This is a genomic window from Halorutilus salinus (genome assembly GCF_026242195.1).
In the GTDB taxonomy this organism is placed as follows: Archaea; Halobacteriota; Halobacteria; order Halobacteriales; family Halorutilaceae; genus Halorutilus; species Halorutilus salinus.
In genome coordinates, this window is record NZ_RKLV01000008.1 from 56,122 (window position 1) to 108,895 (window position 52,774).

A 52,774-nucleotide genomic window follows, 5' to 3' on the forward strand; every position below is an offset into this window, starting at 1 on the left:
TCGTCTTCTTCCATGGGGGACAGAAGCCTCTCAGCGTAAAATGGGTTTCGATGGTTTGTTGTTCGGACGCCGAGAAAGGGCGACGATGAAAACCGAGGGAGGCGCGCGTTTTGAGACGGAAGGCGCGTTCTACAACGACCGTATGGAGATGAACCGCGACATCACCGTCGCCGCCCTGCGCGCGTGGAAGAGGAACGTCGACCGTGACCCGCCGTCTTACCTCGACGCAAACGCGGCAAGCGGTGTGCGCGGTATACGTGCCGCCCTCACAGGGTACGACGCGACGCTCGCCGACAGGAGCGACGAAGCCGTCGCGCTCGCGCGCAGTAACGTCGAGGAGAGCGGTGTGGGAGGACAGGCGGAGGTTGTACACGAGGACGGTAACGTCGTCATGCGACGGTCGCGTTTCGACGTTGTCGATATCGACCCTTTCGGCTCTCCTACACAGTTCGTCGACGCGGCGTTCTCCGCGACCGACTCGCTCGCGTGTTTCACGGCGACCGACACAGCGCCGTTATGCGGTGCGCACGACTCAGGCGTGCGGCGTTACTCGTGCGTTCCTCTTAACACGTCTTACCATGCGGAGATGGGTCTGCGTGTCCTTATCGGGGCGCTGGCGCGTACCGCGGCGCGTTACGATGTCGCAGTCACGCCTGTCCTTTCACACTCTTCGGATCACTACAAACGCACCTACCTCGCAGTCGAGGAGGGCGCGAAGGTATCGAACGAGGCGCTCGAAGGCGTCGGCTTTCTGTCCCACTGCTTCGAATGCGGCGCGCGCGACGTTCACGAGGCGGTGGGAGCGGCGGTACCGGCGACGCTCAAACGTGACTGCACGTGCGGCGCGAGGCGACGCGTCGCGGGACCGCTCTGGATCGCACCCGTATGCGACACGGGGTTCGTCGACGAGGTTCTCGATAAGCTCGACGATAGCATGGGGACACACGACCGCGCAACAGGGATGCTACGCATCGTACGTGACGAACTCGACACCCCGACGCATTACGATCACCACGAGGTATGTAAACGCGCCGGAGCGACGCCGTCGAAGCTCGACGAGCTTCTGGAACGTCTACGCGACGAGGGGTACGAGGCGACGGAGGCGCACTACTCTGGCACGGCTTTCAAGACGGACGCGTCGCACGACGAACTCGTTAGGCTCGTCGCCGACTGAACCGGAGAGAAAGAGGTTTGTCGTAAGCGCCCGGTTTTGGACTGTATGTCAGACGCAGACACGGAACCGAAGGTCGTCGTGGTCGGCGCGGGACCTGCGGGTCTGTCCGCCGCCGTCTTCGCAGGACGCGCAGGCTTCGAAACGACGGTTGTCGAGAACGGTAGCTCGATTCTGAGCAGAAACGCACATCTTGAAAACTTCCTCGGATTCCCTGCAGGCGTAAACTCGCGCCTACTCCTCGACATGGGACGCGACCAAGCCGAACGTTCGGGCGCGGGGTTCGTGGACGCAGAAGTCGAAGCCGTCGAGAGGGACGGCACGGGCTTCGTCGTCAGTACCGACGACGGCGACCACGAAGCCGACTACGTCGTCGTCGCGTCGTGGGCGGACGCCTCGTTGGTCGACGGCTTCGACATCGAAACGACCCAGCAGGGTTCGAAGACGTACGTCGAGACACAGGACGGACGTACGGGCGTCGAAGGTCTGTACGTCGCCGGACGTCTCGCGGGACAGCCTCACCAGACGGTAGTAAACGCGGGGCACGGCGCGAAGACGGCGCTGTCGATGGTACACGACTCCGACGTTTCGTTCTACCACGACTGGGTCGCCCCCGAAGGCTACTTCACCGACCGCGGGCGCGAGGTACCACCGGGATGCGAGGAGGTTTCCGAGGAGGAACGCAAGGAGCGCGAGAAGGAGTCACTGCGCGTGATGCGCGGCTACTTCGACGAACCCCATCCCGAAGAACCGACGCCGCATCCGAGTCAGGAAGGCTGACGGACGTAGGACGGTGTATCAACCCGAACCGTCTACGAAGACGCCGTCGTCCGTACGCGGTACCGTATCGGTGGAGTCGAAACGGAGTATACCGTCGAGCTCCTCACCGAGACCTACGTTACGTATCCAGTCCGCTGTGTCGGAGCCGGTGACTGAGTCACGTACGTCTTGGGCAACCTCGTCGTTGACGCCGCCGTCGTAGTGGGCTTCGACGAGACGTACGCCTGCGGTGTCTTCGGGCGTCGGTTCGCCATACCTTCCCGCCGCAACGAGCCACGTCTCGCGGTCGCGTTCAGCGAGAACCTCGGCGACCGCGCGTGCGTTAACCGTACTGGCGACGAGGATGTTCTCGTGCGCACCTATACTTTCGACCGCACGTGTACCGTTCGTTGTGAGCATGCCCACACGCGCGCCTTCGAGGTCGTGGTCGCCGAACGAAGACGGGAGGGGCAGGAGGTCGAAGCCGTCGACTGGCGCGCCCGCCTGTTCGCCGACGAGTACGGCGTCTTCGACCCTCTCCGCGAACCCACGCGCCTCCTCTATACCGCCGAAGGGCTTGACATACTCGGCACCCTGTTCGAGGAGACGTACGATAGCCGTCGACGCCATTATAACGTCAACCACGACGAAGTCGGCGTCGGGCGTCGGTGACGGTACGTCTTCGAGACGGTCGACGCGCCTGACGGTCACGTCTCCTCCGTCATACTCAGTGCGTTGTCCGCGAGCAACGGTACGCCTTCTTCCATCATGGCGTAGAAGCTACTGTCGCTGTTGCCCATGAGGTAACGCGCGTAGAACATCTCACCGAGGGCGCACATCTTGTACGCCGCGAGTACGCGGTAGAAACGCGCGTTCTCGACAGTCATACCCGACGCCTCCTCGTACATACCGACGACTTCGTCACGCGACGGGTAGCCCTCCTTCTTCGTAAACTGAGGTAGCATCGTCCGCGTGATCTTCGACTCATCGTCGCCTTCGTCGCGCCAGAAGAAAAGGAGCCATCCGAGGTCACAGAGCGGATCGCCGAGTGCGCTCATCTCCCAGTCGAGAACGCCCGCGATACGCGGCGCGTCGGGCTCGAAGATGAGGTTGTCGAACTTGTAGTCGCCGTGGACGAGACCGCCGGCATGGTCGTCGGGTGCGTTGTCTTCTAGCCAGTCGCCGACCTCGCGTAACGCGGGTACGTTGCGCTCGTCGGTCGTCGTGTCGAACGCCCACTCTATCTGCTCCGTCCACCGCTCGACCTGTCGACGCGTGAAGCCCTGAGGGTTGCCGAAGTCGCCGAGACCGACGTCCTCAACATCGGTACCGTGTATAGAGGCGAGTGTTTCGACGACCTCCTCGGCGACCTCCCTGCGCGTTTCGGGGTCGGCGAAGCGGTCGGGTTCGGAGAAACGTACCACGTCGCCGTACAGGCGTTCCATCGTATAGAACTCGCACCCCATAACGTCGCGGTTCCTGCAGACACCGACCGTACGCGGCACGGGAACCTCGGTCTCCTGCAAAGCCTCCATGACGGTGTACTCACGGACGACGTCGTGCGCCGTCTCGGCGGTCTCGCCCGGAGGGGGACGGCGGAGAACGAGGTCGTGGTCGCCCCAAGATACGAAGACCGTCTCGTTCGAGAAGCCTTCGTCGTGTCGCTCGAACTCGAACGCGTCCCCACCGCCGAGACGGTCGGTGAGAAAGCCGCGTAACCCATCCTCGTCGACGAGTTCGTCTGAGTCTGTCATCGGGTGTAGGTACGGACGGAGGTTCCTTAACTCTGTTTCCGACCCGGCGTACACCGCGCTGAACTTAACCGTGCGCACCGACACGTACGTGTATGGAGATAGAGTACGACGGTTCGGAGGTGGCGCGCGAGTACGCCGAGACGACACGCGAACTCCTCGATGAGGTGGTGATACCGCGCGAACGTGAGCTACTCCGGAACCGCGACGAGTTCGAAAGCCGTGACAGGCTTAATTCGGCCGTGGACGAACTCCGCGACGAGGCGCGCGAACGCGGCGTCTACGCACCCCAGATACCCGAGGAGTACGGCGGTCAGGGTCTGTCGCTAACCGACGTCCTACCGACGTTTGAGGAGGCGGGTCGGTCGCTTCTGGGTCCCGGCGCGTTACGTATCTCAGCCCCCGACGAGGGTAACATGCATACGATCGAACTCGCGGGGAGCGAGGAGCAGAAGGAGAGATGGTTACGACCTCTCGTCAAGGGCGAGGCGCGTAGCGCCTTCTCTATGACCGAGCCTCATGGGGGCGCGGGTTCCGACCCCAAGATGATACGTACGACGGCGGAGCGCGACGGAGACGAGTGGGTCATCGACGGACACAAATGGTGGACATCGCAGGGTGTCGAAGCCGATGTCTACCTCGTGATGGCGCGTACGGACAACGACGCGCACCCGTACCGCGGATGCTCGATCTTCCTCGTCCCTGCGGACGCCGACGGCGTAGAGGTCGTGCGCGACGTTCCGCATATGGGCGAGAGCGGTATGAGCCACGCCGAGATGCGTTACGACAACGTCCGTGTCCCCGACGAAGCGATGCTTGGTACGGAGAACGCGGGCTTCATGATAGCCCAACAGCGCCTCGGACCCGCGCGTCTTACACACTGCATGCGTTTCGCGGGTATGGCAGACAGAGCGCTCGGTATCGCCGTCGCTTACGCGTCGAACCGCCACGCCTTCGGCGACCGTCTCGCCGACAAGCAGGAGACGCGTTTCAAGATCGTCGACGCACGGACGCGTCTACACGCTGTACGGACGATGGTGCGTCACGCCGCGCGTGAGGTGGAGAACGACAGACGAGCACGCGTCGAGGTGGCTATGTCCAAGACGTTCGCCGCCAACGTCGTACAGGAAGCCATCGACACCGCGGTACAGGTCTGTGGGGGGAACGGTATAGGCAAAGACCTGCCCCTCGCCGACTTCTACGAGAACGTCCGCGCGTTCCGTATAGTCGACGGCGCGGACGAGGTGCATAAACGTTCGATAGCGAAACGCGTCTTCGACGACGACGCCGTCGACGACTCCGAACTCGAAAACCTGACGAGGTACGGCGGGTTCTGACCGCCACGGTTTTGCGTCGTGAACCCGACGGATCCGTATGGGCGACACGACAGCGACGTTACATACTTCCGAGGGCGATGTAGAGATAGAGCTATACGAAGACCGCGCGCCGCGAACAGTCGAAAACTTCGTCGGTCTCGCAACGGGTGAGAAGACGTGGACGGATCCCGATACGGGTGACGAGATCGAGGGCGAACCCCTGTACGACGACGTTCTCTTCCACCGCGTCATAGACGGCTTCATGGTACAGACGGGTGACCCGACGGGGACAGGACGAGGCGGTCCAGGGTACACTTTCGACGACGAGTTCCACGACGAGCTTCGACACGACGGCTCCGGCGTCATCTCCATGGCGAACTCGGGACCCGACACGAACGGCTCGCAGTTCTTCATTACGCTCGACGAGACGCCGCATCTTGACGACAGACACGCCGTCTTCGGACGCGTTACGGACGGTATGGAGGTCGTACGTTCGGTAGGCGACGTAGAGACCGACGGGGACGACAGACCGGTTGAGGATGTCGTCCTCAGATCCGTGACGATCGACGGCTGAGTCAGTCCTCGGTCTGTATCTGGTTGTAGATGTTCTCTACAGTCGCCTGAACGCGCCGAAGGTTTATCTCTGCCTCGCGTGACGAAGGCGATGTCTCCATATGGTTTACCTCGTTCCTCCGATCCTTGAGATAGCTCAGGTCGGTCAGAACCTCAGGGCGCTCCTTCTCGTGGTCGTCGTACAGGTCGGCAAGCTCTCCGAGAACATGCCCCCATGGACCGAGGTCGATATCCTCCGTCGAACGTTCGTTGTGCCATTCGCGTAGCTGGCGTTCGACGGCGCGTAGGGATACCATGACGGACGCCGTCGGGCAGTCGACCGCGAGCGTCCGTATCCCCTCGCGTAGGTCGCGTTTCGACTCCTCGTTTAGCCAGTCCCAGACATCGGGGTCGAAGAACTCCTCCGGGCTTTCCATGGCGCGGTCGATGTCGAAGAACCCCGAGTCGCGCGTGTGAACGATAGTCCGGTTCTCCTCGACGGCGGAGAACGTCTCCGCCCAACGCGTCGATAGCTCGACGGCACGCGACGCGTCGTCCTCGCTCGGCGGCTCTCCGACACCGTATCCGTCAACGAGACGCTCGACAAAGTCGCGTGTGTCCTCGACGAGATGCTCCGACGCTTCGAGTTCGTCGGCGCGCCTGAGGAAGAAACGCAGACTGCTTACGAGGTCACCCTTTCCGCCCTCGGATCGTACCGTGATCGACTCGCGCGCAGGCTTACAGCTCGCAAGATACTGCGTACGCGTGCCGAGGTAGTACGCGTCCATCAGACCTATCTGCTCGCCACCTTCCTTTTCGAACCTCTCAACTGTCTCCTCGGAGTCGGTCATCATCGGACTTTCGCCCGCGTAAGTAATAAGTGCTGTCAGAGCACCGTCGCAATCCGGAAGGTTGGATGATAAGCCAAGGGCCGGATTTGAACCGGCGATAGGCGGCTCTGCAGGCCGCTGCATTGGGCCGGACTCTGCCACCTTGGCGCATATGGATATCGTAAACCACCCAACAAAAACCTACCGACGCGGAGTCACTACATACTGCTTCGGACGGTTTCGGTACACGTCTTGGCTACTGCGTCCGCGTCACGCGATGCGTCGACTACGACGAAACGCTCCTCCTCGTCGGCGAGTCTTCTGTAGTTGGCGGTGACATCACGTAGGAACCCGGCGCGCTCGTACTTGTCGCCGCGGTTCGTCCTTTCGAGCGCAGTCTCAACGGGCACGTCGAGAAGGAGTGTCAGGTCGGGGTAGACCGTCCACGGTTCGTGTACGTCCCTCACCCACGCAACGGCGTCTTCGAAACGGTCGGAGAGCGTCGCGCCCTGATACGCGTAACGTGAGTCGACGTAACGGTCGCAGATAACGAGTTCGTCGTCTTCGAGACAGGGGCGGACGACGCGGTTTAGATGGTCGGCATGGTCGGCGGTGAAAAGGAAAAGGTCGGTCAGGGGTTCGGAGTCGTCGTCAGAGACGGAGCGCTCGACGGCGTCGCCGAGCCAAGAAGCCGTCGGTTCGCGTGTGAACGTCGCGCCGTCGAACTCTTCGTGCATCGCCTCGACAGCCGTCGTCTTCCCCGCGCCGTCTATGCCCTCTACGGTGACGAACATGCATCGGATCCGTACGGACGGCTATTCTTTGTTGCGGTTCCCCGGAGGAACAACGTCAACCGTACCTGTACGCCGAGACCGTCACCCTTCGTCGCTCCACTCCCCGATACCCGCAGGATCGAGATGGACGTGTACGTCGCCAACGTCCTCGACGGCGCGGACACGGTCGACGACCTCGCTCTCTATGTCGTGCGCCTCGTAGACCGTATGTTCGCCGTCGATCTCGGCGTGCATCTCGACCTCTATCTCTGTTCCTTCGTAGAAAGCCTTGAAGTCGTGCACGCCGCGCACCTCAGGATGCGAAACCGCCGCGTCATGTATCTCCTCCTGCTTCCCCTCCGTGGGCGCGCTCCCGACGAGGTAGTCCACGTTCTCGCGTCCTATCTCGACGCCTTGGTAGACGACGAGTACGGACACCAGACCACCGGCAAAAGGGTCGAGTATCGGGTGTCCGAGAGCGACGCCGACGACGCCTACCGCCGCCGCCACCGAGGTGTAGACATCGTTCATACAGTCTCTTGCGAGCGCGTGCAGAGCCGTCGAACCGATGCGGTCGTTGACACGTACTGTATACCTGTATACGGCGTACATGGAGACGAGGGCGAAGCCGAGCGTGGCGAGCATAAGACGCCACCCTTCTACGTCAACGTCGGGTCCGCGTACGACGCCGAGTATAGACTCGTACAGAAGCGTTAGACCGAGTAAGGCGACGACAGCGCCGACGAAGAGCGCCGCGAGGGGTTCGAGACGCCCGTGTCCGTGGGGATGTGTCGCGTCCGCCTCGTCGTACGACGCGCCGCCGTAGACGAGAACCACGACGCTTGCGACGAGGTCGGCGACGGAGTGAGCGGCGTCGGCGACGAGCGCGAGGCTACCGAAGACGACGCCCACGGCACCCTCGACGACGACCTTTGTGGCGTTCCCCGCGACGTTGACCCACGAGGCACGTTCGAACTCCTTGCGGTCGTCGGTGGCTTTCATCGCACCACCGTTGTTCCCGAAGGACAAAACAGCTTCGTTTGTCCGTTAGGCTGACCTAAAAATGGTAAGCTTTTTGCTTGTTTAGGCTCGCCTAAATCACGTATGAGTCACAGAAGACGCAGTCTGATACGGATGGCGGGCGTAGCCGCGGCTGGTGCGGCAACCGGCTGCCTTGGCGGTGAAGGAGAGGGGAACGGTGAGACCGAAGGGAACCAAGCCAACGGTGGCGGGGGGACGGCAGACGAGGAAGGCAGAGAGGAAGCCGAGGAGAAAGCAGAAGAGACCTCCACGGGCGGTGTCGGTGCCGAGACAGCGGTCGCCGCCGAATGGAACCGTATGCGCGTACGTCTGTACGATCCCGTAGCCTTTGCTTCGGCGGGCGCGACAGACACTGCGGCGGGGACAGCGCAGGAGATCTTCGCGCGTTTCGAGGGTGCAGGCGGCGAGTACGGCGCTCACGAAGCGCTTGAGGAAACCGACGCCGAGGCGTACGAGGGCTTTGAGGAGGCGCTGGGCGCGCTCCGTCAAGCCGTCGAAGAGGGCGACGTCGAAACCGCACGCGAGGAAGCAGGACGCGCCGACGAACATCTCGCGTCGGCTCAGCGTGCCCACGTCTCTGAGAACGACGCGTACGCGCTCGACCTACTCGCTCTGGGAACCGCGCTTAGTGACGCACGTATCGCAGAGTCGGCGGGCGGTGACGGTTCATCGGTGGCTACGTCCGTCTTCTCGCGTTTCGAGACGGCTGATGCGCACGACCCCGTAGAGGAGGCGAACAGCGAGGTTTACGAGAGCTTCGAGTCGTCCATGTCCGAGATGGCGAACGGTAACGTCGGTGCGTACGGCGACACGGTAAAGGCGGCTGTCGAAGGCGCGTACTCGGTCGCCGACAACGAAGAGACGGTGGGTGCCGGACATCTCGCCATGATGTCCGCACAGGGCTACGACGCGGCGCTCGTCGGTGAATCGGGAGGGGACGGCTCCTCGGTCATGAGCGGTGTCTTCGGACGTTTCGAGCAGGCGCGTGTCCATGAGATGGTTGAGGAAGCCAGCACCGAGGCGTACGAGGGGTTCGAGTCCGCGCTCGACGGCTACATAACCGCGCTCAACAACGCCGAGGGGGTACGCGAAGCTCTCGGCACGTACGCGGACGCAACGCTGTACGCGTGCTTCGCCGTGGCAGGTGCCGAGGACGACGCGCCCGTGGACGAGACTTCCTCAGGCGACGGTCACGGAGGGGGGACGGAGCTAACCGGCGGACCCAACGTCTATGAGGGCGAACCCGACGCCGACCATGTCGTCGACTCCAAGGCGGTTGTCTTCGAACCCGAGACTCTCGAAGTATCGCAGGGTGACACGGTTGCTTGGGTCTATACAGCCGGGGAGCCACACTCCGTGACGGCTTACGGCGACGGTATACCCGACGACGCAGAATACTGGGCTTCGGGCGGCTTCTCATCGGAGGAAGAGGCGCGCGAAGGCTGGGAGAACGGTAAGGGTGCGATCACCGAAGGCACGTACTACGAACACACGTTCGAGACGAAGGGGACGCACGAGTACGTCTGTATACCGCACGAGATGGCGGGGATGGTCGGCGAGGTAGTCGTCGAGTAGAGCGACCGACGGCGCGCGATCCTAAAGCTCCGCCTCGTGCTCCGTCGTATGTACGCTACCGTCGTCACGTAGGACGCTACTTTTGAGACGTAGACGCGAAGCCTCGAAGCCTCCGACTGTCACGTCCTCGTGTTCGTCTACGAAGTCGAGAACCTCGGTTCTGCCACGACCGCTGTTCATACGCGCCAAGGTAACGTGTGGCATGTAGTCGTGCTCCGCCTCGTCCGCAAGTCCGCGTCCGACGAGGTGGTCTTCGAGAGCGCCGTGTAGACGCGTGAGTTCGTCAACGCCTTCGCACACGCCGACCCAGACGACGCTGACGTAGTCGCGTGACGGGAAGACACCCGTACCTCCGAGCTTAACATCGAACGGTTCGACAGCCTCCACCGCCTCGTCGACGGCTTCCTTGACCGCCTTGAGACGCTGTTCCGGCACGTCGCCCACGAACTTCATCGTCAGATGCGCCTGTTCGGGCTTTGTGAAACGTAGGTCGGCGCGCGTTCCGCGCAGGTACGACTGTATGTCGCGCACCCTTGGCTCCAGTTCGGGAGGGAGGTCGACGGAGACGAACAGACGCGGCATCTACTTCTCCGTGCTCTCACCGTACCCGGCACCGAACGCCGAAAAGAACGAGGCGATACCGACTGCGACGAGGACACCGGCGAGATCCCAAGGTGTCGTCGTCATCTGCCAGACACCGAAGGTTATGACGACGCCTATCACGAGACCGATAAACCCCGATACGACGCTGTTAAGTAGGTCTCCTTCCATGTTCGTCCACAAGAAGACGTACGGTATCAATCTGACGGTGCGCCCGCCGGAACGGTGTGGTGCGTCGGCGCGGATACCTGATAATCTTTGATTAACGCTGTTCACAACCGACCGATATTTAACTCGCCGACGGCAACCCTCAAACAATGACCCAGTACGTTATAATCGGCGACGGAATCGCTGGAGCGACCGCCGCCGAGACGTTACGCGATGAGAACGAGGACGCCGACATAACCGTAATCACCGAAGAACCCGAACCCCTGTACAACCGTATCAACATCAAGGAGTTCGCCAAGGGAAAGATGGCGGAAGAGTTCATACAGATACACGACGCGTCGTGGTACGACGAACGCGGTATCGACCTGATGCTCGACACGCACGTCTGGAAGGTCGAGTCGGACGAAAACGAGGTCGTCCTGCATAACGGCGACGGACTCGGCTACGACAAGCTTCTCGTCGCCGCGGGCGGAACGCCGCGTGACCTCCCTGTGCCTCATTCAACGGCGGACGGTATACACAACTTCTGGACGTTCATCGACTCGCGTCGGATACGTAGGGACGCCGAGGACGCCGAGAGCGGTATCGTCGTCGGCGCAGGGCTTCTGGGTATCGACTTCGCGTTCGCGCTCGCCGAGAACGACGTAGACGGAAAGTACCTGATGCGCGGCGACAGATGGTGGAGGTACGCGATGGATGAGGAGGGCGCTGAGATAATACACGACGAACTCCGTGAGGCGGGCGTCGAACCCGTCTTCGGCGAGGGCGTCGACCGTTTCGAGGTCGACCGTATGGGTCACGTCACGGATGTCGTCGGCACGAGCGGGACGCGTTACGACTGCGACATGGCGGGTGCCTGTATCGGTCTCGATCTCAACACGGGTATGCTCGACGGAACGCCCGCCGAGACCGACGAAGGTATCATCGTCGACGAGCATATGCAGACCGACGATCCCGACATCTTCGCCGCGGGCGACATTACGGAGTTCTACGACGTTCTCGTCGGCGAGCACAACATAAACGGTTCGTGGGACTCGGCTCAGGAACAGGGCGAGGTCGCCGGTCGTAACATGGCGGCGGGCGAGGCGGGAGAGGAGATGGAGACGTTCTCCATCGTACCTAAGTACTCCGTCTCCCATTTCTCGATGCCTTTCATGTCGCTCGGTAGCCCGACGAAGGGCGACGAGTTCGCGTCACGTAGGTACGGCGAGAAGGAGCACCGCAGGCTCGCGTTCAAGGACGGAAGGCTCGTCGGCGCTATACTCGTCGGAAACGTACGTCCCGTGGGCCCGCTCACACGCGTCATAAACAAGCGCGCCGATGTCGCCGACGACAAGGAAGACTTGCTCGCAGAACAGATCGACCTCGACGAGGTTCTCGACTGACCGGCGCGCGACCTTAGAAATAAGTACCGGACGCGCTAAACGGTAGTATGGTAACTGAGACACTGGAGGAAGAGACAGACGATGCCGCGTGAGGACTACCAGGAACGTCTTGACGGGCTACGCAAAGACGTTGTTGGGATGAGCGACCTCGTTCTCGAACGTCTCGACAAAGGGATGGAGGCGCTCGAAACCAAGGACGAGGATCTCGCGTGGGAGGTCATCGACGGCGACGACGAGGTCAACGAACTCTACCTCGAAATAGAGCAGGAGTGCGTCGACCTTATCGCGTTACAACAGCCCGTCGCGGGCGACCTACGTCTCATAGCGGCGTCGTTCAAGATAATCACCGACCTCGAACGTATCGCCGACCTCGCGACGAACCTCGGCGAGTACACGCTCGACGCGCGCCGGACGTACTTCTCCGAGGTCGACGTACAGGAGGTGGGTGAGTTCGCGTCCGAGATGGTAAACGACGCCGTCGCCGCCTACGAGAACGAGGATATCGAGGCGTGTTACGGTATAGACGATCGCGACGAAAGGCTCGATCGGAGATGTGAGGACGCGAGCGAACGTATAATGCGTGACCTCATAAGGGGGATCGATATCGAAACCGACGAAGAGATGGAGCTACTTCTTGGGGAGACGTCACGTCTGCTTCTGACCATACGTGACCTCGAACGCGTCGGCGACCACGCCGTCAACATCGCGGCGAGGACGCTTTACATGCTCGAAAACGACGACGAACTCATCTGGTGATGGAGACGGCGCTCGCACTCCGGGTTGCGCCTCCTCGGACGGAGGAGGTAATGCGCGAGGCGCGCGAACGGGGTGTCTACGACGGTTCGCGGAGCGTGCGCAAGGTCGGCGCGAACGTCGAGGTTCCTGTGACACGCCGTTTCGGTGGGTACGAGACGGTCGAACAGGACGATCCCGTGATTCGGCGTGTCTCTCTCGGCGACTACGTCGACGACCCGCCTTCGTTTTCGCTCGTCGGCGACGTGGCGCTCGTGAACTTCGGTGATGCCGACGGTGAACGCGAGCACGCCGTTGCGGAAGCCCTCGAAGAGCTACACGGTGTCGGCGGCGTTCTCGCGCACGAGGGCGTCGAGGGCGAGGAACGTGTCCCGCGGACGCGGCACGTCGCGGGCGAACGCGGTACGGAGACCGTACACAGCGAGAACGGCTTTGTGTTCGCGCTCGACCCGGCGCGCGTCATGTTTTCGGTTGGTAACGCCCCGGAGCGCGTCAGGATGCGCGGTACAGTCTCGGAGGACGAACGCGTCTTCGACATGTTCGCGGGTATCGGATACTTCGCCGTCCCTGCGGCTGTCGGCGGTGCGGAGGTGACCGCCGCCGAGGTACGCCGAGAAGCGCACGGCTACCTCGTCGAGAACGCGCGCAGAAACGGCGTCTCCGAAAGCCTCGACGCGCGACACACCGACTGCAGAAACGTCGACGTTACGGCGGATCGTGTTATACTCGGACATTTCGATGCGACCGATGAAGGCTACCTCGACCACGCCTTCGGCTGTGTTGCCGACGGCGGTATGCTACACGTCCACGACGCCGTACACGAGGAAGAGAGCGAGGAGACGGTGTGCGCGGTCGAGGAGGCGGCGCGGGGGCACGGATACGAAGCCGATACGGACGTACGCCGCGTAAAAGGCGTCGCCGAGGGCGTCGCGCACGTCGTCGTCGATACGCGCGTCTCTTAGCTGATCTCTATCGCGGGCTTACCCGGACGCGCCTTGTCCGCACGGTCGGAGTCGCTCCCCTCGGCGCGTTCGACGGTGACGGAGGCGTCGAACTCCTTTTCGAATAGCCACGCGGCGCGTTCGAGCGCCTCCTTCTCGCGCCCCGCGCCGAGTTCAGCTTCGAGCGACCTGTGGTTCTTCTGAAGGAAGCCGCCGTACTTCGCCGCCTCGTCGCCCTTCTCACGTATCTCGTCGTGGGACATTATCTCGCCCATAACGTCGCCCTCTGCTTCGAGAGCGACCTCAAGCGCGCGGTGCTTCCATCCGGGGGAGACGATGACGCGCACCTCCTCAACGTCGTCTATGTCGGCGACGTCACGTATCTCGCGTACGTCCTCTCGCGTATCCTCGACGAGACGTTGTTCCTTTCCGTACCCTTCGGGCGCTTGTGCATCCACCCAGTCCGCCTCCGCGACGAGTCCTTCGCCACCGAGTTCGTCCCATAGCTCCTCGGCGATATGGGGCGCGACGGGCGACAGCGAAACCACGACGGCGCGCAGACCGCGTTCCATAACACCGGCGTCGGCTTCGACCGCCTCGGCGTAGGCTTCGAGGGTCGAGACGAGGTCTTTTGTGGCGCGTACGCCGAAGTTGAAACGGAAGCCGTCGTACTCCTCCGCGGCGCGTTCGACGGTCGCGTCTATCTCACGCCGTACGTACTCGTCGACAGGTCGGTTTCCTCCCTCGCCTTCGGCGTCGAAACCTGTTACGATACCGTGGAGACGCCGCAGGAAGCCGTGGTTCGACTCGACGCCGCTCTCCGTCCAGTCGAAGTCCTTTTCGGGCAGAGCGGCGGACATCATGAAAAGACGCGCCGTGTCCGCTCCGTACTCCTCGACGATACGTTGCGGGGAGACGACGTTGCCCTTGCTCTTGGACATCTTCTCGCCGTCAAGAAGAACCATGCCCTGTGTGACGAGTTCGTCGAAAGGCTCGGCTTCGTCTACCATGCCTGCGTCGTTCAGGACACGTGTAAAGAACCTCGCGTACAGGAGGTGCATGATCGCGTGCTCGATACCCCCGACGTACTGATCGACGGGCATCCAGTCGTTCGCCGTCGGTTCGTCGAAGGGCGCATCGTCGTAGTCGGGCGACGTGTAACGCAGGAAGTACCACGAAGAGTCGAAGAAGGTGTCCATCGTATCCGTCTCGCGCCTCGCGTCGCCGCCGCATTCGGGGCAGGTCGTCTCCACGAATCCGTCCACCTCGTCGAGCGGGTTTCCGCTCGTCTGTACGAACTCGGGTAGCTCTACGGGGAGTTGGTCGTCGGGCACGGATACAGGACCGCAGTCGTCGCAGTGGACGACGGGTATGGGCGTTCCCCAGTAACGCTGACGCGATATGAGCCAGTCACGGAGACGGTAGTCGACGGTTTCATCCGCGCCGTCGATGTACTCGACGAGCGCCTCGCGCGCCCCCTCGCTCGTCAGACCGTCATGATCGCCGGAGCTGACGAGAACGCCGTCATCTGTGAAAGCCTCCTCGTCTACGTCGACCTCCGTCGCACCCTCTTCCCCCTCACGCGGTGCGACGACCTGACGTATCGGAATACCGTGTTCGCGCGCGAAGTCGTGGTCGCGTTCATCGTGCGCCGGAACCGCCATGATAGCGCCCGTACCCACGTCGGTTAGAACGAAGTCGGCGACGTAGACGGGTACCTCTTCGCCGTTCGCGGGGTTCGTCGCCTTCAGATCCGTGTCGACGCCGCGTTTCTTGCCGCCGGGTTCGCGGTCGGGGTCGACGGTTTCGATGAAGTCCGCGACCTCTTCGTTGTCACGGGCTACCTCCTCGGCGACGGGGTGTTCGGGGGCGAGAGCGACGAAGGTAGCGCCGTACACCGTGTCGATACGTGTCGTGAAGCAGTCTACGTCGCCGTGTCCCTCTACATCGAAAGGAACCGTCGCGCCCTCCTGTCTGCCTATCCAGTTTCTCTGCATCTCCTTGACGCTCTCCGACCATCCGTCGAGCGTCTCCAGACCGTCGAGTAGTTCGCCCGCGTAGTCGGTGATGGAGAGATACCACTGGTCGAGCGCGCGCTCCTCAACGGGCGTCTCACACCGCCAGCACGCGTCCTCCTCGACCTGTTCGTTTGCGAGAACCGTCTCGCAGTCGGGGCACCAGTTGACCTCGCCCTCCTTGTACTCGACCAGACCTTCGTCGGCGAAACGTTTGAACAGCCACTGGTTCCATCTGTAGTAGTCAGGTTCGCATGTGGTAACCTCGCGTTCCCAGTCGTAGCCGAACCCCATCGCCTCCATCTGGTCGCGCATCGTCTCTATACAGTCAAGCGTCCAGTCGCGCGGGCTGGTGTCGCGTTCGAGTGCGGCGTTCTCCGCGGGAAGCCCGAACGAGTCCCACCCCATCGGATGCAGAACCTCGTCGCCTTGGAGACGTTTGAAACGGGCGTAAGCGTCCGTAACCGTGTAGTTACGTACGTGTCCCATATGTAGCTTACCCGACGGGTACGGGAACATACCGAGAACGTACCTCTTGTCGCCGCTCGGCGCGGAGTCGTCGGCGTTAAAGACGCCCTCGTCGCGCCATACGTTCTGCCACCTCTGCTCTACCTCTCCGTGGTCGTAGCCGTTGCTGTCGCTCATACAGTTTCCTCCGAGAAGAACGCCGGAGCGGTGGCTCTACCTACCGCCCAAAAAACGACCACTCCGGCTAGGTCTCATACGCCACAGTTTTACGCCGGCTCGCATAAAGCTTCGGCTTCGTTTTGGAAAAAGCGGTCTTCGACAGTCGATCCGACTGAGACCGTAACTCCGGGCAAAGCTTAAAACGGTAGCGTCCTTATCCGACTGCATGGATGACCTCCTTGTGGATTCGTTCGGACGCGAGACCACCGATATACGTATCTCGCTCACCGATCGGTGCAACTTCGACTGCTTCTACTGCCACAACGAGGGCTTAGGAGACACACGCGGACCCTCGGAACCCGACGAGAACGAGATGTCGACCGAGAAGGTTCTGCGCGTTGCAGAGGTAGCACACGGCTACGGTATACGTAACTTCAAGCTCACGGGCGGCGAACCTATGTTACGCGCCGACCTCGATGAGATAATCGAGGGTATAGCCTCGCTCGAAGGTACGGAGGTGAGCATGACGACCAACGGCACGTTCCTGCCGGGGCGCGCGACCGAACTCGCCGACGCGGGTCTGGAACGCGTAAACGTCTCGCTCGACGCCCTCGACTCCGACGACTTCCGCGAGATAACGCAGGGCGGTGTCGAACACGTCCTCGAAGGCGTCGGTGCGGCGGTCGAGGCTGGTCTAACACCGCTCAAGCTAAACATGGTGATGGCGAAGCCGATGCGCCCCCACCTGCCCGACATGGTCGACCACGCTTCGAGCCACGAAGGTCTGCGCCTCCAGATAATCGAGTACATGCCCGAACTCGTCGGCGATGTGGATTACAGGGTCGACATAGACGAGATACACGGCTACCTCGACGAACGCGCAGAGACGGTTGAGACGCGCGAGATGCACGCACGCGACCGTTATATCATCGACGGAACCGTTGTCGAGATAGTCGACCCCGTCGAGAACGCCGAGTTCTGCGCAAACTGCCACCGTGTCCGTGTTACGCACGAGGGCGAGCTAAAAGGCTGTCTCAACCGCAACGACGACCTGATTTCGACCGAAGACGCGTCCGATGAGGAGCTACGCGACGCGTTCGAGCGCGTCGTAGACAACCGCGTTCCGTACTACGGCGAGTACATGGTAAGGAACGGAGAGGGAGAATGGGTGCGTAACCCCGACTACGTCGAAACCGCCGAGACGGACGGTGATCACGAGCTACCTATGGTCGAGAGTCCCGCGCCGCAGGTCTCGGATTGAACTACCTCCGCTCACGGGCGGGAAGACTGCGATCTCCTCTACGTCTTCCGTCGGCGCGTCGGCTTCGACGGGTTCACCGTCCGCGGTCAGGTTGAGATGAGGGCGGAGTTCACCGTCGGTAAAAAGACGTTCTTCGAGCGACGGATACCGCGCGACGAGGCTCTCGATAGCCTCACCAACCGTCTCACCCTCCGCTTCGACCGACTGTTGGTCGACGAGTTCACGTATATCCGCGAACAGACGTACGCGTACCATGGACGGAGTACGCCCGCGGTCTACTTGTAACCGTCGCCAGCTTGATTACGTCCGGCGCGTTACGGGTACCATGAAAGCCGTCTGCGTTGTAGGATCCAGCGACTCAGGAAAGACGACGCTCGTCGAACGTCTCGTACCCGCGCTCAACGAACGCGGTGAGACTGCTACGGTCAAGTCTATACACCACGACGTACGCGTCGACGAGGAAGGTAAGGATACGTACAGACACAGCGAGGCGGGCGCGGGACGTGTCGTCGGCGTGACGCCCGAACGCCGTTTCAGCTTCTCCGACGTGGAAGACAAACTCGACGCCCTCGCAGAGACGCTCGACGACCTCGCCGACGACGGCTACGACTACGCCGTGGTCGAAGGCGGGCGTGACACGACCCTGCCCAAGATAGCTGTGGGGGAGACCGGCGCACGCAACGTCGTGATGAATGACGGAGACGAGGCGGAGACGCAAGAACTCGTCGATGTCGTCGAGAACGCACCGCGCCGCGAGACTCTCGGCTCACTCGTCCGGCGCGTTGAGGAGAGCGACGACTCGGAACGTGCGGGTGCAGTCGCAACCTTCACGGGACGCGTGCGCGAGGAAAACCTCGAAGACGCGCGTACGACACGTCTCGAATACGAGAAGTACGACGACGTCGCCGACGACCGTATGGACGCGATACGCGACGACATCGAGTCACGCGAAGGCGTCTACGAGGTCGAGATGTACCACGAGACGGGCGTCGTGCGCGCAGAGGAGGACGCCGTCCATGTCGTCGTGCTCGCGGGTCACCGCGCCGAGGCTTTCAGCGCAGTCGAGGACGCGATCAACCGTCTCAAGGGCGAGGTACCTATATTTAAGAAGGAGGTTACGGAGGACGGCGAGTTCTGGGTGCACGACCGACCGTAGCGGCAAGCTTTTACACCAAAACGCCATACCCGGTACAAGATGGAACGAAGACGGCTTCTCAGACTTGCGGGTACAGCGATCGCAACGGGTACGGCGGGCATCACGGGATGCCTCGGCGACGGATCCGGCGAAAACGACACCGACAACCAGACGGATCAGGGTACGGACGCCAACGAGACGGCGGACGAAGGACCTCAGGACTACGTCGAGGTGACCGCGGGACCCGAAGGAAGATGGGCGTTCGAACCGGAGGAGGTCGAGGTCACCGTCGGCGGTACGGTCGAGTGGTACTTCGCAAGCGGCGGTCACAACGCCACCTCCGACCCCGACGCCCATTACAAGTGCGAGAACCCGGAGGGTGCGGAGCCGTTCAGGTCGTACGAAGGCGACAGCCATCTCTCCGTGAACAGTGTAGACTCAACCTTCAGCCATACGTTCGAAACAGCCGGTGAGTACACATACGTCTGCGTCCCTCATGCGACACGGATGGTGGGGAAGATTACGGTCGTCGACGAATGACGGACGCGTAAGTACACCGACGTACAGCTACGTACTCCGGGGGAAGCTTTATGTGCCTGTGAGAGAATTAACCGTTAGTTATGTCGCAGAAAGGTAAGTCTAAGACGTCTAAGTCTGATAGGAGCAGATACCTCGACAGACGCAGATTCCTCGCGGCGTCCGGCGCTGTAGCCGGCACGGGGGTTCTGACGGGCTGTCTCGGCGGCGGCGAACCCGCCGAGAACGAGACGGACGGTAACCAGACGGACGAAGATACCGGAGGTAACGAGACTGATACCGACGACGGAGAGCCGGAACGCGGTACGGTTGCGTACCTCGAACAGAAGTATCCGGGTCTCGAAATACTGTCCCCCGAACCCGAGAACGCACAGGCGGGTGCGAGGGAGGTTTACGACGACCAGTTCATAACGCCGCGCGAGGATCACTTCATACGTAACCATTACTACTCGCCCGACGTGACAGCCGAGGACTGGACGCTTACGCTCGTCATGGGAGACGAGGAGATGGAGATGTCGATGGATGAGATAATGAACGACTACTCGACCGAGACCGTCACGCACACGATGCAGTGCTCGGGTAACGGTCGGTCGTACTTCGAACCCGAGGTCGCGGGTAACCAGTGGCACTACGGTGCCGTAGGCAACGCCGAGTGGACGGGCACGCCGCTCAGTGACGTTCTTGAGGACGTGGGAGCAGACACGGGAGAGGGCATGTGGCTCCGCGCTACCGGTGGCGACAACCCTGAGGGCGAGGACTACTTCACACGGTCGATACCCATGAGCAAGGTGATGGACGACTGCCTCCTCGCCTACGAGATGAACGGCGAGCCGATGAACATGGAACACGGCTTCCCTCTCCGTATTCTCGTACCCGGATGGTACGGCTGTAACAACGTCAAGTGGCTCGACGAGATAGAGGTCATGGACACGATGGTCTTCGGTCCCGACTGGGAGGCGCGTCCCGAACCGTACACCGAAGCCGGACAGGAGTACGACGGAACCGGACAGCGTACGCACACACACTGGCAACAGTACTCGTACCGTATCGTGCCCGAACAGGACGAACGCGCCCTCCACAACAGATCCATCGGTACCTTCGACACACGTGACCAGATGGAGAGCGAAGAGATACGTAACGTCTACATGTACGACCAGATGGTCAAGTCGACCATCGGGACGCCGGGCGAGGACGTAACCGTGTCACCCGACGACGACGGTATGATAGAGGTGTTCGGTGTGGCGTGGGCAGGCGACGACTCCGTTGAAACAGTCGAAGTCTCACCCGACGGCGGAGAGAACTGGCAGGAAGCCGAACTCGTTGCCGACGACCGCGAAGGTCCGTACTCGTGGACGATGTTCCGTTACATGTGGGAAGCAGAACCCGGCGACTACACGCTCGTCTCACGCGCGACGGACGAACAGGGTCGTACACAGCCACGCGAAATCGCAGATCAGGACGAAGGTCTCCGTGGTATAGAAAACGACCTGTACCCGTGGGACAGCGGCGGATACGGCATGAACGCTTACACCCCGCTCGGTGTCGAAGTGACGGTTGAAGAAGCCTGAGACAGAGACCGCCGAACTGCCGTAAGGTAGAAACGAACCCCCTTTCTCCCCCCTTCTCTTCCTACCCCTCTCCGTCTTCCTCTTCCTTTTCCAGACTCGTAGCCTTCCCTTTCTTCTTCTCCCATGTCCTCGCGCTTTCGTCACCCGGTTCGCCGTGTACGTCGAGTAGCTTTATTTCGAACTCGACGCGTTTCCCGGCGAGTTCATGGTTGAAGTCAACCGTCACCGTCTCGTCGTCGATCTCCGTAACCCAGCCACTTCTTCCGTCCTGTGTCGTCGCAAGTTCGCCCACCTCTATATCCGCGTCGTCGAAGATCTCGCGCGGGAACTCTACGACCTCCTCGGGATCGCGCCCCCCAAACGCGCGTTCGGGTTCGACCTCGACCACCTTCTCGTCGCCTCTTTCCATCCCCACCACGGCTTCTTCGAGACCCTCGATGACGTTCCCCTCGCCGAGGCGTAGTTCGAGGGGCTTGTAGTCACGGTGGTCATGGTAGATACCCTCGTCGAGCGCAACATCGACGTTCGTCGTGTCGAAGATCTCGCCTTCCTCTTCGCCCTCCGCGATACGTCCGACGTAATGCAAGATAGCGACCTGTCCCTTCTCTGCGGTCGGGTTTTCGTCCGACATCCCTACCTCCTCACCAGACCGAGTGCGTGTCCTACCTCGTCGAGGGCTAACGATACGCCCGTCTCGACGGCGTTGGCGCTACCCGGAAGGGAGAAGACAACCGAGTCGCCGACGACGCCCGCGGTTGCGCGCGAGAGGATAGCCGCGGTTCCGACCTCCTCGACGCTCCTTCTACGGAACTCCTCGCCGAAACCCGGGATCTCCTTGTCGAAGACGGGGCGCAACGCCTCTACGGTAACATCGTCGTCGGTGAGTCCCGTACCCCCGGATGTAAAGACGGCGTCGCAGTCCTCGACGACCGTCTCTACGGCGTCACGTACGGCGTCGGCGTCGTCGGTTACGATACGGTACTCGGCAATACTGTGTCCCTCGTCTTCGACGAGTTCCCGCGCAACGTCACCGCTCTCGTCGCCGGAGGCGTCGCGCGACGACGAAACAGTGACGAGACCGATATCGAACGAGGCGGTGTCCTCTCCGTGCGCGTGGTCGTGGGAACCTTCTTCGGAGGTTGCCGCAGGATGCGGAGCCATGAAGACGAGTATACGTGTCCTCTCAACAGCCTCGACGCCGTGTTCGTCGCCCGCACCCGCGAGTACCGCCTCGCCTTCGGATACCTCCATCCTTTCGTCGCCGACCCTGACGGTCGCCTCGCCTTCCAAGACGTAGTAGAGCTTGTCCTCGTTGCCGTGGACGTGCGTTTCCTGAACCTGACCCGGTTCGAACCGGTAGACGTCGGCGAAGAAGTTCCCTGTCTCGAACAGGTTGGTCTTGGCGAAGCCGTCGTCGTCGAAACCGCGTACCTTCGTTACGTCTGATACTTCCATGCCCTCGAAACGTCGTGGAGCGACTTATGTTTAGCCCCGGAGAGGCTCTCCCGCTTCGTCGGGTACGCGGTACCCGTCGGGCTCCTCCGCACCGCGTAACGAGTTGAGGAAGGCGACGACGCCGTCCTTGTCGCGTCTGTCCTCGGCTACGAGTATGTCGACCGACGACCAGCCCGACGGTTCGAAGCCCGCGTCGAGGTCTAATGCGACATCCTCTCCCACGAAGGCTGAGTCCACCTTACCCGACGCGACGGCGTTTGCGGCACCGCGCTCCGACCGGAAGACACGTGTCTCAGACTCCGGGTTCCGTTCGTCGAAAAGCTCGCGTAAGGCGTAGCCGTCGGGAAGGACGCCGAAGACATCGCCTTCTGGGTCGCCGACGTAGCCTACGCGACGGTCGTAGCCACGGATGCGAACCGCCTCGTCTACACCGAGAGCGTCAAGAGCCTCTTGTGACAGACCGATGGCGGCGACATCGGCGACGCCGTCACGTAGACGCTGTGCGCCCGCGACCGAACCCGTCGGAAGCCACCGTACGTCGTCCTTGTGCTGTTTCAGAGCAGAGTCGAGGAAGCCGTCGCGCTCACCCGCTCCGAGAAGCGCCGGGGGTGTCGCACCGCCGAAGAGTTCGACTTCGACCAACTCGCCCTCGTCTATGTAGTTGGTCGAAGGTTCGACGTTTACGATACCGTCTGCGCGCGTTAGTGAGGTCGTAGCCCCGCTCCCCTTGTCGACGGAGTAGGCGAGCGTCGTCCCGTCACCGTCCTCCACGAGACCCACGGGTAGAAGCCGCGTACGTCCGCCCTCGACGCGTACCTCGTCGGCGACGCGCGCACTTCTTCTGAGACGTTCGTCTTCACCCCCGCCCGCGGCGTCACGTAACATACCCTCGACGAAGACACGGAAGACCGAAAGGGCGCTTATAGGGTTCCCCGGAAGACCCACGAACGGCGTACCGTCGAGCTTTCCGAAGACCGTGGGACGTCCCGGCTTGAGGGCGACGCCGTGTAACAGAAGCTCGCCCTCCTGCTCTATGACACGGTAGACCACGTCCTCGTCGCTCGCGCTCGTGGAGCCGCTCGAAAGAACGATGTCGCAGTCGGAGGAGGCTTCGCGCATCGTATCCACCATCGCCTCGTAGTCGTCGCCCACGTGGTCGTATACGACGGCTTCGCCGCCCGCGTCCTCAACCGACGCCGCGACCGAGAACGTGTTGACGTCGTGAATCTGACCTTCTCCGAGCGCGCCTCCGGGACGGACGAGTTCGTCGCCCGTGCTGACAACACCGACGCGTGGGGATGCGTAGACAGGGAGTGTTTCGGAGCCGACGGCGGCGGCGAGACCTATCTCGCGTTGCGACAGCGTCGTCCCTGCACGGAGAGCGACCTCGCCCGACGCGACATCCGAACCCGCAAACATAACGCTGTCCGCGGGCGCAACCGCCTTCCGTACGTCGACGGTGTTGCCGTCCGTCTCGGTTCTCTCGACGGGAACGACCGCGTCCGCACCTTCGGGTATAGGAGCACCGGTCGCTATCTCAGCCGCCTCGGCTTCGCCTACCTCCACCTCCGGCGGTTCGCCCGCCGAAACGGAGCCTACCACGGTCAACGTCGCCGGCTCCGCCTCACCGGCACCGTACGTATCCTCGGCACGGACGGCGTATCCGTCCATGAGCGACCTGTCGAAGCCCGGAACGTCGACCGACGCCTTGACGTCCTCTGCGAGTGTGCGTCCGCGCGCGCCGACGAGGTCGACACGTTCTACGCTCCTTTGGGGAGTCAGGTCGTCGGCTACGCGCGCCGCCTCTTCGGTAGACGCGAGGTCACGGAACTCCTTCCTCATCTACGCCTCCCAGAGGAGAGCCTCGACATCCTCGCCTGACGCGTACCCCTCGCGCTCCTCAGGCGTGACGACGAAGCCGTCTGCGCGCGCAACGCTCGAAAGAACGCCCGCCCCTTTTGTACGCACGGGGCGCGCGACGCGTCCTTCACCGTCCTCGTCTATCTCGACACGCGTGTACGTTCTTGCCCCTACGTCGGAAGCCACCTTTCCGTCGAGTGTACAGATGCTCGTCGGCTCAGGCGCGCCGTCTACTCCGAGAAGGGCACGTACACCGCGGCGTACGAACTCGAAAGAGTTGACCACGCAAGAGACGGGGTATCCGGGGAGTATGACTGTGGGCGTCTCACCAACGACACCGAATCCGACGGGGTGACCGGGCTTGACGGCGACGCCGTGGACGTGCATCTCACCGATACCGTCGACGACGTCGGCGAGAAGGTCGCGGTCGCCTACGCTCGAACCCCCGATGGTGGCGACGAGGTCGGCTTCCGCGCCGGCGTCTGCGACCGCTTCACGTAAGGCTTCCTCGTCGTCCGGGACTATCCCGTGGACGGTCGGATCGCCGCCCCATCTTTCGACGTACCCCGCCACCATGGGCGCGTTCGTACCCACCACCTCACCCGGCTCAGGCTCGCCCCTGACGACCTCGTCGCCCGTCGGTACGACGGCTACGCGCGGCTTCCTCCGTACGTCAACATCCCCGACACCGACGGAGCGCAGAACGCCGACCGTGCTGGGACGTAGACGCACACCCTGATCGACCACGGTTTCGCACTCCTCAACGTCCTCACCCGTGTACGCGACGTTCTCACCCTTTGAAGCCGCGACCGAAACCTCGACAGTCTCGCCGACCTTCCGCGTATCCTCGACACGGACGACGGCGTCCGCGCCGTCGGGAACAGCCGTCCCGGTATGAACCTGCGCCGTCTCGCCATCTTCCACCTTTCCGCACCCCTCCACGGCGTCCAGACGCGCCGGTGAGTCGCGCGCGGCTCCGTGCGTGTCGACGGCGCGCACCGCGTAGCCGTCCATGGCGGAGCGGTCGTAATGAGGAACGGGTCGTTGGGCGACGATCTCCGAGCCTGCAACGCGCCCCGTCGCTTCGTCCAAGCCGACCTTCTCGCACCCCACGGTACCGAACAGAGGTAGAAACGCGTCGAGCGCCTCGTCAAGACGGACGTTCTCACGGAATCCCTGTTGCATACGCGTCTTACGCGAACCGACCGGATAAATACGACGGTGGTTCACGGCTCTCCGTCCGCCGCGTCGGCTACGACGACCGCGTCGGAGTCGTCGAAGCCGACGACAACCTTCTGCCCCTCACGTACGTCCGAGAAGCCGCGAACCTCCGAAAGTATGTCGCCCGCCTCCGTCGATACAACCGCCTCGGCGTGGCTACCCATCTCCGTCAGTTCGACCACCTCGCCGGAGAAGATGTTGTCGTAGACGTCGACGTCACGGACGAGCGCGACGTTTTCGGGACGTACGTAGACGGACGCCTCGTCGCCTTCACCGCCCTCGCCGCGTCCGTTGACACGTACCTTCGCCCCCTCGTCGGTCGTCACGTCACCGCTTCTGTCTACGACGCCGTCGAAACGCGTCGACTCGCCTACGAACTCGGCGACGAAACGCGTCCGTGGCTGTCTGTAGACCTCCCGCGGTGTCCCTTCCTGCTCCTTCTCGCCATCGTTCATCACCACGACGGTGTCAGAGACGGAGATAGCCTCCTCCTGATCGTGCGTAACCAGAACCGTCGTAACGCCGGTTTCGTCGTGAACCCGGCGTATCTCGTTCTTTAGCTCGTTCCTGAGCGCGCGGTCGAGACCCGTCAGAGGTTCGTCGAGCAGGGCGACGTCGGGTTCGTACGAAAGCGCGCGCGCAAGCTCTACGCGTCTCGCCTCCCCGCCGCTGAGAGAGCCGGGCGATGCCGTCGACTTGTCCGACATCTCCACGAGATCGAGCACCTCGTCGACGCGTTTCCGTCTCTCGTCGGCGTCGTCTATATGCGGCTTGACCGCGTACTCGACGTTTTGGCGCACCGTCATACGTGGGAAAAGCGACGAACTCTGGAAGACGACACCGACCTGACGTTCCTCCGGCTTCGCACCCGTCACGTCGTCACCGCGTAGCAGGACACGTCCTTCATCGGGCGTCCGTATACCCGCGACGGTCTTTAGAACCGTCGTCTTTCCGCATCCGCTGGGTCCAAGGAGGGTTACAAACTCGCCCCTCTCAGCCGAGAACGACAGACCGTCGACCGCTGTCTCTTCGCCGTAGCTCTTTGTCAGACCTCTTACTTCGAGCATCATCGTCTTAACCTCGGTATACGTTCGAGCCTCTGTACGGCGACTATCACGGTCAAGCTTACGCCTATCAGTACGAGTGCGGGAGCCACGACGCCGTCGACACCGCGGGCTATGAAGTCGACCCAGATTAATGTCGGCATCGTACGCGGGTTGTACGCCACCATCATCGTCGCACCGAACTCGCCGATAGCGCGCGCAAAGGTCAGGACGACGCCCGCACCAACCGCCGTACGCGCCGAAGGTAGAGAGACGTTCCAGAATGTCGCTATCGGACCGTGCCCCATCGTGCGTGATGCGTGTTCGAGATCCTCGTCGACAGATGAGAAGCCCGCGCGCGACGTCACGACCACGAAGGGCGACGCCACGAACGTCTGTGCGAGTACAACGCCCACGAGGCTGTCCGTCAGAGGTACGCCCATCGAGACGGCGATACTCCCGACGGTCGTGAGCCTGCCGAACCCCATGAGGAGCATAGCACCGCCTACGACGGGGGGGAGTACGAGGGGTAGCACGACGAGCGCCTCGACGACCACCTTCCCGCGGAACTCGGCGCGCGACAGGAAGTAGGCGAGAGGTACGCCGAATACGGTTGCGATCGCCGTCGCTACGGGAGCGGTTACGAGCGAGTTTACGACCGCCTCGCGGAATCCGGAGCCTACGTCTGACCCCGCGCCGCGTGTTCCGATAAAGAATGCCGCGAAAGGGTAGACGACGTAAAGGAAAAGCACCGCTCCTATACCGCCGAAGACGACCGTCTCACGTCTCCTCATGCCGATACCTCCTCAGGAACCTCGCCGTTGTAACGTATCTCAGGAACCGACAGCCCGTTCCGTCTGAGCGTATCGGGGCTGTCGAGGAGGTAGTTAACGAAGCCTATCCCCGCACCGTACCGGTCGGCTCCGTCGAGCACGGTGGCGTTGTACAGGACGGGCGAACCTCTGACGGTGTCACCGTCTTCTGTCGTGTACGTGGCTTCGGCGTACGTGTCGGCGAGTTCGGGGTTGGAAAAGTTCAGTTCATCGGGTGGCTCATGGAAAGGCAGGTCGTGGTCGACAGCCATGTTCCTGTAGGCGACAGCCGCAGACCGCGTGCCCGAACGGACGCCCGCGAGAAGCTGAGGCTCCTGTGGCTCCTCGTAGACCTTCGATACCATCTCGTTCTTGAAGCCGTCCAAGCCGTGTTTCTCCTCCGCAAGTTCGAACATCTGGACAGCCCTGTATCCGAGAGGGTCGAGTTCGGGGTCGCTTATGGCTACATCGCCATCGTCGGCGTCGCGCAGAACCTCGTACCACGGCTCACCGTCCCGGAGCCTTTTGCCGATACGCGTACCCTCGTTGTACGTGATACCGACGGAGTTCGATCCGAAGACGACGTCCCAGTCGGTGTGACCGTCGTAGAGGCGTCGGCGCAGAAGACCCGCGTCGGCGCTTACGACGACATCCGGATCCTTCTGTCGCTCCTCCACCATACGCATGACAGCCTTGGAGCCGTAGTACTCTCCCCTGTACGCCGTACCCGTGTCGTCCTCGAACGCGGGTCCTAAGTTCTCGTCGAGGACGACGGCGAGACTCCCCGCGGATAGGACGGTCACGCCGCGTGAGCCGAGACAGCCCGTTGCCGGTACCGTTACTCCTGCCGTGGCTCCGGCGAGCGCCGCCACAAACCCTCTACGTCGCATGTAGATAAACTGTAACTGGTTAAGGTAAAGGCTTATGTTAATCAGAGTTGTTTAACAGACGTGGAGCTACCTGACACCGACGGTACCTTCCTGACCGAGAGACAGGCGCGCGTTCTGTCGATGCGTCACGAGGGCATGACTCAGCGCGAGATAGCCGACGATTTCGGTACGACCACGGCGAACGTCAGCATGATAGAGAGCACAGCGGAGGAGAACGTCAAAAAGGCGCGTCGGACTGTAGAACTCGCAAAGAGGATACGGACGCCCGACCGCGTACAGGTTTCGACGGGCGACCATATCGACGAGGTGGTCGAAACAGTCTACGATGTCGGCGACGTCCGCGGCGTCAGCATAGGGTACTCGCGCCCCGAACTGTACACCCATATCTATACCACACTCTCCGACCTGTTCGACGGCGAACGTTTCAACGGGTCGGTCGAGATAGGCGTCACCGACGACGGCGAGGTTGAGTTCTACCGCTGACGTTTCACCTTCTCGTCCACCGTCACGTCCTCGATACGCGCTTCCGGGTATCCGCCGTCTTCGTCCTTCTCGGCGCTCTTTACCATGTCCCAGACGGTCAGGAGTGCGCGTGTCACGCCGTTTAGAGCCTCCATCTCGACGCCTGTTTTCCCAGTCGACGTGACGGAGACGCGTGCGACGACGGCGTCTTCCTCCAGCTCAAACCCGGTGTCGATACCCGTCACGGGGATCTGGTGGCACATCGGCACGTCCTCCCATGTATGCTTCACAGCGTCTATCGCCGCTATACGTGCGGTCGAAAGGACGTTCCCCTTCTCGACATCGCCTTCGCGTATAGCCGTCACCGTCTCCTCACGTAGACGTATACCGCCCGAAGCCGTCGACTCGCGCCGTACGTCGTCCTTCTCGGTCACGTCGACCATCTGCGCCTCACCGTCCTGTATATGCGTGAACTCGGGGTCGTCGGTCATGTACAGGGATGTCGTCGTCACGGCTTAACTCCGTCGCCGCGGTCGGAGCGCCCGGAAACGTAATCTTCTTTGTCCGTCCGCGCTCGTTCTCCGACATGGCGAACCTATGGACGGATATCGACGCAGGACCGAATCCGCCCCACGAGATACACGCCGTCGTCGAGTGTCTCAAGGGCGAGCGCAACAAGTACGAGTACGACAAGGACGTAGAGGGATGTGTCCTCGATCGCGTCCTACATTCGAACGTACACTACCCGTCGGACTACGGCTTCATACCGCGTTCTTTCTACGACGACGACGACCCGCTCGACGTACTCGTCCTCGTAAAGGATCAGACGTTTCCCGGATGCGTCATAGAGGCGCGCCCCGTAGGTCTGATGGGTATGGACGACGACGGCGAAAAGGACGACAAGGTCATCGCCGTTCCGACCGAGGATCCGCGTTACGACGACGTACAGGATATCGACGACGTGGACGACCATCTCAAGGAGGAGATAGAGCATTTCTTCGAGACTTATAAGGCGCTCGAACCCGGCAAGGAGACGGAGGCGCTCGGATTCGAAGGGAAGGCGTCGGCGGAGGAAGCGATAGAACGTTCGCTCGAAATCTACGAGGAGAGGTTCGAGTAACGTCGAAAGCCGGTTAAGGAAGCTTCTCCTACACCAACCCATGCCCGAATACGTGATCTGGCCCGCGTACATCGACTCGTCTAAGACGCGATCCGAAGGGCGTCGCCTGCCGCGCGACGTCGCCGTCGACTCGCCGAGCGCCGCAGAGGTTGCGAACGCCGCCAAACAGGTGGGGTACGAACCCGAGTACGAACCCGACAAGCAGTATCCGCGGTCGTGGTGGGAAGGAACCGGACGCGTCACGGTGGAGACGGAAGACTCGAAGCCAGATGTCCTCCGTGCGGTCGCGGCGTACGTCGACGTTCTGAGGGAGGAGGCGTAATGTCCCAAACACCCGGTATGATCGATCTGCATTCACACACGTTCGCAAGCGACGGCGAACTCGTCCCCGCCGAACACGCGCGTAGGGCGGAAGTACAGGGCGTCGAGGTTCTCGGAATCACCGACCACGCCGACGCGAGCAACGTAGAGGACTGCGTCGAACGTATCGAGCGCGCAAAGGAGACAACGCCCATAGAGGTTCTTTCTGGCGTCGAGGTCACCCACGTTCCGCCGAACCGTATCGCGTCGGTCGTCGAACGCGCGCGCGACGCCGGCGCGGACATCGTCGTCGCACACGGCGAGACGCCCGTCGAACCCGTCGTTGAAGGAACAAACCGCAAAGCGATAGAGGCGGGCGTCGACGTTCTCGGACATCCGGGACGTATCACGCGCGACGACGCCCGACTCGCCGCCGAACGCGGTGTCCGTCTCGAAATCACGGCGCGCGGCGGGCATTCTCTCGCAAACGGACACGTCGCACGTATGGCGGAGGAGAAGGGGGCTACGCTCGTCGTCGACACCGACGCACACCATCCGCGTGACTTTATTACACGTGACCGTGCGGTCGAGATAGCGCGCCTCGCGGGTCTGTCGCACGAACGCGCCGTCGAGGTCGTCGACGACAGTCCACGTGAACTGTTGGACGAGAAAGATCTACCATGAGACGTTTCGGACGCGCCGTTTCTCACACGGGCGGTGCGCTCGTCGTCCACTGCGCCGAAGGAACCGAACCCGTCTTCGACGCTCCTGTCTACGACGCCTCTCTTGACCGTCTCGGAACCACGTTTGAGTTCTTTGGACCCGTCGACCGCCCGTACGCACTCGTTGAAACGGACGCGCGCCCCGAACGCGACGGTAAGCTCTACCTACGCGACTAAGAAACCTCCCTTACCGACTCAAAGCCGACATCGAACGAGGCGGGACCCAGCGCGACGGTCGCGTTTCCTTCGACGCGCGCGTACCACGTCCCGCCGCTCACCAGACCCGAAAGACCCGATCTACCTGCGGCTGTGACGAGGTTCTCGTGGGTGACGTTGAACTCGTTCGTCTCCGTCACCGTTCCGTTCGGCGGTACGTCTATACCGCGTACGGTTCCCGTGCCGAGGTACTCGTACGAGCCATCGCGGTCGCCCGACAGGTAGACGTCGTACTCGACGACACGAACCTTCCCTCCGAGATGGTTAGGGTTCTCGATACGTATACGGTTCCGAACGGTCGCGCCTTCGCTGTCCACGTCCGAGATACCACCCTTGGGGACGCCGACGGGTCCTACGGTCGTCTCCTCGACAGAGACGTTAGGGCGGTCGAAGTCGCCTGTCAGAGCCTGACCCAAGGCGGAACCCGGGTCGCCGACGACGAGGTACCCCGTTGCGGTAGCGCCGACGACGGCTACGACGACGACGGCGACCAAGACGCCGAAGGCTATGAGTGCGATCCTGAGCATACTGTGTCGGCGCACCGACGGTGTAAAAGTATGGCGCTACCCGCGGTCGCGCTCGCGTTCGACCGCCTCGATAAAGCCACGAGAATACGAGGCTTCTGTGACGAACTCCGCCGCCTCGCGCGCCGTCTCGTCGGCGTTCGCCACTGCGTAAGAGACACCCGCGCGGTCGAACGTGCCCACGTCGTTCTCGGAGTCACCGATAGCGACGAACTCAGAGGGGTCGAAGCCGAGGCGGTCGGCGACGGCAACGAGACCCTGTCCCTTGTCCACGTCGGGCGACTTGACGTGGTACGCGTACCCTGTGTCGAGAACCTCCAGACCGTGGCGCTCCGCGACGCGCTTGACCTCATCCTTCGAACGGTCGAGCGAGACAGCGACCTCGGTCTCACGCCAACGGTTGACGAGGTCGGTTCCCTCCCATCCGAGGTCGCCGTCGGGCGCGTACTCCTCGACGAAGCCTTCGAGATCCTCGTCGGGAACGTGGAACCTAACGTCTCCGTCGGCGTACGTTACACCGCCTGTCTCAGCGACGGCGTTAGGCTCTATACCGACGTAGGTGCAGAGAGCGTTCGCGTTCGGTAGCACCTTTCCTGTACAGACGACGACCGTCTCCACGGCGCGTAGGGGTTCGAAGACGGACGGGTCGAGAGCGCCGCTACCGTCGCCGCGTGTCAACGTTCCGTCTATATCTACGGCGAGGCGCACGTCACTCAGGCTTCAGACCTTCCTCGGTTATACGTAGCACCGATTCGCCGTCGGGCAGGTTCGGCGAGTCGACTAGCTTTATAATACGTTTGTCCTTCTTGCTCTTACGTATGTAGATACGGAACGTCGACGTATGTCCGAGTATGTTACCGCCGACGGGCTTCGTCGGATCACCGAACATAGAGTCGGGGTTCGACTGAACCTGATTCGTAACGACCGCGGCGGCGTTATGGAGCGAAGCGACGCGGAGTATGTCGTGCATATGCTTGTTTAGCTTCTGCTGTCGGTTTGCGAGGTTGCCGCGTCCCACGTACTCGGCACGGAAATGGGCGGTCAGCGAGTCGATTGCGAGAAGACCGACGGGGAACTCGGAGTCCTCGAGCTCGTCCGCCATGTCGCGCGCCTCCTCCGCAAGCAGTATCTGGTGGTTCGAGTTGAAAGCCTTGGCTACATGGACGCGCTCCAAGAACTCGTCGACGAGGTCGTCGAGAACCTCGTCCGTCTCCTCCGGAAGGTCTTCGAGATCCTCGCCGAGTTCAACTTCCTCGACATCCTCCTTCCCCATGTCAAGGTCGCGGCGGAGGAGATCCGCGAGTATCTCGCCGTCGAGTCCCTTCACCATCTGCGCGATGCGCTCCGGGCGGAACGTGTCTTCTGTGTCGATGAAGATGGCGCTCTTTTCGAGACCGCCGTGTTCCTCAGGAAGCTGAACATTAACCGCCAACTGGTGCGTAAACTGGCTCTTACCGCTACCGAACTCGCCGTACGTCTCTGTGATAGACTGCGTCTCCATACCTCCACCGAGCATCTCGTCGACCTCAGGCACGAGCGTCTTTAGCTTGCCTATCTCCGCCCTACGTTCCAGAAGCTGTGAACCCGTCTCAAACCCGCCGACGTCTGCTTCCTGCCGCGCCGCGCGTATTATCTTCTCCGCGTTGTTGTCCCCCACGTTTGCGTTCTCCGAAAGCTCCCCCGGACTTGCGACAGCGACCGACTCTACCGTGTTGTATCCCGCATCAGAGAGCTTGTCCGCCGTCTTGGAGCCAACGCCGCGTAGCTGTTCGAGGTTCTCGTCAGAACTCATGTGGACGGTATAGCCCGCGGGTGCGTTTAAAGCTTTACAGACCCGCGCCGGTATGCGCGCAGGCATAGCCCAACGTTCATACCGCACGACAGCGTACACCGAATGATGGCATCGGTTCCGTGTCCCGAATGCGGCGCACCCACGTCGGCGGGAGAGCTTTGCGACGAATGCTACGCCGACAGGCTCGACGTTCTCGACGCACCCGACGAGGCAGAGGTGCGCGTCTGCTCCAACTGCGGCTCCTACGTACGTGACGGCGGCTGGACATCGCACGACGAACCTCTTCCCGACGACGAACTCGCCGTCTCCGCTGTCAAGGACGGGGTACGTCTCCATGCCGACGCACGCGAACCAGAGGTTGTCGTCGGCGTCGAAAGCCGTGACCCCAACGTCCTACGTGTCTCGGTCGAGGCGAAGGCGTACGTCCGCGGCTACAGTGTCGACGACGAAGCCTCCGTCCGTGTCGTACTCGACCGCCGAACGTGTCCGACGTGCGCCAAACGTTCGGGGGGGTACTACGAGAGCGTCGTCCAGATACGCGCCGAAGGACGCGACCCGACCGACGACGAGACCGAAAGGGCGCTCGAACACGCGTACGGGATAGCCGGACGCGACTACGCCGACCGCGACACGTTCGTGACGGAGACGCACGAGGTACGCGGCGGTCTCGATATCTACATGAGCACGAGCGACGCGGGACAGCAGGTGGCGCGGCGTATGACGGAGGAGTACGGCGGTGTCTACGACGACTCCGCAACGCTCGTGGGAGAGAAGGACGGCGAGGAGCTTTACCGTGTCACGTACGCCGTCTCCCTACCTGAGTTCGTTCCGGGTGACGTTGTCGAGGTCGAAGGAAACCCCGTACTCGTCACCAACAACGCCGAGGTTCTGAAATGCACCGACCTCCGGACGGGACGACGCCAGACCTTCGACGACGTTAACCCCGAGCGTCTCGGTAACGTACGTGACGCCGAGTATACGACGGTCGTCTCGGTTTCAGGAGACGAGATGCAGGTTATAGATCCGTCGACGTACGAGACGGTGACCGTCTCGCGCCCGCCTTTCGTCGACGCGCGTCAGGGCGACGAGGTAAAGCTTCTACCGACGCGTGGAAACCCTCTACCTGTTCCAAACAAGAACTCTTAATTAAGACGTGACGCTTTGGCACGTTAATGAAGCTCCGAGATATAGAGCATCCGACGGAGAAGATAGACGAGATAGAGTACTCGGAGCAGTCATCCAAGAAGCTCATCGCGGTTCCTTTTGCGATTCTGGGTGTTGCTCTCGCCGTGCTCCTCGTCACCTACCTCCTCACCGGCGCGCCTGTAGGTCTCGGCTTTGAGTTCACGGGCGGTGTCAACATACAGACACAGACCGCTGTCCCGGCTGAGCAGATCGAACAGGAGTTTTCGGGTATAGACGGCGTGCCCGAACCCAGCAACGTCCGTTCCATCTCAGGCGGCGCGATCGTCAGCTTCCAGCCACTGACCAACAACGAGATGTCGAACCTGCGCGACTTCCGCGACGCGAACTACGCCGACGCCTCGGTTGAGTCGGTCAGCCCGTCGCACGGTACGTCGCTGTTGTACCAGAGCATGGGGGCTATCGCCTTCGCGTTCGTCCTCATGACGGTCGTAATCTTCGCCTTCTTCCGTACGTTCGTGCCGTCGCTCGGTATCATACTGAGCGCCACGAGCGACATGCTCGTACCTATCGGCGTTATGACTCTGCTCGGCATCGACGTCTCGCTCGGTACGATTCCGGCGATACTTCTTATCATAGGTTACAGCATCGACTCCGACATACTCCTGACGCGTAACACGCTTTCGGGGAGGCGGAAGCAGTTTTACGGAAACGTAAGGAACGCGATGAAGACGGGTGTGACGATGACGACGACATCGATGGCGGCGATGGCTGTGATGGCGATAAGCGCACATTTCTTCTCCATCTTCATACTCCGTAACATCGGTATCATACTGTTCTTCGGACTCGGTATGGATCTGATCAACACGTACATGATGAACGTCGCAATACTACGTTGGTACGTACTTGACAGGAGGGGGATGAGATGAACTACCGCCGTCTCGCCAAGGACTGGCGTATCTGGCTTCTCTTGGTCGTACTTGTCTTCGCACTCGTGGGTCTTGCACCTCTCGGGGGCGCTGAAGGTCTAACGGCGCTCTCGTTCGGTCTCGAACTCGAAGGCGGGACGCTCGTACAGATAAGCCCAGTCGGCACGACCGTAGACGCCACGGGGTTCGGAGCCGACAACGTCACCGCCGTTGAGCAGAACGTCGCTGAGAACGTCGAGGTTCCCGTGCGTGTCTCCAGAGGAGGTGGTATAGGCGCACAGCAAGCCACCGACACCGCACAGGTAGAGTTCCGGGGGAACGTGTCGGAGGACGGAGCCGTCTCAGCCGTCGAGGAAGCGGGGTATACGTCCGAGGGCGTGACCGACGGCGTCACGACGAGTACGCTCAACGATCTGAGTGACTCGATACAGCTCAGGCTCGAAGACCGTCTCGGAGCGGGCGCGGGTCTGTCTGTTTCGGTTCAGTCCAACCTCCTGACGGGCGAGGACTTCATCGTCGTTGAGGTACCGGGCGAGAGGTCGCAGGACGGGCGCGTCGTCGAAATCATAAGAACACAGGGTGAGTTCGACATACGCGTCGTCACGAACGCGTCGAACGACACGCAGGAACAGGTCGTTACGGGCGACTCTATAAACCGCGGGAGCGTCTCACAGCCGCTTCAGGATCAGGGCAACGAGGAGCTTTACACCGTCCAGTTCGAACTCGACGAGGATGGGTCGGTGGCTTTCGGTGAGGCGATGCGCGACAGCGGCGCAACGCAGAACCCTGAGGCGCATCCCCCCGTCATGTACTTCAACAACGAGGAGGTCTTCCGCGGACCCCTCAACCCGTCGCTCGCGGGTAGCATCGAGGAAGGAACGTGGGGCGGCGGCGGTCTGAGCGTCACGGGTCTCAACAACTCCGAGGCGCAGATCATCAGCGTCGCTCTCCGTTCGGGCGCTCTCGCAACGCCCGTCGAGGTCGTTTCGTCGACCACGATCAGCGCGCGCCAAGGCGACCGGTTCAAGCAGTACTCGCTCCTGATCGCGTTCCTCTCCGTCTTCGGCGTCGGCGCGACGATATACTTCCGTTACCGTGACCTGCGTATCGCTATCCCGACAGTCGTGACGGGTGTCGCGGAGGTCGTCGCACTCCTCGGCTTCTCCGCTGTCTTCAACTTCAACGTCGACCTCGCGTACGTCGCGGGTCTTATAGCCGTCATCGGTACAGGGGTCGACGACCTGATCATAATCGCCGACGAGGTACAGGAGAGCGGGGGCGTGGAGAGCGCCGACGTCTACCGGAAACGTCTAAAACGCGCACTCATCGTCATAGGTATGGCGGCGACGACGACGATCGGCGCGATGCTACCGCTCGCCTACCTCGGTCTCGGACGTATATCCGGCTTCGCTATCGTCACCATCGTCGGCGTCCTTATCGGCGTCCTCGTCACGCGCCCCGCGTACGGTTCGGTGCTACGCGAACTCATCACCGACAGAGGCGATTAGAAGTCGTCGAAGCCGGTCTGTTCCTTCTCGCGCGCTATACGTTCCGCCGTACTCCATGACTCACGCACATGCGCCGGGTAGTCGGGGGCTTTCTCGCGCAGGTACTCAACCGTCTCCGTGTCGCCCGGATAGCCGCTACCCGCACCGTATCCCGATACGGACGCGTCGCGTTCGACCTTCGCGGAGACGCTCGCCGCACCGACGGAGTCGTACGTTTCGTCGGCACCGTGTTCGGCTTCGACGGTGTTGGGCACGCGTTCGCCGACACGACGCGCGAAACGTTCGGCGGAGACATCGCTCGCGTCGCAGACGACACGTCCGGGGGCGTCGAGCGCGTCGACGGCGCGTGCGTGCGCCTCCACCATCAGGTCGTTCATGCCTCCGCCCTCACCGACGTACGCGTCTACCTCGTCCGCCGTCACCTCAACGACACCGACGTTACACTCATCCCTGACGCGCTCGGCGAGACGTTCGCGCTCGTCCGACGAAAGACGTTTCGAGTCGGGTACACCGAACCCGGCGTCGAACCGTACCGCGGCTACGTACATGCTACCTACGACAGCACCCTTACCCGCCTCGTCAACGCCTATCATACGGGAACGTCGGTGGGTTGAACTGTTAACGGTTCCTACTCATACCATGTCACAGACGACAGCCTCCGAGCGCGCGTACCCGAACGTCGGCGCAGGCACCGACCCGTACAGACTCACCGATGCGTTCGACGACGCCGACCGCCTCGTTCTACTCCTCCAACGCGACTACTACTGTCAGGTCTGTAAGAGACAGACGAAACGGTTCGCAGAGAGGTACGACGAGTTCGCGGAGCGCAACGCCGAGGTGGTCGTCGTAGTCCCCGACCCGCCCGACAAGGTTGAAGGATGGGCGCGCGACATCGAACCGCCGTTCCCGCTCCTCGCCGACGACGACGCCGCCCTCGGCGACGAGTACGACCAGCGCGTCCGTTTCGGCGTCCTCGGCGAACTCCACGACGCCATAGGACGTATGCCTGAGGCGGTCGTCCTTTCGCACGACGGCGAGATGAACGTCGAACACGTCCACCGCGGAGGCTCGTACTTCGACCGCCCGTCGGTCGACGAACTCCTCGAAAAGGTTGACGACGCGTAGAGAAAGGTTTAGTTGGAAGCGGACAGAAAGAGGTGATAAGCGCCGGTGTCCCGTAGAACGGAGTGATGGGGGATACGGCGCGAACGAGCATAGCGAGTGAGAGCCGGTGTCCTGCGCGCAAGCGCAGGGCAAGGCACGAACATGTGAGTGCCTGTGTCCCGCGGAACGGGGTGACGCGGGATACGGGGCGACCGAAGAGAGCGCCGGTGTCCCGCTGAGCGTAGCGAAGCGGGGCTCGGCGCACGAACGCACCTGAGTGCGCCGGTGTTCTGCGCGCGAGCGCAGAGCAGGGCGCGAGTGAGATAGCGAACGAAGCGCCGGTGGTGTAGTGGTAGCACATGAGCTTCCCAAGCTCATAGCCCGGGTTCAATTCCCGGTCGGCGCAAAGTAGACCCTCTTCTTCGTGCGGTTTTCCGGGTTTCTGGGAACAAACCAAACATGACGTTCGAAGCTCATAACCCGGGTTGGTGTATAGCACCCCGAAGCCGTACCGCGGTTATAAAAAGTGTCAGGCTTATTACATGTACTGTGAGGCGTTCCGACGCCTCCGGTGAATTAGAGGTGTTGGCTTATGAGGAATGAACGCGAGAAGATCGACGGTGTAGTACTTATTCCGGAACCTACCGAGGAGTACTTGAACCAGCGACAGCTTGAGGACTACCGCGCGTACCGCGCGGACATGATCAAATGGCTACTAAACCTCGGGAAGAACCCTGACAAGGTCGAAGGCTACGCGGTAGACACGGTCAAGCAACGCGCGTACCAGATAGACCAGTTCTACCGGTGGATATGGGAACAAGGAGACGGCTACACATTGAAAGCCACCACAGACCTCGCGGACAAGTACAGCAAGGAACTCGCGTACGAAGACCACTCCCAGACACACAAGGCACAGGCGCAGAAATCCATCAAAACCCTGTTCAAATACCTCAACCACGAAAGAGGCGAAGACATAGACTGGGAACCCGAAGTCAAGTTCAACAACGGCGGGAAAACACACCAAGTACGCGACTACCTGAGTAGCGAGGAACGCAGGAAGATCAAACAGGCAAACCTCGAATATGGATCCATACCGCACTACGACAGTGTAAATCCTGAAGAACGCGACAGGTGGAAGGCACACCTCGCACAACGGTTCGAGAAGCCCAAGGAAGAGGTCTCGAAAGAGGACTGGAACCGCGCGAACGGCTGGAAATACCCCTCAATCATATACGCATCGATGGACGCAGGATTCAGGCCTAAGGAGATCGAGCGCGCGAAAATGTCGTGGCTTGACCTTGAGAACGAGATGCTTCGGATTCCCAAGGATGACTCGACGAAGAATACTGAGAACTGGCACGTCGCGCTCAGCACACGAACCGCTAACGATGACCCTGTACGAATCCGCTGCTCGTCCAGGAGAACTACTACAAGCCAATATAGCGGACTTCACATCGAACGACAAGGGCGACTTTATTTTTCTCGAAGGTCTGAAAGGAACACCCGACCGGACAAACCAACTTGTTAGAGCCGGTAGACCTATACGAGAATGGCTTTCCCAGCATCCTCTCGGAGGAGAACTGGGCTATATCAACGACACCTCTGCTCCTCTGTGGGTGAAAACTGAACAACAAGATTGCAAGAACTGCGGTGAATCGCTCTACGGGCACAGCGAAGACTGCGAATACGAACCTGATCCATCAGACCGCTGGACATACCAAGCCTTCCGACAGCGCTTCAAAGACGCATGCGAACGAGCAGAGATACCCGAGAATAAGACCCGTCCCTACAACCTACGGCACACAAGACTCACCGAAGTAGCGACCTTCATGGGATACGAACAGCTCAACAAGTTCGCAGGATGGAAGCCCGGAAGCGACCGCGCCAAGGTCTACGTACACCTTAACAACGACGACGTCAACCAAGCGATCAGAGACGAGTACGGACTCGAAAACGACGAAGGCAAAGACCAGAGTACTAACTGTCCGTTCTGCGGGACCGAGAACCAGTCCGGTCACTCCGAATGCCGCAACTGCGGAAGACCTCTCTCGCTAAAGGATAAGACGAAGACGAAAGAGAAACAACGCGTCATAGAGCGGTTAGCCGACTTAGAGGAGAAAGGTGTTCTAGAAAAGCTGGAAGATTTAGAGGAGATGCAATCCTCCGCTCACCCCTAAGTATATAAAACTTGGTCAGTAATCTTGACCGTGGTCATAATGATAGACCAAAATCTTGCAGGCGTCACCCTTCCTATCCCGCTAGGTGAAGAAAGGGTATTCCGCAACCAAGCAATGGAAGACATCACAGAGCTCCTATACAGAAATCCACACGAAGAATTCGGAGTACGCCAACTCCGAGAAGTCACAGGACACGGAGCACAGACCGTAGACACAGCAATAAAACTCCTCGAACAGGTCAATCTCATCCAAACCAGAAGGGAAAGAAACCAGAAGCTGATCAGTATCAACAGAAACCGGATACACAAACCGGACGATCCTATCCTCGAAATTCCGCAAGAGGGGTTCAGAACACCGGTTAAAACATTCGTGGACAGGGTAGAAGAGGATCAGGGAGACAACCTCGTTGGAATACTTCTTTTCGGTAGCGTAGCCAGAGGAGAGGGAGACAGAGCCAGCGATATAGACATACAGGTCATCGTAGAAGAAGATCTACTGGAGTCCCGCAGAAGCATTCAAGATATCAGACAGGAAATCGAGGAACAGAAGTTCGACGGGAATCGCTACGAACTACAGGTCCTAGTAGAGTCGGTAGAAACCGCAGAAGACTACGGCGACAAACTCCAAGAAATCTTCTCGGAAGCTATCACTCTGTACGGAGCACATGAACTGGACAAGCTAAGGAAGGTGATCCTAAATGGATAACAGCCGGATAGAAGAGACACTCGATGAAGTATCCCGTGAGTTCCGCAAAGGAGCAAGGAATCCAGAGACGGGACTCGATGTAAACGACCCGGTGTTACTGCAACTTAGAAAGTCGTGCCGTCTTCTTGACGCCGTCCAATCACTCCAAGAACAGAACGGGCACTACACACTGATCATCGAAGCTTCCTTTGCGTCGATAGAAAGGACCATCCAGTTCTATCTACTGGAGAAAGGGTACATTGAGGACGACGAGTTCGTGGATCACAGAAAGGTATACGAACTAGGCGAAAATGCCGCACTATACGGTTCGGACTTCAGGGAAAAGCTCGTTGACCTATGGGAGAACAACCGCTCCCGAACGTACTACCGCGAAGGCGTCGGTTCAGAACGCACAGCAGAACTGATGGTCGAACTGGCGGAGGAGATACACGGTCACGTCCTACAGATGGCGGGCGAAAGACACGAATGCATCTGTAACACCGCCTGACGCATTGCATCTATTTCTCCATCCCTAACTCCTGAGTATGCGCCTACTAACCCGAGAGCTAAACGAAGCGGAACAGCTCTTAGAAGAACTTGAATCGTGGAGCGAAGAGGAGATCGAGGAGCTACCCCGTTTCTATAGCGAGAAGGCAAAGGAACTACGCGAAACGGTACGCGAGAGCGGCGAATAACGTTGATGTGGCTATCTCCGCGAGAAACTTTTTGCGTACGTTCTCCAGTTCTCCATCAACATCTCCTCCGCTTCCCAGTAGTCTTCAATATCAAGGAACTCACGTGGTTCGTCACGCCTGTACAGCTTGTCGAAATGTACGCCTCCGTGGCGGGTGTCTATCCTCGCTATCTCGATCTCTTCCTCCTTCTCTTCGTCGAAGTAATGAACCGTGACTGAGAAATCCTCAACGTCGTTGATGCTGGGTTCACCCGAGACAGTTAGGTGGTATACGTTTCCGTGGTACTCCCCAAGTCTATAGCTGTAGAACCGTTTCATTAGAATCTGTCATTAACATCATCAGATAGGCGCAACGACAACGTTCTCGTGCTTCACCTGGGGAATCTTCCGACGCCCTTCCTTCTCGTACTCGACGATATCATTCTTGGCGAGAACCTGGAGGTCCTGGCTTACCACGGACTTGTCTCTGTCGAGTATATCCGCGAGGTGACGCACCGACTCAACGTCTTCCGACTTGAGCGTGTCGAGTATCTCGGTTCTCTTCTCGGTCAGCACCTCTCGTGCGCTCTCACGGTCGAGGACAAACACGTCATCCATACCCTGTTTGGCGAGGGCGCGGGCTATCTCACCGCGTTTCTTCGCCGAATCGCGTTCCGTTATCGACATCTACTGTTTAGGTATAACCTCAACGATAATAAGTACTGGGACATTACAGAAAGGGGTTACAAGATTCAGAAGGTAAGGGAACTCCGCAGGCTACGGAAAGACGGCGACGAGTAACCTCTATCCTTTACGACACCTATTCTTTTTTGTGGACTACCCAAGCTATGACGGCTTCGCGGAAACACTCGACTCAGGCTTCAACGATCTGGATATTGAGAGCTTTCTTGAGGAGTCACAGGAGAGGAGCCGAGAACTACTGGAGAAAGAGCTGAAACGTATTGAGCAGGAGTTAGAGAACCGCGACCAAATTCACGAAGAGAACACCAGCGAACTGGAGTCAAAGCTTGATTGGTACCTTGACCGTCTGAGAACCACATACAACACGTTCCACGGAGCGGGAGAAGACGTCGACGAACTGAAGGAGAAGATAGAGGTGCTGTACAAGGATATCCGACGCGAGAAACGCAACCGTTGGCGTGACAGACAGGAGCTAGAAAGGGAGCGCAGAGAACTCCTGAAAGAGATAGAAGAACTGGAGGAGGACACTATTTCAGATCTCCTCTAATCCACGGAGGCGTATCTCCCGCGTTTTTCCTTTCTTTCCGCCGTAATGGTACTCCGCCTGTATCAGGTTGAGTAGTTCTAGCTGTTTGATGTAGTCGCTCAGCCTTCTATCCGACACTGCCTCTTTTTCGCCTACGGTTTCTCGGTACTTTTTGTACACATCACCTGTCTGAACCGTTTCCTCACCGGTTGAGGTTAGCTCTTGTATCGAGGTATAGACATGAGTATGGTGTTCGGTCAGGTCGCCCAGGAGATAATCGACGTACCTTGCCTGGGCGTCGACTTCTACTTCCTTGACGAGGTTCTCGGAGACATGGTCGTCGGTGTTCAACGCGGCTTCCCTCAGCCAGAACAAACCGACCGTGGCGTTCTGCGTCTTCGAGGCAATGTAGGTTAGAGCATTTTTATGCAGTGACCTTTTCTCCAACGACTTCTCCGCTCTCTTCTTCAGTATCTCGTAAGCCTGTTTTCCGGTGTATGGCTCTATACTTGCCCTCCGAGGATGTAGCGAACTGTAGGTACGCTCTTCGAGCACCGAAGCAGGATCTGCGTGGTTGGAAGACACGACGACCAAGCTAACGTCCTTGGTTCGGGAGAGGTAGTACAGAAGACCGTCACCGTCCTTCTGCAGAAGAAAGTCCACATCGTCGAGGACGATAACCGTGTTCACGCCCGATACCCTGTCTTGGACCTTCCTCTGAAGCTCGGAGGTATGGTGACCGGTTCCTACCTCCTCCCGCGATACGTCGCTGTAGATCTGTTTCAACGCCTTGTACTGCGTGTTGTGTAGCTTACAGTCTACGTAGGATGAAGGAGTGGAAGCGGGCAGATCTTCAAGAGTTTTCCTGGCGAGAAGCGTCTTACCCGTTCCGTTCGGTCCGTGGAGATATAGGTTCTGTTCGGCGTAGTCGGTTATATCGGAGAAGGCTTCTGTGAGAACCGCCTTCTCCTCCTTGCGGTCTACGAGGTTCTTTGGAGTGTACTCGGGTTTCAGGGGCTGTGGGTCCGAGATTACGTTGTCTCGATTCATAATAGGGTAAGAGTGAGAGGTAGGGTTACACCGGTTTATGGTATCCGAGTTTCAGTTGAGAACGGTATTGGCTCCGAGTGTTATATACTAATTCACCCGACCTACTCAAGCGAACCACGGTGGTACCCCTCTCTTTTGAATATAACCGAGTAGTTGTATATCGATGTTCGACAACGCCACCTCATCCGGTTCCGGAATCCTACGCAAGGAAGCCTACCTGACCACCGATTACGAGCCTCAGGATCCTGTAGGACGCGATGCCGAGATAGACAGGATAGCCGACGCGGTCCGTCCTCTGTCCAGACGCAGAACCCCCGAGAACCTCTTGGTCTACGGTCCCGCAGGAGTCGGGAAGACGACCTGTGTCAAACACGTCCTCGATAACCTCGATCAGAACACGTCTGTCAAGACCATCTACATCAACTGCTGGCAGTACAACACACGAAGCTCACTCCTCACCGAACTACTCATAGAACTCGGATATCCGGCACCACGGAAAGGAAAACCCGTGGACGAACTCCTTTCGAAAATCTCTGAGTGGTTAGACAAGAACCGAGGGGTAGCCGTTGCCCTCGACGAGTTCGATCAGCTTGACGACCAGACCGAGGTAATCTACGACCTACAGATGCTCAACGAGGAAGCCGACAACCCGCTCGGACTACTAATGGTCTCGAACCGCCACCCACGAGCGGTAAAGCTCGATCCGCGAAGCCAGAGCCGGTTGAACTGTCAGACACTCGAATTCAAGCCGTATACTGCTCCGCAGCTGGTGGAGATCTTGGAAAAACGTGTTGAGAAGGCTTTCCGACCTGGTACAGTGCCTAACGAAGTCCTGGAAGAGATCGCTGAGTACGTGGCAGATAACAGCGGTGACTGTAGGGAGTCTCTCCAGATTTTACTGAGATTAGGTAGGAAGGCAGATAGAGAAAATAGACAGAAGATAGAAGCTAGTCACCTCATGAAGAAATAGATTTCAATTACACCGGGTTATAATTTCTCAGATTCCTATTACGCGGCGTAATCGATTCGGTAAGTAATGAGCTAGACAAATTCAGTATAACCTATCTAAGCCTGAAGCTTATGACGCGGGTTTTTATAAAGTAACGGCATGTAATACCAGCTGAGGAAACCCGGAAGCCAGCGAGGAAGAATACCAGACGTAGAAGGGTTAAGCGAGAAACGCCGAATCAGAAATAAGCTCTGAGCGGGAAAACATTTCGTAAAATCGCAAGAAAGCGCGGGGTTCAAAACCCCGCCTTCCCAAGCTCATAGCCCGGGTTCAATTCCCGGTCGGCGCACTGAGCGAACGGAGTGAGCGAAGGAGCAGAGCAGGAATTGAACAGTGAGCGACGGAGGAGCGACCGGGTTCAGTTCCCCGTCGGCGCGGGGGGTTAGGCAACGAACAAACAGACCGACGGAACCCCGTTTCAGCCGTCTTCGGTGATATAGATAGACAGTACGTAGATAACAACCGACGGTATGAGTAGACCGAAAGAGACGAAGCTGGCGACGGCGATATACGCCGACGGTATGAGGGAGCTGTTGAACGCGGTCAGAAGCAGACCGAATCCGAGTACGGGCAGGAGGACGGCGACCGCGGCATGCTGGAACGGCGATAGAGCCTTGAACCATCCGAAGACGTTTCCGAAACCCATGCGCATAGGTGGTTTTTCTCCGGCTTAAGGGTTCTTTTTCGGTGCCCGCTACTTCGCCGTCGTCCATGTTAGCGCGAGAAGGGCGACTAGCTGAAGCCCGCGGAGAAAGACGACGACGCGTTGAGCCGTCGGACTCGTTGCGTACAGCATCTCCATGCTGAAGTAGAAGTATATCGCCGCGAGGTTCTCCGCCGAGAGAGCGACGGCGAATATAACCAGACCGAGTATATGCGGCGATCTGAACTTTGTGTAGTTTGATATCCATATGTAGCTCAGCGCGCCGAGTAGGACGAGGTTAACGCCGGAGACGACGACGGTTACGAACGTCCACGTCTCCATCATAGACCGTCCACCTCGCTCACTATCTCCTCGAAGCTGTCGCGGTTCTCCTCGAACCTGTCGGTGAGGAAGTACATCTCACCGTAGTCGTTGCCACCGGACTCTACGATCCCGTATTCCTCTAACATCTCTATATGGTGCCTAACCGTCTTGTAGTCAAGGTCGAGGCTCTCCGATAGCCTGTTCGCGTTCTTGGGGCGGTCGTCGAGCGACCGTATTATACGCGCCCGGTTCTCGCCGCCGCGTGTTCCGGCGAGCAGGTACCAGAGAGCCTGTTCCATCCGGTACGACTTCCTCGCGCGTTGCAATAAAACCGCACGCTCTCCGGCGTCAGACCTCGCGCGATACCCATCCCGACGGACCCGACGGGAACCTGTCGCGTTCCTCCTCAGGCTGGAGGTTCCCGTTTCCGTCGCGTGCACGCACGGTGACCGTATCGCCGTCCTCGCCGTCGAAATCGTACACCCACTGCCGCCAGACATCCTCGCCGTACGGCGTCTGTCCCGTCGCCTCAGGCGGTTCGCCCGCGGTTTCGGGTAGGGGTTCGGAGAGCGTCGCCTCGTTCCACGTCTCTTCACCGTCGGTCGAAACCTCGACAGCCTCTATACCCCGCGTCCCTGCGTATGCGTGACCCGCGACCTGTTTGCGCCCATCGGGGAGATCGTTGACGGCGTGTAGCTTGGCGACGGTGATGACGGGTCCGGTTCCCTGCCATCCGCGCTCCTCCCAGTACCCCGTCGCCTCCTCGTCGAGAACCTCTATCTCGGTTATCCATTTGACGTTTATCTCACCCCAGTGACCGGGTATGAGTGCGCGCGCCGGATAGCCGTGTTTGCGTGGAAGCGCGTCGCCGTTCATACCGTATGCGAGGAATCCGTCGCGTGTCGCGTCGATGGGGAACTCCTCGTAGTAGCCGTCGGAGGCGCGGAGCATGACGCAGTCGCAGTCGCCGCCCGGATTCGCGCGTTCGATTATCTCCCAGAGAGGCACGCCCGTCCAGAGGGCGTTGTCCATCTTACGTCCGTTCAACGTCTCACCGACGCACCGGAGCGTGCTGAAACGGTGGCTCGCCTCCTTGGAGGTGAGCTCGTCGTAGGTCACGGTTATCTCCTCCTCGACCTCGCCCGTGACTGTGAGCGTCCATTCCGACTCGTCGACGTTGGGATCCACGGAGTTTATATCGACGCCGTAGAAGCCGTCGCTCACGAGCGGTTCGAGTCCTTCGACACCCAGAGAACGTTCGTCGGCTTTGGACAGAAGCTCCTCAGCCTCCTTAGCCTCAGAGGTCGACAGACCGATCTCGCCGAGCGTCTCCGTCCCCGTGCTTCGGGAGCCGAGGAGGTACGAGAAGACGGACAGGCTCCCTACGCCCGCCGCCGTGCCCAGTACCTCCCTGCGTCCGTGGGGTTCGCCCTTCGTCTCCGGGTATCTGCGTAGGAACTCTGCGAAAACGACGACGCCCGCGGGCGGAACCGCCGCGCCGAATGCGAGAGCCGGTGCGCCCGTGAGACCGTAAGCCGTCGCCCACGAGAGGAGGAGTGTGAAGATCGCACCCGCGGCTGGGGTGCGACGTGAGACGGCGGTACCGAGAAGACCGAAGGAGCCGAAGACGGCGACGCCTACGGCGAAAGCCATGAGCAGGTTGAGGCTCTGACCGAGGTCACCGAGAACCGTAATGGCGAAGTTGACCGCCGCGTCGGGCATGACCGCGGTCAGAAAGCTCTCTATCGGCGCGACTACGAACCCGCCTGTGAAGCCGGCTGAGGCGTACGAGCCTGCGAGAGCCGAAGCGCCCGCAAGCGCCGCGACCGCACCCGTCGGAACCAAACGGAGTAAACGTTCTACGGTACCGGATTCGTCCACCACCGTGTCACCTCGCACCGTACGGCTGAGGCTTCTTGAACAGGTTGTCTTCCATCATGTTCAGACAGACGTTGTTTAGCTTATTATACGTTTCCCGAACTGGTTACGGCTTCTCACCCAACTTCGACCGTGATCCGCCTCGGCACCGACCGTAACCGTCGTGAACCACCGTCCCGTACCGCCGTCATGAACGTACGCGAGGAGTTCGACGACTGGGCGCGCGAAGGGCGCGACAGAGGCATGGAGGAACGGCACCTTAACACGGCGAAGCACGCGCTCGCACGTATTCCTGTGGAGAAGGGCGACTACGTTCTCGACCTCGGAACAGGATCGGGGTATGCACCCCGCGCGCTACGCGAACGCGGCGCGGGACGCGCGTACGGACTCGACGCCTCACCCGAGATGCTCCGTAACGCGCGCGGCTACACCGACGGCGACGGCGTCGGCTACGTACGCGGCGACTTCGAGCATCTACCGTTCGACGACGGCGTGTTCGACGGTGTCTTTTCGATGGAGGCATTCTACTACGCACGCGACCCTCTCGACGCTCTCGCCGAGGTACGCCGCGTTCTCCGACCCGGCGGTACGTTCTACTGCGCGGTCAACTTCTTCGAGGAGAGCGAGACGACGCACCGATGGCAGGAGAAGGTCGATGTCGGTATGACGCTCTGGAGCCGCGCGGAGTACCGCGAAGCCTTCCGCGAAGCCGGCTTCTACGTCGCGTCTCAGGATCACATCCCCGACAGAGAGGTCGAGATACCGCCTGCTGATGAGTTCCCGACGGACGACTGGGAGAGCCGCGAGGCGATGGTCGACCGTTATAGACGTTGGGGAACGCTTCTTACAGTAGGCGTTTCCGCAGAGAACGAGTAACACGAGTGACCGTGGGGAACGCTTCTCACCGTAGGCGTTTCCACAGAGAACGAGTAGACACGAGTGACCGTGGGGAACGCTCCTGACCGTAGGCGTTTCCGCAGAGAACGAGTAACACGAGTGACCGTGGGGCACGCTTCCGACCGTACGCGTCGCATCTTGTGCTCTTGGGCTTAGGCTTAAGTCGAACCGGTGACAACCGGTGTAGTAGATGGACAGAAAGAAGCTGATACTCGGTACCGTTCTCTGTCTGGTTCTCGTAGGCGCTCTTTCGGGATGCGTGGGTCCGACGCAGGACAGTAACAACACGAGCACCGACGGCGCAGGAGCCGGGGGTACGGCGACCGACGGCGGTGGCGAAGACAACGGTGGTACGGACGGCGGTGCGCCCGTCGAGGAGGTAGACGTCGACACGTCGAACATGTCCGCCGAATGCGACGTACAGGGAAGCGTCATAACGCCGGAGCAGACACAGGGCGTCGACAGCCTCTACTCACGTATCGGTCCCCCGTTCGACGCGAGACAGGCTGAGGCGATGCTCCACCGCGAGCTAAACCAGCTACGTGAGACCCACGGAAACGACAGCATAGAGCCGCTTCTCTGTGACCCCAACCTGCGCGAGATAGCGCAGGAGCACAGTAGGGTGATGGAGAAGCTTGAGTTCGTGCGCTCGGAGGTACCCGACGACAAGATGCCTGAGGACACGAACATCTCCACAAACCCCGAGTACGGCAACCTGAGCGTCCGTTACGGTGGTGTCTGTAGGGAGGTAACCGAGTCGTACGGAAGATGGCTCTACCAGCGTAACAAGGATATCGGCTGGGAAGGCGACGATCTGCCCTTGACACAGAGGGAGAAGGTCGACGTTATAGCCGATCACGAGGAACTCGTACGTGACATGCGCGGTGTCTGGTTCAGCGACAGAGCGAACCTGACACCCCCGCTTACCGTAGCCAAGCTACGTATCGTCAACGACGGACAGAGCTTGGAGGAGGCGACCGGAAACAAGGAAAGCATGGGGTACCTGACCAACGCTAACTACACGCGTCAGGGTATAGGCATGCATATAGACCGTCAGACGCGCGAGGTCTACGTAACTCAGGTTCTGTGCTAACTACCGTCGGACTCCTGCTCGCGTAGCTCCTTCCTACGTATCTTACCCGTCACCGTCTTGGGGAGTTCGTCGACGAACTCCACCTCGCGCGGATACTCGTGCGCCGACAGCTCGTCCTTGACGTGCTGTTTTATCTCCTGCTTCAACGTCTCGGAGGTATCGGTACCTTCGCTCGGCACTATGTACGCCTTGACGATGTTGCCGCGTTTCTCGTCGGGCTTGGGTACGACGGCACTCTCGGCGACCGCCTCGTGCTCTCCGAGCGAGCTTTCGACCTCGAAGGGTCCGATACGGTAGCCTGACGACAGTATGACGTCGTCGGCGCGTCCCTCGAACCAGAAGTAGCCGTCGTCGTCCTTGTGTCCGAGGTCGCCCGAAAGGTACCACTCGCCGTCGGATCCGTCGACGAAGCAGTCGGCGGTCTTTTCGGGTTCCTCCCAGTACTCTGCAAAGAAGCACGGAAAATCTCCGCGCTCCGCTATCTCACCCGTCTCACCCGCTTCGAGTACCTCTCCTGTCTCAGGGTCGACGATCTCGGCTTCGATACCGGGTAGCAGCTTACCCATGCTTCCGGGACGTAGCTCCATAGCGGGGTAGTTGTTGATCACCATGTTCCCCGTCTCCGTCTGTCCGTACGTGTCGTGTACGGTCACGCCGAGAACCTCCTCGCCCCAGTCGACGACACCCGCACTCAGGGGTTCGCCGATAGAGAGGGCGTGCCGAAGGTCGAGGTCTACGTCTTCGAGGAGTTCGTCCTTCTCGCGTAACATACGGTACGCCGTGGGTACGCTGAACAGGACATCGATCGGGTTTTCATCGAGTAGATCCGCCCATTCGGCGGGGTCGAACTCCCCCTCGTAGACGAACAGCGTCGTACCCCAGAACCACGCACCGAGCGTGTTGATAGGTCCCGTAAGCCATCCGAGATCCGCGGTCGACCAGTAGAGGTCGTCGTCCTGTAGGTCGACGGCGTACCTCTGCGTCGCGGCGACGCCCGCAACCCACCGGTGTTTGTGCAGAACCCCCTTGGGCAGACCTGTCGTGCCGCTGGTGTAGTACAGGAGCGCGTCGTCCTCGCCGCCCGTACGCTCCGCGTCGTACTCGTCGTCCGCGGAGTCGACCGATTCGCCGTACGACGTGTACCCGCCCGCGTCGTCGCCGACGACGAAGACGGTGTCGACATCCGCTTCTTCGAGAGCCTCCTCGACGGTTCCGAGGTTGTCGCTCGTGGTGATGATCGCGGACGCGTCGCAGTCACCGAGCCTGTACGAGATACCGTCGGGTCCGAAACGCTCGTTTATTCCGCCGAAGACAGCACCCGACTTCATCGTCCCTATGAGCGAGACGTAGTGCTCAGGGACACGCGGCATGTAGCTAAAGACACGGTCGCCGGTACCGATACCGTTTTGTTCGAGGACGTTTGCGAAAGAGGACGACTGACGCGCCAGTTCGTCAAACGTCATACGTGTCTTACTTCCGTCCTTGGCGACGTGTACCATCGCGTCGTTGTCGCCGCCCTCGGCGTGTCTGTCGCAGGTCTCGTGCGCGACGTTTATTTCGCCGGGTGCGTCCCAGTCCGCCTCGCCGTATATCTCCGACCAGTCGAAGCTTTGGTACTTTTCGTCGTAGTCCTCCAAGTTGTGGGACATGACGGCGTATATTCGTTGCGCGCACGAATCAAGTTAACCTTGCCTCAGAAAGGTCAGAATGCGGTTCGAGACGCCGACAGGTGTTAACCGAGTCCCTCAGCGGTTGCTACGGGTGAGTACGATGTGGATACCTCCTCAGAGGGATCCGATGGCTGATGACCCAAACCACTACGACAAGAACTGACTCCGGACGGCTTAATCCGCCCCGGACACCTCAACTCCAACACAGTTAGGTTCCGCTCTTATCCCTTCTCACCGGTAAATCTCCTCTGGATGAGAAACAATGTCTGACCAAGACGACCCTTCAGAAACGCGTCGGCGTACAGCACTCAAAGTAGTGGGTGGCGCAGTAGGGGGTGCCTCAGCCGCCGGTGGCACACTCCTGTATACATCACGACCGGTCGCCGCCGCCACAGACGTCAGTACGATGGCTACGGTAGAGCTTGACTCTAACCAACAGGATGTCACAGGCGTGACGATCGCTCCGGAGATAGAGTTCAAATGGAGCGACTTCTCCGACGGCGTGACCGACTTCCAGCTTGACGTTGAGGTGACGACCGAAGCAGGTCTCGACGAGCAAGCTATGAACAGCCTGCTTCCTGAAGGTGAGTCGGTCGATGCCGGTACGATCAAAACAAGCTGGAACAACCAGTCGAGTAAAACCAGCGCCGTCAATGTCGCGAGTAGCAGTGAGTTCTCCACAGACGGTAGCGGTAACAGCGACGTATCCGATGTGACAGCCGACAGCGGCACATCCTTCGGTGATGCGAGCGGGAAAGGAACCGTCAAGCTCACCGAACAGGCTCTCGCCAGCAACTCGTTCTCGAAAAAGCTCTATCCGCAGGGGATCGACGACGGCGTAGCGGCTGGCACACGGGTCACGACAAATATCAAGCTTGATCTGCGCGAGGGGAGTTCAACCGAGGCAACGATCGACTACAACACCATGGAGTATGGTGTCGTTGTAGACAACCCGAGCATGAGCGGTAGCGAAGGCGATACGACGCTGAATACTAACGCAACCGGGAAGTGAGAGGTTTAGAACCCCTCCGGCGCAGTTGATGGGGTTTTACTCAATAGATCGCCGGTCAATCTCCTCGCTCAGCTCGCGCATGAACCCTGCGACGGTATTCCCCATCAGATAAACAGGACGACCTTCTTGGAGAACCGAGTCGAGGACTGACGCGGCTGGCTCAGACTCGTCATGCAGGGCAACCTCGGCGTTGACGCGGTGTTGTAGGAGCGTGTCCTGAGTTCCGGCGGTGTGAATACGACCGATTAAGCTGTTTGCGTGGAGCCGGTTGGGATAATGTACGAAGGAGGCTGTCCGTCCGGCTCGGTCGCGATGTGTGTAGACAAACGGCGTGATGGTATCCTCCTCAAGCCGCTCGGTGAGAAACTGTCGTAGGAGTTCCGTGGATTCGATGTCGTTCATCATAGCGCCGTTCGCTATGAGTTCTCCGCCCTCCAGACTCTGCCAGCCCCACTCATCGTGAAGACGTTTCAATCCCTTCTCTGGGTTTTCTACTTCTGGGCTCTGGTGAATCACTAGGTAGCGATGGATTGTATCGTTAGAGCAAGGAGAATGAAGCGGGAAACATCGAGTTGGA

The 52,774-nt window shown here is 60.3% G+C and carries 62 protein-coding genes and 2 tRNA genes (1 of these 64 cut by a window edge); 32 read left to right on the forward strand and 32 right to left on the reverse strand.

What is annotated here, in order from left to right; genetic code table 11:
- Nucleotides 1-14: the start of a DUF2150 family protein gene (locus tag EGH25_RS08790; RefSeq protein WP_266087704.1), read on the reverse strand. The gene continues 571 nt to the left of window position 1, outside the view; only the first 14 of its 585 coding nucleotides appear in the window; it begins with the start codon at nt 12-14; its stop codon lies beyond the left edge, outside the window.
- A gap of 71 nt (nt 15-85) precedes the next feature.
- Here EGH25_RS08790 and EGH25_RS08795 point away from each other — a divergent pair, with 71 nt between their 5' ends.
- The gene (locus tag EGH25_RS08795) at nt 86-1,174 is read left to right on the forward strand and encodes a tRNA (guanine(10)-N(2))-dimethyltransferase (protein WP_266087706.1); all 1,089 of its coding nucleotides are present in this window, start codon (nt 86-88) and stop codon (nt 1,172-1,174) included.
- A 45-nt stretch (nt 1,175-1,219) separates the two neighbouring features.
- Complete coding sequence (locus tag EGH25_RS08800) at nt 1,220-1,951, forward strand: NAD(P)/FAD-dependent oxidoreductase (protein WP_266087708.1); 732 nt, start codon at nt 1,220-1,222, stop codon at nt 1,949-1,951.
- Nucleotides 1,952-1,969: 18 nt separating this feature from the next.
- Here the strand turns inward: EGH25_RS08800 and EGH25_RS08805 are convergent, their stop codons facing one another.
- The gene (locus tag EGH25_RS08805) at nt 1,970-2,641 is read right to left on the reverse strand and encodes a 2-phosphosulfolactate phosphatase (RefSeq protein WP_266087710.1); all 672 of its coding nucleotides are present in this window, start codon (nt 2,639-2,641) and stop codon (nt 1,970-1,972) included.
- Entirely contained in the window at nt 2,638-3,684 is a 1,047-nt protein-coding gene (locus EGH25_RS08810) for a phosphotransferase family protein (protein ID WP_266087712.1), read from the reverse strand. Before EGH25_RS08810 ends, EGH25_RS08805 begins: the two co-directional genes overlap by 4 nt.
- A 98-nt stretch (nt 3,685-3,782) precedes the next feature.
- Between EGH25_RS08810 and EGH25_RS08815 the strand changes: the two genes are divergently transcribed.
- Nucleotides 3,783-5,018, forward strand: coding sequence for an acyl-CoA dehydrogenase family protein (locus EGH25_RS08815; RefSeq protein WP_420841097.1), 1,236 nt, complete (start codon nt 3,783-3,785; stop codon nt 5,016-5,018).
- 37 nt (nt 5,019-5,055) lie between these two features.
- On the forward strand, nt 5,056-5,571 hold the full coding sequence (locus tag EGH25_RS08820; RefSeq protein WP_266087716.1) for a peptidylprolyl isomerase: 516 nt from the start codon (nt 5,056-5,058) through the stop codon (nt 5,569-5,571).
- A 1-nt stretch (nt 5,572) separates the two neighbouring features.
- Here the strand turns inward: EGH25_RS08820 and EGH25_RS08825 are convergent, their stop codons facing one another.
- The 4 genes from EGH25_RS08825 to EGH25_RS08840 form a co-directional block, all read right to left on the reverse strand.
- Nucleotides 5,573-6,400: a hypothetical protein gene (locus tag EGH25_RS08825; protein WP_266087718.1), complete on the reverse strand. Its 828-nt coding sequence runs from the start codon at nt 6,398-6,400 to the stop codon at nt 5,573-5,575.
- Nucleotides 6,401-6,471: 71 nt separating this feature from the next.
- Nucleotides 6,472-6,547 (reverse strand) — tRNA-Cys (locus tag EGH25_RS08830).
- Nucleotides 6,548-6,597: 50 nt separating this feature from the next.
- Nucleotides 6,598-7,173: a dTMP kinase gene (tmk, locus tag EGH25_RS08835; protein ID WP_266087720.1), complete on the reverse strand. Its 576-nt coding sequence runs from the start codon at nt 7,171-7,173 to the stop codon at nt 6,598-6,600.
- An 81-nt stretch (nt 7,174-7,254) separates the two neighbouring features.
- The gene (locus EGH25_RS08840) at nt 7,255-8,154 is read right to left on the reverse strand and encodes a cation diffusion facilitator family transporter (RefSeq protein ID WP_266087722.1); all 900 of its coding nucleotides are present in this window, start codon (nt 8,152-8,154) and stop codon (nt 7,255-7,257) included.
- A 102-nt stretch (nt 8,155-8,256) separates the two neighbouring features.
- Here EGH25_RS08840 and EGH25_RS08845 point away from each other — a divergent pair, with 102 nt between their 5' ends.
- Entirely contained in the window at nt 8,257-9,768 is a 1,512-nt protein-coding gene (locus tag EGH25_RS08845) for a DUF5059 domain-containing protein (protein WP_266087724.1), read from the forward strand.
- 21 nt (nt 9,769-9,789) lie between these two features.
- Here the strand turns inward: EGH25_RS08845 and thpR are convergent, their stop codons facing one another.
- Together thpR and EGH25_RS08855 are read right to left on the reverse strand one after the other, a co-directional pair.
- Entirely contained in the window at nt 9,790-10,350 is a 561-nt protein-coding gene (gene thpR / locus EGH25_RS08850; protein ID WP_266087726.1) for an RNA 2',3'-cyclic phosphodiesterase, read from the reverse strand.
- Nucleotides 10,351-10,539, reverse strand: coding sequence for a hypothetical protein (locus tag EGH25_RS08855; RefSeq protein ID WP_266087728.1), 189 nt, complete (start codon nt 10,537-10,539; stop codon nt 10,351-10,353).
- Nucleotides 10,540-10,685: 146 nt separating this feature from the next.
- On the opposite strand from EGH25_RS08855, the gene EGH25_RS08860 reads away from it, so the two are divergent.
- The 3 genes from EGH25_RS08860 to EGH25_RS08870 all read left to right on the forward strand — a co-directional run bounded on the left by EGH25_RS08860 (nt 10,686) and on the right by EGH25_RS08870 (nt 13,636).
- Nucleotides 10,686-11,921: an NAD(P)/FAD-dependent oxidoreductase gene (locus EGH25_RS08860; protein WP_266087730.1), complete on the forward strand. Its 1,236-nt coding sequence runs from the start codon at nt 10,686-10,688 to the stop codon at nt 11,919-11,921.
- Between the two features lie 81 nt (nt 11,922-12,002).
- Nucleotides 12,003-12,677, forward strand: coding sequence for a phosphate signaling complex protein PhoU (gene phoU / locus EGH25_RS08865; protein ID WP_266087732.1), 675 nt, complete (start codon nt 12,003-12,005; stop codon nt 12,675-12,677).
- The gene (locus tag EGH25_RS08870; protein WP_266087734.1) at nt 12,677-13,636 is read left to right on the forward strand and encodes a class I SAM-dependent methyltransferase; all 960 of its coding nucleotides are present in this window, start codon (nt 12,677-12,679) and stop codon (nt 13,634-13,636) included. Before phoU ends, EGH25_RS08870 begins: the two co-directional genes overlap by 1 nt.
- On the opposite strand, the gene leuS is transcribed toward EGH25_RS08870, so the two are convergent.
- Complete coding sequence (gene leuS, locus EGH25_RS08875) at nt 13,633-16,275, reverse strand: leucine--tRNA ligase (protein WP_266087736.1); 2,643 nt, start codon at nt 16,273-16,275, stop codon at nt 13,633-13,635. The two genes, EGH25_RS08870 and leuS, sit on opposite strands and share 4 nt — an antisense overlap.
- A 208-nt stretch (nt 16,276-16,483) precedes the next feature.
- On the opposite strand from leuS, the gene moaA reads away from it, so the two are divergent.
- Complete coding sequence (gene moaA, locus EGH25_RS08880; protein ID WP_266087738.1) at nt 16,484-17,518, forward strand: GTP 3',8-cyclase MoaA; 1,035 nt, start codon at nt 16,484-16,486, stop codon at nt 17,516-17,518.
- Here the strand turns inward: moaA and EGH25_RS08885 are convergent.
- Nucleotides 17,477-17,773, reverse strand: coding sequence for a ubiquitin-like small modifier protein 1 (locus EGH25_RS08885; protein WP_266087740.1), 297 nt, complete (start codon nt 17,771-17,773; stop codon nt 17,477-17,479). The two genes, moaA and EGH25_RS08885, sit on opposite strands and share 42 nt — an antisense overlap.
- Before the next feature lie 70 nt (nt 17,774-17,843).
- Here EGH25_RS08885 and EGH25_RS08890 point away from each other — a divergent pair, with 70 nt between their 5' ends.
- The 3 genes from EGH25_RS08890 to EGH25_RS08900 all read left to right on the forward strand — a co-directional run bounded on the left by EGH25_RS08890 (nt 17,844) and on the right by EGH25_RS08900 (nt 20,758).
- The gene (locus tag EGH25_RS08890) at nt 17,844-18,674 is read left to right on the forward strand and encodes a molybdopterin synthase (protein ID WP_266087741.1); all 831 of its coding nucleotides are present in this window, start codon (nt 17,844-17,846) and stop codon (nt 18,672-18,674) included.
- Between the two features lie 39 nt (nt 18,675-18,713).
- On the forward strand, nt 18,714-19,193 hold the full coding sequence (locus tag EGH25_RS08895; RefSeq protein ID WP_266087742.1) for a plastocyanin/azurin family copper-binding protein: 480 nt from the start codon (nt 18,714-18,716) through the stop codon (nt 19,191-19,193).
- A gap of 80 nt (nt 19,194-19,273) precedes the next feature.
- Nucleotides 19,274-20,758 carry a molybdopterin-dependent oxidoreductase gene (locus tag EGH25_RS08900; RefSeq protein ID WP_266087743.1) on the forward strand — a complete coding sequence of 495 codons (1,485 nt, stop codon included), beginning with the start codon at nt 19,274-19,276 and terminating at the stop codon, nt 20,756-20,758.
- Nucleotides 20,759-20,819: 61 nt separating this feature from the next.
- Here the strand turns inward: EGH25_RS08900 and EGH25_RS08905 are convergent, their stop codons facing one another.
- The 7 genes from EGH25_RS08905 to EGH25_RS08935 are packed head-to-tail and all read right to left on the reverse strand — an operon-like array spanning nt 20,820 to nt 28,039.
- On the reverse strand, nt 20,820-21,389 hold the full coding sequence (locus EGH25_RS08905; protein ID WP_266087745.1) for an FKBP-type peptidyl-prolyl cis-trans isomerase: 570 nt from the start codon (nt 21,387-21,389) through the stop codon (nt 20,820-20,822).
- 2 nt (nt 21,390-21,391) lie between these two features.
- The gene (locus tag EGH25_RS08910) at nt 21,392-22,213 is read right to left on the reverse strand and encodes a molybdenum cofactor synthesis domain-containing protein (protein ID WP_266087747.1); all 822 of its coding nucleotides are present in this window, start codon (nt 22,211-22,213) and stop codon (nt 21,392-21,394) included.
- 30 nt (nt 22,214-22,243) lie between these two features.
- Nucleotides 22,244-24,055, reverse strand: a complete 1,812-nt coding sequence (locus EGH25_RS08915) for a molybdopterin biosynthesis protein (protein WP_266087749.1) — start codon at nt 24,053-24,055, stop codon at nt 22,244-22,246.
- On the reverse strand, nt 24,056-25,258 hold the full coding sequence (locus EGH25_RS08920; RefSeq protein ID WP_266087751.1) for a molybdopterin molybdotransferase MoeA: 1,203 nt from the start codon (nt 25,256-25,258) through the stop codon (nt 24,056-24,058). It lies immediately after the preceding gene.
- A 41-nt stretch (nt 25,259-25,299) separates the two neighbouring features.
- Nucleotides 25,300-26,361 (reverse strand): ABC transporter ATP-binding protein, encoded by a 1,062-nt coding sequence (locus EGH25_RS08925; RefSeq protein ID WP_266087753.1) that lies wholly within the window; start codon nt 26,359-26,361, stop codon nt 25,300-25,302.
- Entirely contained in the window at nt 26,361-27,131 is a 771-nt protein-coding gene (locus tag EGH25_RS08930; protein ID WP_266087755.1) for an ABC transporter permease, read from the reverse strand. The genes EGH25_RS08925 and EGH25_RS08930 overlap by 1 nt, the downstream gene beginning before the upstream one ends.
- Nucleotides 27,128-28,039: an extracellular solute-binding protein gene (locus tag EGH25_RS08935; protein WP_266087757.1), complete on the reverse strand. Its 912-nt coding sequence runs from the start codon at nt 28,037-28,039 to the stop codon at nt 27,128-27,130. The genes EGH25_RS08930 and EGH25_RS08935 overlap by 4 nt, the downstream gene beginning before the upstream one ends.
- Before the next feature lie 60 nt (nt 28,040-28,099).
- On the opposite strand from EGH25_RS08935, the gene EGH25_RS08940 reads away from it, so the two are divergent.
- Complete coding sequence (locus tag EGH25_RS08940) at nt 28,100-28,522, forward strand: Tfx family DNA-binding protein (protein ID WP_266087759.1); 423 nt, start codon at nt 28,100-28,102, stop codon at nt 28,520-28,522.
- On the opposite strand, the gene moaC is transcribed toward EGH25_RS08940, so the two are convergent.
- The gene (gene moaC / locus EGH25_RS08945; protein ID WP_266087761.1) at nt 28,513-28,992 is read right to left on the reverse strand and encodes a cyclic pyranopterin monophosphate synthase MoaC; all 480 of its coding nucleotides are present in this window, start codon (nt 28,990-28,992) and stop codon (nt 28,513-28,515) included. The genes EGH25_RS08940 and moaC overlap by 10 nt on opposite strands.
- 95 nt (nt 28,993-29,087) lie before the next feature.
- Here moaC and EGH25_RS08950 point away from each other — a divergent pair, with 95 nt between their 5' ends.
- Genes EGH25_RS08950 through EGH25_RS08965 form a run of 4 tightly spaced genes read left to right on the forward strand, consistent with a single transcriptional unit; the run spans nt 29,088 to nt 30,820 of the window.
- On the forward strand, nt 29,088-29,621 hold the full coding sequence (locus EGH25_RS08950; protein ID WP_266087805.1) for an inorganic diphosphatase: 534 nt from the start codon (nt 29,088-29,090) through the stop codon (nt 29,619-29,621).
- A 40-nt stretch (nt 29,622-29,661) separates the two neighbouring features.
- Nucleotides 29,662-29,943, forward strand: a complete 282-nt coding sequence (locus EGH25_RS08955) for a signal recognition particle subunit SRP19/SEC65 family protein (RefSeq protein WP_266087763.1) — start codon at nt 29,662-29,664, stop codon at nt 29,941-29,943.
- On the forward strand, nt 29,943-30,605 hold the full coding sequence (locus EGH25_RS08960) for a histidinol phosphate phosphatase domain-containing protein (RefSeq protein WP_266087765.1): 663 nt from the start codon (nt 29,943-29,945) through the stop codon (nt 30,603-30,605). Before EGH25_RS08955 ends, EGH25_RS08960 begins: the two co-directional genes overlap by 1 nt.
- Nucleotides 30,602-30,820: an H/ACA ribonucleoprotein complex subunit GAR1 gene (locus EGH25_RS08965; RefSeq protein ID WP_266087767.1), complete on the forward strand. Its 219-nt coding sequence runs from the start codon at nt 30,602-30,604 to the stop codon at nt 30,818-30,820. The genes EGH25_RS08960 and EGH25_RS08965 overlap by 4 nt, the downstream gene beginning before the upstream one ends.
- Here the strand turns inward: EGH25_RS08965 and EGH25_RS08970 are convergent.
- From EGH25_RS08970 to radA, 3 genes are read right to left on the reverse strand one after another with little or no spacing between them, the layout of a single operon-like run.
- Nucleotides 30,817-31,386 carry a hypothetical protein gene (locus EGH25_RS08970; RefSeq protein WP_266087769.1) on the reverse strand — a complete coding sequence of 190 codons (570 nt, stop codon included), beginning with the start codon at nt 31,384-31,386 and terminating at the stop codon, nt 30,817-30,819. The two genes, EGH25_RS08965 and EGH25_RS08970, sit on opposite strands and share 4 nt — an antisense overlap.
- A 36-nt stretch (nt 31,387-31,422) precedes the next feature.
- A complete protein-coding gene (locus EGH25_RS08975; protein WP_266087771.1) occupies nt 31,423-32,091 on the reverse strand; it encodes a phosphoglycolate phosphatase in 669 nt (222 codons plus the stop codon).
- 1 nt (nt 32,092) lies between these two features.
- Nucleotides 32,093-33,175, reverse strand: coding sequence for a DNA repair and recombination protein RadA (gene radA / locus EGH25_RS08980; protein ID WP_266087773.1), 1,083 nt, complete (start codon nt 33,173-33,175; stop codon nt 32,093-32,095).
- 105 nt (nt 33,176-33,280) lie between these two features.
- Between radA and EGH25_RS08985 the strand changes: the two genes are divergently transcribed.
- Genes EGH25_RS08985 through EGH25_RS08995 form a run of 3 tightly spaced genes read left to right on the forward strand, consistent with a single transcriptional unit; the run spans nt 33,281 to nt 36,755 of the window.
- Nucleotides 33,281-34,321: a 60S ribosomal export protein NMD3 gene (locus tag EGH25_RS08985; protein ID WP_266087775.1), complete on the forward strand. Its 1,041-nt coding sequence runs from the start codon at nt 33,281-33,283 to the stop codon at nt 34,319-34,321.
- Between the two features lie 26 nt (nt 34,322-34,347).
- On the forward strand, nt 34,348-35,247 hold the full coding sequence (locus EGH25_RS08990; RefSeq protein WP_266087777.1) for a protein translocase subunit SecF: 900 nt from the start codon (nt 34,348-34,350) through the stop codon (nt 35,245-35,247).
- The gene (locus tag EGH25_RS08995) at nt 35,244-36,755 is read left to right on the forward strand and encodes a preprotein translocase subunit SecD family protein (protein WP_266087779.1); all 1,512 of its coding nucleotides are present in this window, start codon (nt 35,244-35,246) and stop codon (nt 36,753-36,755) included. The genes EGH25_RS08990 and EGH25_RS08995 overlap by 4 nt, the downstream gene beginning before the upstream one ends.
- Here EGH25_RS08995 and rnhB read toward each other — a convergent pair.
- Nucleotides 36,752-37,348, reverse strand: a complete 597-nt coding sequence (gene rnhB / locus EGH25_RS09000; protein ID WP_266087781.1) for a ribonuclease HII — start codon at nt 37,346-37,348, stop codon at nt 36,752-36,754. The genes EGH25_RS08995 and rnhB overlap by 4 nt on opposite strands.
- A 46-nt stretch (nt 37,349-37,394) precedes the next feature.
- Between rnhB and EGH25_RS09005 the strand changes: the two genes are divergently transcribed.
- The 7 genes from EGH25_RS09005 to EGH25_RS09030 all read left to right on the forward strand — a co-directional run bounded on the left by EGH25_RS09005 (nt 37,395) and on the right by EGH25_RS09030 (nt 41,415).
- Complete coding sequence (locus EGH25_RS09005) at nt 37,395-37,880, forward strand: redoxin domain-containing protein (protein ID WP_266087783.1); 486 nt, start codon at nt 37,395-37,397, stop codon at nt 37,878-37,880.
- A gap of 314 nt (nt 37,881-38,194) precedes the next feature.
- Nucleotides 38,195-38,265 (forward strand) — tRNA-Gly (locus tag EGH25_RS09010).
- Between the two features lie 186 nt (nt 38,266-38,451).
- Entirely contained in the window at nt 38,452-39,387 is a 936-nt protein-coding gene (locus EGH25_RS12140; RefSeq protein ID WP_338071894.1) for a hypothetical protein, read from the forward strand.
- On the forward strand, nt 39,299-40,036 hold the full coding sequence (locus EGH25_RS09015) for a site-specific integrase (RefSeq protein WP_338071895.1): 738 nt from the start codon (nt 39,299-39,301) through the stop codon (nt 40,034-40,036). The genes EGH25_RS12140 and EGH25_RS09015 overlap by 89 nt, the downstream gene beginning before the upstream one ends.
- A gap of 39 nt (nt 40,037-40,075) precedes the next feature.
- Nucleotides 40,076-40,741 (forward strand): nucleotidyltransferase domain-containing protein, encoded by a 666-nt coding sequence (locus EGH25_RS09020; RefSeq protein WP_266087807.1) that lies wholly within the window; start codon nt 40,076-40,078, stop codon nt 40,739-40,741.
- Nucleotides 40,734-41,228 (forward strand): DUF8154 family protein, encoded by a 495-nt coding sequence (locus tag EGH25_RS09025; protein WP_266087785.1) that lies wholly within the window; start codon nt 40,734-40,736, stop codon nt 41,226-41,228. The genes EGH25_RS09020 and EGH25_RS09025 overlap by 8 nt, the downstream gene beginning before the upstream one ends.
- A 37-nt stretch (nt 41,229-41,265) precedes the next feature.
- The gene (locus tag EGH25_RS09030; protein ID WP_266087786.1) at nt 41,266-41,415 is read left to right on the forward strand and encodes a hypothetical protein; all 150 of its coding nucleotides are present in this window, start codon (nt 41,266-41,268) and stop codon (nt 41,413-41,415) included.
- 11 nt (nt 41,416-41,426) lie between these two features.
- Here the strand turns inward: EGH25_RS09030 and EGH25_RS09035 are convergent, their stop codons facing one another.
- Together EGH25_RS09035 and EGH25_RS09040 are read right to left on the reverse strand one after the other, a co-directional pair.
- On the reverse strand, nt 41,427-41,732 hold the full coding sequence (locus tag EGH25_RS09035; RefSeq protein ID WP_266087787.1) for a DUF7718 family protein: 306 nt from the start codon (nt 41,730-41,732) through the stop codon (nt 41,427-41,429).
- Nucleotides 41,733-41,753: 21 nt separating this feature from the next.
- Nucleotides 41,754-42,080, reverse strand: coding sequence for an HVO_A0114 family putative DNA-binding protein (locus EGH25_RS09040; RefSeq protein ID WP_266087788.1), 327 nt, complete (start codon nt 42,078-42,080; stop codon nt 41,754-41,756).
- 145 nt (nt 42,081-42,225) lie between these two features.
- Here EGH25_RS09040 and EGH25_RS09045 point away from each other — a divergent pair, with 145 nt between their 5' ends.
- Nucleotides 42,226-42,642: a DUF8104 domain-containing protein gene (locus EGH25_RS09045; protein ID WP_266087789.1), complete on the forward strand. Its 417-nt coding sequence runs from the start codon at nt 42,226-42,228 to the stop codon at nt 42,640-42,642.
- On the opposite strand, the gene EGH25_RS09050 is transcribed toward EGH25_RS09045, so the two are convergent.
- Nucleotides 42,628-43,671, reverse strand: a complete 1,044-nt coding sequence (locus EGH25_RS09050; RefSeq protein WP_266087790.1) for a Cdc6/Cdc18 family protein — start codon at nt 43,669-43,671, stop codon at nt 42,628-42,630. The two genes, EGH25_RS09045 and EGH25_RS09050, sit on opposite strands and share 15 nt — an antisense overlap.
- 163 nt (nt 43,672-43,834) lie before the next feature.
- Between EGH25_RS09050 and EGH25_RS09055 the strand changes: the two genes are divergently transcribed.
- Complete coding sequence (locus EGH25_RS09055; protein ID WP_266087791.1) at nt 43,835-44,641, forward strand: Cdc6/Cdc18 family protein; 807 nt, start codon at nt 43,835-43,837, stop codon at nt 44,639-44,641.
- Between the two features lie 457 nt (nt 44,642-45,098).
- Here EGH25_RS09055 and EGH25_RS09060 read toward each other — a convergent pair whose 3' ends face one another.
- From EGH25_RS09060 to EGH25_RS09075, 4 genes are read right to left on the reverse strand one after another with little or no spacing between them, the layout of a single operon-like run.
- On the reverse strand, nt 45,099-45,326 hold the full coding sequence (locus EGH25_RS09060; RefSeq protein WP_266087792.1) for a hypothetical protein: 228 nt from the start codon (nt 45,324-45,326) through the stop codon (nt 45,099-45,101).
- A 48-nt stretch (nt 45,327-45,374) separates the two neighbouring features.
- Nucleotides 45,375-45,665 (reverse strand): DUF8036 family membrane protein, encoded by a 291-nt coding sequence (locus EGH25_RS09065; protein ID WP_266087793.1) that lies wholly within the window; start codon nt 45,663-45,665, stop codon nt 45,375-45,377.
- The gene (locus tag EGH25_RS09070) at nt 45,665-45,946 is read right to left on the reverse strand and encodes an ArsR/SmtB family transcription factor (protein WP_266087794.1); all 282 of its coding nucleotides are present in this window, start codon (nt 45,944-45,946) and stop codon (nt 45,665-45,667) included. The genes EGH25_RS09065 and EGH25_RS09070 overlap by 1 nt, the downstream gene beginning before the upstream one ends.
- A gap of 49 nt (nt 45,947-45,995) precedes the next feature.
- Complete coding sequence (locus tag EGH25_RS09075) at nt 45,996-47,531, reverse strand: molybdopterin-dependent oxidoreductase (RefSeq protein WP_266087795.1); 1,536 nt, start codon at nt 47,529-47,531, stop codon at nt 45,996-45,998.
- 183 nt (nt 47,532-47,714) lie between these two features.
- Here EGH25_RS09075 and EGH25_RS09080 point away from each other — a divergent pair, with 183 nt between their 5' ends.
- Complete coding sequence (locus EGH25_RS09080; RefSeq protein ID WP_266087796.1) at nt 47,715-48,401, forward strand: class I SAM-dependent methyltransferase; 687 nt, start codon at nt 47,715-47,717, stop codon at nt 48,399-48,401.
- Nucleotides 48,402-48,612: 211 nt separating this feature from the next.
- Nucleotides 48,613-49,515: a CAP domain-containing protein gene (locus EGH25_RS09085; protein ID WP_266087797.1), complete on the forward strand. Its 903-nt coding sequence runs from the start codon at nt 48,613-48,615 to the stop codon at nt 49,513-49,515.
- On the opposite strand, the gene EGH25_RS09090 is transcribed toward EGH25_RS09085, so the two are convergent.
- Nucleotides 49,512-51,164, reverse strand: a complete 1,653-nt coding sequence (locus EGH25_RS09090; RefSeq protein ID WP_266087799.1) for an acetate--CoA ligase — start codon at nt 51,162-51,164, stop codon at nt 49,512-49,514. The genes EGH25_RS09085 and EGH25_RS09090 overlap by 4 nt on opposite strands.
- Before the next feature lie 427 nt (nt 51,165-51,591).
- On the opposite strand from EGH25_RS09090, the gene EGH25_RS09095 reads away from it, so the two are divergent.
- Nucleotides 51,592-52,197 (forward strand): hypothetical protein, encoded by a 606-nt coding sequence (locus tag EGH25_RS09095; protein WP_266087801.1) that lies wholly within the window; start codon nt 51,592-51,594, stop codon nt 52,195-52,197.
- A gap of 36 nt (nt 52,198-52,233) precedes the next feature.
- On the opposite strand, the gene EGH25_RS09100 is transcribed toward EGH25_RS09095, so the two are convergent.
- Entirely contained in the window at nt 52,234-52,671 is a 438-nt protein-coding gene (locus EGH25_RS09100; RefSeq protein WP_266087803.1) for a hypothetical protein, read from the reverse strand.
- Nucleotides 52,672-52,774: the final 103 nt, after the last annotated feature.

Coding starts and splice junctions, on each gene's coding strand:
- EGH25_RS08795 (WP_266087706.1), top strand. CDS start 86: ATGAAAACCGAGGGAGGCGCGCGTTTTGAGACGGAAGGCGCGTTCTAC.
- EGH25_RS08800 (WP_266087708.1), top strand. CDS start 1,220: ATGTCAGACGCAGACACGGAACCGAAGGTCGTCGTGGTCGGCGCGGGA.
- EGH25_RS08810 (WP_266087712.1), bottom strand. CDS start 3,684: ATGACAGACTCAGACGAACTCGTCGACGAGGATGGGTTACGCGGCTTT.
- EGH25_RS08820 (WP_266087716.1), top strand. CDS start 5,056: ATGGGCGACACGACAGCGACGTTACATACTTCCGAGGGCGATGTAGAG.
- EGH25_RS08825 (WP_266087718.1), bottom strand. CDS start 6,400: ATGACCGACTCCGAGGAGACAGTTGAGAGGTTCGAAAAGGAAGGTGGC.
- tmk (WP_266087720.1), bottom strand. CDS start 7,173: ATGTTCGTCACCGTAGAGGGCATAGACGGCGCGGGGAAGACGACGGCT.
- EGH25_RS08840 (WP_266087722.1), bottom strand. CDS start 8,154: ATGAAAGCCACCGACGACCGCAAGGAGTTCGAACGTGCCTCGTGGGTC.
- EGH25_RS08845 (WP_266087724.1), top strand. CDS start 8,257: ATGAGTCACAGAAGACGCAGTCTGATACGGATGGCGGGCGTAGCCGCG.
- thpR (WP_266087726.1), bottom strand. CDS start 10,350: ATGCCGCGTCTGTTCGTCTCCGTCGACCTCCCTCCCGAACTGGAGCCA.
- EGH25_RS08855 (WP_266087728.1), bottom strand. CDS start 10,539: ATGGAAGGAGACCTACTTAACAGCGTCGTATCGGGGTTTATCGGTCTC.
- EGH25_RS08860 (WP_266087730.1), top strand. CDS start 10,686: ATGACCCAGTACGTTATAATCGGCGACGGAATCGCTGGAGCGACCGCC.
- phoU (WP_266087732.1), top strand. CDS start 12,003: ATGCCGCGTGAGGACTACCAGGAACGTCTTGACGGGCTACGCAAAGAC.
- EGH25_RS08870 (WP_266087734.1), top strand. CDS start 12,677: ATGGAGACGGCGCTCGCACTCCGGGTTGCGCCTCCTCGGACGGAGGAG.
- leuS (WP_266087736.1), bottom strand. CDS start 16,275: ATGAGCGACAGCAACGGCTACGACCACGGAGAGGTAGAGCAGAGGTGG.
- moaA (WP_266087738.1), top strand. CDS start 16,484: ATGGATGACCTCCTTGTGGATTCGTTCGGACGCGAGACCACCGATATA.
- EGH25_RS08885 (WP_266087740.1), bottom strand. CDS start 17,773: ATGGTACGCGTACGTCTGTTCGCGGATATACGTGAACTCGTCGACCAA.
- EGH25_RS08890 (WP_266087741.1), top strand. CDS start 17,844: ATGAAAGCCGTCTGCGTTGTAGGATCCAGCGACTCAGGAAAGACGACG.
- EGH25_RS08895 (WP_266087742.1), top strand. CDS start 18,714: ATGGAACGAAGACGGCTTCTCAGACTTGCGGGTACAGCGATCGCAACG.
- EGH25_RS08900 (WP_266087743.1), top strand. CDS start 19,274: ATGTCGCAGAAAGGTAAGTCTAAGACGTCTAAGTCTGATAGGAGCAGA.
- EGH25_RS08905 (WP_266087745.1), bottom strand. CDS start 21,389: ATGTCGGACGAAAACCCGACCGCAGAGAAGGGACAGGTCGCTATCTTG.
- EGH25_RS08910 (WP_266087747.1), bottom strand. CDS start 22,213: ATGGAAGTATCAGACGTAACGAAGGTACGCGGTTTCGACGACGACGGC.
- EGH25_RS08915 (WP_266087749.1), bottom strand. CDS start 24,055: ATGAGGAAGGAGTTCCGTGACCTCGCGTCTACCGAAGAGGCGGCGCGC.
- EGH25_RS08920 (WP_266087751.1), bottom strand. CDS start 25,258: ATGCAACAGGGATTCCGTGAGAACGTCCGTCTTGACGAGGCGCTCGAC.
- EGH25_RS08925 (WP_266087753.1), bottom strand. CDS start 26,361: ATGCTCGAAGTAAGAGGTCTGACAAAGAGCTACGGCGAAGAGACAGCG.
- EGH25_RS08930 (WP_266087755.1), bottom strand. CDS start 27,131: ATGAGGAGACGTGAGACGGTCGTCTTCGGCGGTATAGGAGCGGTGCTT.
- EGH25_RS08935 (WP_266087757.1), bottom strand. CDS start 28,039: ATGCGACGTAGAGGGTTTGTGGCGGCGCTCGCCGGAGCCACGGCAGGA.
- moaC (WP_266087761.1), bottom strand. CDS start 28,992: ATGACCGACGACCCCGAGTTCACGCATATACAGGACGGTGAGGCGCAG.
- EGH25_RS08950 (WP_266087805.1), top strand. CDS start 29,088: ATGGCGAACCTATGGACGGATATCGACGCAGGACCGAATCCGCCCCAC.
- EGH25_RS08955 (WP_266087763.1), top strand. CDS start 29,662: ATGCCCGAATACGTGATCTGGCCCGCGTACATCGACTCGTCTAAGACG.
- EGH25_RS08960 (WP_266087765.1), top strand. CDS start 29,943: ATGTCCCAAACACCCGGTATGATCGATCTGCATTCACACACGTTCGCA.
- EGH25_RS08965 (WP_266087767.1), top strand. CDS start 30,602: ATGAGACGTTTCGGACGCGCCGTTTCTCACACGGGCGGTGCGCTCGTC.
- EGH25_RS08970 (WP_266087769.1), bottom strand. CDS start 31,386: ATGCTCAGGATCGCACTCATAGCCTTCGGCGTCTTGGTCGCCGTCGTC.
- radA (WP_266087773.1), bottom strand. CDS start 33,175: ATGAGTTCTGACGAGAACCTCGAACAGCTACGCGGCGTTGGCTCCAAG.
- EGH25_RS08985 (WP_266087775.1), top strand. CDS start 33,281: ATGGCATCGGTTCCGTGTCCCGAATGCGGCGCACCCACGTCGGCGGGA.
- EGH25_RS08990 (WP_266087777.1), top strand. CDS start 34,348: ATGAAGCTCCGAGATATAGAGCATCCGACGGAGAAGATAGACGAGATA.
- EGH25_RS08995 (WP_266087779.1), top strand. CDS start 35,244: ATGAACTACCGCCGTCTCGCCAAGGACTGGCGTATCTGGCTTCTCTTG.
- rnhB (WP_266087781.1), bottom strand. CDS start 37,348: ATGATAGGCGTTGACGAGGCGGGTAAGGGTGCTGTCGTAGGTAGCATG.
- EGH25_RS09005 (WP_266087783.1), top strand. CDS start 37,395: ATGTCACAGACGACAGCCTCCGAGCGCGCGTACCCGAACGTCGGCGCA.
- EGH25_RS12140 (WP_338071894.1), top strand. CDS start 38,452: ATGAGGAATGAACGCGAGAAGATCGACGGTGTAGTACTTATTCCGGAA.
- EGH25_RS09020 (WP_266087807.1), top strand. CDS start 40,076: ATGATAGACCAAAATCTTGCAGGCGTCACCCTTCCTATCCCGCTAGGT.
- EGH25_RS09025 (WP_266087785.1), top strand. CDS start 40,734: ATGGATAACAGCCGGATAGAAGAGACACTCGATGAAGTATCCCGTGAG.
- EGH25_RS09030 (WP_266087786.1), top strand. CDS start 41,266: ATGCGCCTACTAACCCGAGAGCTAAACGAAGCGGAACAGCTCTTAGAA.
- EGH25_RS09035 (WP_266087787.1), bottom strand. CDS start 41,732: ATGAAACGGTTCTACAGCTATAGACTTGGGGAGTACCACGGAAACGTA.
- EGH25_RS09040 (WP_266087788.1), bottom strand. CDS start 42,080: ATGTCGATAACGGAACGCGATTCGGCGAAGAAACGCGGTGAGATAGCC.
- EGH25_RS09050 (WP_266087790.1), bottom strand. CDS start 43,671: ATGAATCGAGACAACGTAATCTCGGACCCACAGCCCCTGAAACCCGAG.
- EGH25_RS09055 (WP_266087791.1), top strand. CDS start 43,835: ATGTTCGACAACGCCACCTCATCCGGTTCCGGAATCCTACGCAAGGAA.
- EGH25_RS09060 (WP_266087792.1), bottom strand. CDS start 45,326: ATGGGTTTCGGAAACGTCTTCGGATGGTTCAAGGCTCTATCGCCGTTC.
- EGH25_RS09065 (WP_266087793.1), bottom strand. CDS start 45,665: ATGGAGACGTGGACGTTCGTAACCGTCGTCGTCTCCGGCGTTAACCTC.
- EGH25_RS09070 (WP_266087794.1), bottom strand. CDS start 45,946: ATGGAACAGGCTCTCTGGTACCTGCTCGCCGGAACACGCGGCGGCGAG.
- EGH25_RS09080 (WP_266087796.1), top strand. CDS start 47,715: ATGAACGTACGCGAGGAGTTCGACGACTGGGCGCGCGAAGGGCGCGAC.
- EGH25_RS09085 (WP_266087797.1), top strand. CDS start 48,613: ATGGACAGAAAGAAGCTGATACTCGGTACCGTTCTCTGTCTGGTTCTC.
- EGH25_RS09090 (WP_266087799.1), bottom strand. CDS start 51,164: ATGTCCCACAACTTGGAGGACTACGACGAAAAGTACCAAAGCTTCGAC.
- EGH25_RS09095 (WP_266087801.1), top strand. CDS start 51,592: ATGGCTACGGTAGAGCTTGACTCTAACCAACAGGATGTCACAGGCGTG.